General features: G+C 62.6%; 51 protein-coding genes and 3 pseudogenes. 24 read left to right on the top strand and 30 right to left on the bottom strand.

Features of this window, described 5'->3' with window-relative positions:
* The first annotated feature begins 424 nt into the window (after positions 1 to 424).
* Complete coding sequence (locus tag VI08_RS09015) at positions 425 to 676, top strand: hypothetical protein (RefSeq protein ID WP_045829252.1); 252 nt, start codon at positions 425 to 427, stop codon at positions 674 to 676.
* A gap of 754 nt (positions 677 to 1,430) precedes the next feature.
* Positions 1,431 to 1,664 carry a hypothetical protein gene (locus tag VI08_RS09020; RefSeq protein WP_157006507.1) on the top strand — a complete coding sequence of 78 codons (234 nt, stop codon included), beginning with the start codon at positions 1,431 to 1,433 and terminating at the stop codon, positions 1,662 to 1,664.
* 1,098 nt (positions 1,665 to 2,762) lie between these two features.
* Here VI08_RS09020 and VI08_RS09030 read toward each other — a convergent pair.
* The 3 genes from VI08_RS09030 to VI08_RS22005 form a co-directional block, all read right to left on the bottom strand.
* Complete coding sequence (locus VI08_RS09030; RefSeq protein WP_045829255.1) at positions 2,763 to 3,161, bottom strand: hypothetical protein; 399 nt, start codon at positions 3,159 to 3,161, stop codon at positions 2,763 to 2,765.
* A 1,733-nt stretch (positions 3,162 to 4,894) separates the two neighbouring features.
* Entirely contained in the window at positions 4,895 to 5,107 is a 213-nt protein-coding gene (locus tag VI08_RS22000) for a KTSC domain-containing protein (RefSeq protein ID WP_045829257.1), read from the bottom strand.
* Entirely contained in the window at positions 5,104 to 5,418 is a 315-nt protein-coding gene (locus tag VI08_RS22005; RefSeq protein WP_198148889.1) for a hypothetical protein, read from the bottom strand. The genes VI08_RS22000 and VI08_RS22005 overlap by 4 nt, the downstream gene beginning before the upstream one ends.
* A gap of 533 nt (positions 5,419 to 5,951) precedes the next feature.
* Between VI08_RS22005 and VI08_RS09050 the strand changes: the two genes are divergently transcribed.
* Entirely contained in the window at positions 5,952 to 6,164 is a 213-nt protein-coding gene (locus VI08_RS09050) for a hypothetical protein (protein ID WP_045829259.1), read from the top strand.
* A gap of 480 nt (positions 6,165 to 6,644) precedes the next feature.
* Here VI08_RS09050 and VI08_RS09055 read toward each other — a convergent pair whose 3' ends face one another.
* Positions 6,645 to 6,974: a hypothetical protein gene (locus VI08_RS09055; protein WP_045829260.1), complete on the bottom strand. Its 330-nt coding sequence runs from the start codon at positions 6,972 to 6,974 to the stop codon at positions 6,645 to 6,647.
* Between the two features lie 185 nt (positions 6,975 to 7,159).
* Between VI08_RS09055 and VI08_RS22010 the strand changes: the two genes are divergently transcribed.
* Complete coding sequence (locus VI08_RS22010; protein ID WP_045829261.1) at positions 7,160 to 7,363, top strand: hypothetical protein; 204 nt, start codon at positions 7,160 to 7,162, stop codon at positions 7,361 to 7,363.
* A gap of 55 nt (positions 7,364 to 7,418) precedes the next feature.
* Here the strand turns inward: VI08_RS22010 and VI08_RS09065 are convergent, their stop codons facing one another.
* Positions 7,419 to 7,736, bottom strand: coding sequence for a hypothetical protein (locus VI08_RS09065; RefSeq protein ID WP_045829262.1), 318 nt, complete (start codon positions 7,734 to 7,736; stop codon positions 7,419 to 7,421).
* A 144-nt stretch (positions 7,737 to 7,880) separates the two neighbouring features.
* On the opposite strand from VI08_RS09065, the gene VI08_RS09070 reads away from it, so the two are divergent.
* On the top strand, positions 7,881 to 9,539 hold the full coding sequence (locus VI08_RS09070) for a methyl-accepting chemotaxis protein (RefSeq protein WP_045829263.1): 1,659 nt from the start codon (positions 7,881 to 7,883) through the stop codon (positions 9,537 to 9,539).
* A 317-nt stretch (positions 9,540 to 9,856) separates the two neighbouring features.
* Here VI08_RS09070 and VI08_RS21225 read toward each other — a convergent pair whose 3' ends face one another.
* Positions 9,857 to 10,033: a CsbD family protein gene (locus tag VI08_RS21225; protein WP_084621386.1), complete on the bottom strand. Its 177-nt coding sequence runs from the start codon at positions 10,031 to 10,033 to the stop codon at positions 9,857 to 9,859.
* 399 nt (positions 10,034 to 10,432) lie between these two features.
* Here VI08_RS21225 and VI08_RS09075 point away from each other — a divergent pair, with 399 nt between their 5' ends.
* The gene (locus VI08_RS09075) at positions 10,433 to 12,052 is read left to right on the top strand and encodes a histidine kinase famiy protein (RefSeq protein WP_045829264.1); all 1,620 of its coding nucleotides are present in this window, start codon (positions 10,433 to 10,435) and stop codon (positions 12,050 to 12,052) included.
* A gap of 213 nt (positions 12,053 to 12,265) precedes the next feature.
* Here the strand turns inward: VI08_RS09075 and VI08_RS09080 are convergent, their stop codons facing one another.
* Positions 12,266 to 12,595 carry a hypothetical protein gene (locus VI08_RS09080; RefSeq protein WP_157006513.1) on the bottom strand — a complete coding sequence of 110 codons (330 nt, stop codon included), beginning with the start codon at positions 12,593 to 12,595 and terminating at the stop codon, positions 12,266 to 12,268.
* Positions 12,596 to 12,726: 131 nt separating this feature from the next.
* Positions 12,727 to 12,954 (bottom strand): DUF2188 domain-containing protein, encoded by a 228-nt coding sequence (locus tag VI08_RS22515; protein ID WP_198148890.1) that lies wholly within the window; start codon positions 12,952 to 12,954, stop codon positions 12,727 to 12,729.
* Positions 12,955 to 13,142: 188 nt separating this feature from the next.
* On the opposite strand from VI08_RS22515, the gene VI08_RS09085 reads away from it, so the two are divergent.
* From VI08_RS09085 to VI08_RS09095, 3 genes and pseudogenes are all read left to right on the top strand, one after another.
* Positions 13,143 to 13,667 (top strand): DUF4142 domain-containing protein, encoded by a 525-nt coding sequence (locus tag VI08_RS09085; RefSeq protein ID WP_045829266.1) that lies wholly within the window; start codon positions 13,143 to 13,145, stop codon positions 13,665 to 13,667.
* Between the two features lie 5 nt (positions 13,668 to 13,672).
* Positions 13,673 to 14,107 carry a pyridoxamine 5'-phosphate oxidase family protein gene (locus tag VI08_RS09090; RefSeq protein WP_045829380.1) on the top strand — a complete coding sequence of 145 codons (435 nt, stop codon included), beginning with the start codon at positions 13,673 to 13,675 and terminating at the stop codon, positions 14,105 to 14,107.
* A 460-nt stretch (positions 14,108 to 14,567) separates the two neighbouring features.
* Positions 14,568 to 15,258, top strand: a pseudogene (locus VI08_RS09095) (ATPase domain-containing protein); the annotation flags it as partial.
* Between the two features lie 1,165 nt (positions 15,259 to 16,423).
* Here VI08_RS09095 and VI08_RS09105 read toward each other — a convergent pair.
* Together VI08_RS09105 and VI08_RS21230 are read right to left on the bottom strand one after the other, a co-directional pair.
* Entirely contained in the window at positions 16,424 to 16,732 is a 309-nt protein-coding gene (locus tag VI08_RS09105) for a hypothetical protein (RefSeq protein WP_045829268.1), read from the bottom strand.
* Between the two features lie 132 nt (positions 16,733 to 16,864).
* On the bottom strand, positions 16,865 to 17,176 hold the full coding sequence (locus VI08_RS21230; protein ID WP_084621387.1) for a trehalose-6-phosphate synthase: 312 nt from the start codon (positions 17,174 to 17,176) through the stop codon (positions 16,865 to 16,867).
* Here VI08_RS21230 and VI08_RS21705 point away from each other — a divergent pair.
* Positions 17,098 to 17,481 (top strand): hypothetical protein, encoded by a 384-nt coding sequence (locus VI08_RS21705; RefSeq protein ID WP_157006518.1) that lies wholly within the window; start codon positions 17,098 to 17,100, stop codon positions 17,479 to 17,481. The genes VI08_RS21230 and VI08_RS21705 overlap by 79 nt on opposite strands.
* 83 nt (positions 17,482 to 17,564) lie before the next feature.
* Here VI08_RS21705 and VI08_RS09110 read toward each other — a convergent pair whose 3' ends face one another.
* On the bottom strand, positions 17,565 to 18,653 hold the full coding sequence (locus VI08_RS09110; RefSeq protein WP_045829269.1) for a site-specific integrase: 1,089 nt from the start codon (positions 18,651 to 18,653) through the stop codon (positions 17,565 to 17,567).
* Between the two features lie 104 nt (positions 18,654 to 18,757).
* Between VI08_RS09110 and VI08_RS09115 the strand changes: the two genes are divergently transcribed.
* Both VI08_RS09115 and VI08_RS09120 read left to right on the top strand, forming a co-directional pair.
* A complete protein-coding gene (locus tag VI08_RS09115) occupies positions 18,758 to 19,672 on the top strand; it encodes a DNA-binding protein (protein ID WP_084621388.1) in 915 nt (304 codons plus the stop codon).
* A 60-nt stretch (positions 19,673 to 19,732) separates the two neighbouring features.
* On the top strand, positions 19,733 to 20,119 hold the full coding sequence (locus VI08_RS09120) for a GFA family protein (RefSeq protein ID WP_045829270.1): 387 nt from the start codon (positions 19,733 to 19,735) through the stop codon (positions 20,117 to 20,119).
* 1,882 nt (positions 20,120 to 22,001) lie between these two features.
* Here VI08_RS09120 and VI08_RS09125 read toward each other — a convergent pair.
* The 6 genes from VI08_RS09125 to VI08_RS09155 all read right to left on the bottom strand — a co-directional run bounded on the left by VI08_RS09125 (position 22,002) and on the right by VI08_RS09155 (position 29,193).
* Positions 22,002 to 22,988, bottom strand: a complete 987-nt coding sequence (locus VI08_RS09125; protein ID WP_198148892.1) for a hypothetical protein — start codon at positions 22,986 to 22,988, stop codon at positions 22,002 to 22,004.
* 34 nt (positions 22,989 to 23,022) lie between these two features.
* Positions 23,023 to 24,870: a hypothetical protein gene (locus tag VI08_RS09130; protein WP_045829272.1), complete on the bottom strand. Its 1,848-nt coding sequence runs from the start codon at positions 24,868 to 24,870 to the stop codon at positions 23,023 to 23,025.
* Complete coding sequence (locus VI08_RS09135; RefSeq protein WP_157006521.1) at positions 24,867 to 25,595, bottom strand: hypothetical protein; 729 nt, start codon at positions 25,593 to 25,595, stop codon at positions 24,867 to 24,869. Before VI08_RS09135 ends, VI08_RS09130 begins: the two co-directional genes overlap by 4 nt.
* A 1,976-nt stretch (positions 25,596 to 27,571) precedes the next feature.
* Complete coding sequence (locus tag VI08_RS22015) at positions 27,572 to 27,841, bottom strand: hypothetical protein (protein WP_198148893.1); 270 nt, start codon at positions 27,839 to 27,841, stop codon at positions 27,572 to 27,574.
* A 136-nt stretch (positions 27,842 to 27,977) separates the two neighbouring features.
* Positions 27,978 to 28,883: a cbb3-type cytochrome c oxidase subunit I gene (locus tag VI08_RS09150; protein WP_198148894.1), complete on the bottom strand. Its 906-nt coding sequence runs from the start codon at positions 28,881 to 28,883 to the stop codon at positions 27,978 to 27,980.
* Positions 28,873 to 29,193 carry a hypothetical protein gene (locus tag VI08_RS09155; RefSeq protein WP_084621389.1) on the bottom strand — a complete coding sequence of 107 codons (321 nt, stop codon included), beginning with the start codon at positions 29,191 to 29,193 and terminating at the stop codon, positions 28,873 to 28,875. Before VI08_RS09155 ends, VI08_RS09150 begins: the two co-directional genes overlap by 11 nt.
* Positions 29,194 to 29,591: 398 nt before the next feature.
* On the opposite strand from VI08_RS09155, the gene VI08_RS09160 reads away from it, so the two are divergent.
* The 6 genes from VI08_RS09160 to VI08_RS22525 all read left to right on the top strand — a co-directional run bounded on the left by VI08_RS09160 (position 29,592) and on the right by VI08_RS22525 (position 38,846).
* A complete protein-coding gene (locus VI08_RS09160) occupies positions 29,592 to 30,077 on the top strand; it encodes an RNA polymerase sigma factor (RefSeq protein ID WP_045829276.1) in 486 nt (161 codons plus the stop codon).
* Between the two features lie 62 nt (positions 30,078 to 30,139).
* Positions 30,140 to 31,129, top strand: coding sequence for a FecR family protein (locus tag VI08_RS09165; protein ID WP_045829277.1), 990 nt, complete (start codon positions 30,140 to 30,142; stop codon positions 31,127 to 31,129).
* A 68-nt stretch (positions 31,130 to 31,197) separates the two neighbouring features.
* Entirely contained in the window at positions 31,198 to 33,558 is a 2,361-nt protein-coding gene (locus tag VI08_RS09170; protein ID WP_052697793.1) for a TonB-dependent siderophore receptor, read from the top strand.
* A gap of 6 nt (positions 33,559 to 33,564) precedes the next feature.
* Positions 33,565 to 34,683, top strand: coding sequence for a PepSY-associated TM helix domain-containing protein (locus tag VI08_RS09175; RefSeq protein ID WP_045829278.1), 1,119 nt, complete (start codon positions 33,565 to 33,567; stop codon positions 34,681 to 34,683).
* A 1,478-nt stretch (positions 34,684 to 36,161) separates the two neighbouring features.
* Entirely contained in the window at positions 36,162 to 36,779 is a 618-nt protein-coding gene (locus VI08_RS22520) for a winged helix-turn-helix domain-containing protein (RefSeq protein WP_428992141.1), read from the top strand.
* Positions 36,780 to 38,516: 1,737 nt separating this feature from the next.
* On the top strand, positions 38,517 to 38,846 hold the full coding sequence (locus tag VI08_RS22525; protein ID WP_198148896.1) for a GFA family protein: 330 nt from the start codon (positions 38,517 to 38,519) through the stop codon (positions 38,844 to 38,846).
* An 87-nt stretch (positions 38,847 to 38,933) separates the two neighbouring features.
* Here the strand turns inward: VI08_RS22525 and VI08_RS09185 are convergent, their stop codons facing one another.
* Positions 38,934 to 39,452, bottom strand: a complete 519-nt coding sequence (locus VI08_RS09185; RefSeq protein WP_084621393.1) for an EAL domain-containing protein — start codon at positions 39,450 to 39,452, stop codon at positions 38,934 to 38,936.
* Between the two features lie 108 nt (positions 39,453 to 39,560).
* On the opposite strand from VI08_RS09185, the gene VI08_RS21710 reads away from it, so the two are divergent.
* Positions 39,561 to 39,758, top strand: coding sequence for a hypothetical protein (locus tag VI08_RS21710; protein WP_157006524.1), 198 nt, complete (start codon positions 39,561 to 39,563; stop codon positions 39,756 to 39,758).
* Positions 39,759 to 40,195: 437 nt separating this feature from the next.
* The gene (locus tag VI08_RS09190) at positions 40,196 to 40,738 is read left to right on the top strand and encodes a DUF922 domain-containing protein (protein ID WP_045829281.1); all 543 of its coding nucleotides are present in this window, start codon (positions 40,196 to 40,198) and stop codon (positions 40,736 to 40,738) included.
* Between the two features lie 257 nt (positions 40,739 to 40,995).
* Here VI08_RS09190 and VI08_RS22530 read toward each other — a convergent pair whose 3' ends face one another.
* The 3 genes and pseudogenes from VI08_RS22530 to glgX all read right to left on the bottom strand — a co-directional run.
* Positions 40,996 to 41,220 carry an SDR family oxidoreductase gene (locus tag VI08_RS22530; RefSeq protein ID WP_198148897.1) on the bottom strand — a complete coding sequence of 75 codons (225 nt, stop codon included), beginning with the start codon at positions 41,218 to 41,220 and terminating at the stop codon, positions 40,996 to 40,998.
* Positions 41,221 to 41,650: 430 nt separating this feature from the next.
* Entirely contained in the window at positions 41,651 to 43,213 is a 1,563-nt protein-coding gene (locus VI08_RS09195; RefSeq protein WP_428992142.1) for a histidine kinase famiy protein, read from the bottom strand.
* A gap of 604 nt (positions 43,214 to 43,817) precedes the next feature.
* A pseudogene (gene glgX / locus VI08_RS09200) lies at positions 43,818 to 45,581 on the bottom strand (glycogen debranching protein GlgX); the annotation flags it as partial.
* A gap of 471 nt (positions 45,582 to 46,052) precedes the next feature.
* Between glgX and VI08_RS21250 the strand changes: the two are divergent.
* Positions 46,053 to 46,382, top strand: coding sequence for a hypothetical protein (locus VI08_RS21250; protein ID WP_084621395.1), 330 nt, complete (start codon positions 46,053 to 46,055; stop codon positions 46,380 to 46,382).
* 496 nt (positions 46,383 to 46,878) lie between these two features.
* On the opposite strand, the gene VI08_RS09205 is transcribed toward VI08_RS21250, so the two are convergent.
* The 3 genes from VI08_RS09205 to VI08_RS09215 all read right to left on the bottom strand — a co-directional run bounded on the left by VI08_RS09205 (position 46,879) and on the right by VI08_RS09215 (position 49,496).
* On the bottom strand, positions 46,879 to 47,736 hold the full coding sequence (locus VI08_RS09205; RefSeq protein ID WP_232309509.1) for a hypothetical protein: 858 nt from the start codon (positions 47,734 to 47,736) through the stop codon (positions 46,879 to 46,881).
* Between the two features lie 286 nt (positions 47,737 to 48,022).
* Positions 48,023 to 48,607, bottom strand: coding sequence for a TetR family transcriptional regulator (locus VI08_RS20810; protein WP_157006527.1), 585 nt, complete (start codon positions 48,605 to 48,607; stop codon positions 48,023 to 48,025).
* Between the two features lie 706 nt (positions 48,608 to 49,313).
* A complete protein-coding gene (locus VI08_RS09215; protein ID WP_045829282.1) occupies positions 49,314 to 49,496 on the bottom strand; it encodes a hypothetical protein in 183 nt (60 codons plus the stop codon).
* A gap of 281 nt (positions 49,497 to 49,777) precedes the next feature.
* Between VI08_RS09215 and VI08_RS09220 the strand changes: the two genes are divergently transcribed.
* Positions 49,778 to 50,149 carry a transposase gene (locus VI08_RS09220; RefSeq protein WP_045829283.1) on the top strand — a complete coding sequence of 124 codons (372 nt, stop codon included), beginning with the start codon at positions 49,778 to 49,780 and terminating at the stop codon, positions 50,147 to 50,149.
* A 31-nt stretch (positions 50,150 to 50,180) separates the two neighbouring features.
* On the opposite strand, the gene VI08_RS09225 is transcribed toward VI08_RS09220, so the two are convergent.
* A complete protein-coding gene (locus VI08_RS09225) occupies positions 50,181 to 50,420 on the bottom strand; it encodes a hypothetical protein (protein WP_045829284.1) in 240 nt (79 codons plus the stop codon).
* Between the two features lie 1,350 nt (positions 50,421 to 51,770).
* Positions 51,771 to 52,253 (bottom strand): hypothetical protein, encoded by a 483-nt coding sequence (locus tag VI08_RS09230; RefSeq protein WP_045829285.1) that lies wholly within the window; start codon positions 52,251 to 52,253, stop codon positions 51,771 to 51,773.
* Between the two features lie 174 nt (positions 52,254 to 52,427).
* Here VI08_RS09230 and VI08_RS21255 point away from each other — a divergent pair.
* A pseudogene (locus VI08_RS21255) lies at positions 52,428 to 52,889 on the top strand (RHS repeat-associated core domain-containing protein); the annotation flags it as partial.
* Positions 52,890 to 53,480: 591 nt separating this feature from the next.
* On the opposite strand, the gene VI08_RS09235 reads toward VI08_RS21255, so the two are convergent.
* From VI08_RS09235 to VI08_RS22360, 3 genes are all read right to left on the bottom strand, one after another.
* The gene (locus tag VI08_RS09235) at positions 53,481 to 55,040 is read right to left on the bottom strand and encodes a PAS domain-containing hybrid sensor histidine kinase/response regulator (protein ID WP_045829286.1); all 1,560 of its coding nucleotides are present in this window, start codon (positions 55,038 to 55,040) and stop codon (positions 53,481 to 53,483) included.
* Between the two features lie 257 nt (positions 55,041 to 55,297).
* Positions 55,298 to 55,507, bottom strand: coding sequence for a hypothetical protein (locus tag VI08_RS09240; RefSeq protein WP_198148898.1), 210 nt, complete (start codon positions 55,505 to 55,507; stop codon positions 55,298 to 55,300).
* A 378-nt stretch (positions 55,508 to 55,885) separates the two neighbouring features.
* Entirely contained in the window at positions 55,886 to 56,017 is a 132-nt protein-coding gene (locus VI08_RS22360; RefSeq protein WP_269745833.1) for a hypothetical protein, read from the bottom strand.
* 311 nt (positions 56,018 to 56,328) lie between these two features.
* Between VI08_RS22360 and VI08_RS09245 the strand changes: the two genes are divergently transcribed.
* Complete coding sequence (locus VI08_RS09245; protein WP_045829288.1) at positions 56,329 to 56,583, top strand: hypothetical protein; 255 nt, start codon at positions 56,329 to 56,331, stop codon at positions 56,581 to 56,583.
* Between the two features lie 259 nt (positions 56,584 to 56,842).
* Here VI08_RS09245 and VI08_RS09250 read toward each other — a convergent pair whose 3' ends face one another.
* Positions 56,843 to 57,103, bottom strand: coding sequence for a hypothetical protein (locus tag VI08_RS09250; protein ID WP_045829289.1), 261 nt, complete (start codon positions 57,101 to 57,103; stop codon positions 56,843 to 56,845).
* Positions 57,104 to 57,299: the final 196 nt, after the last annotated feature.

Consider the following 57,299-nt stretch of genomic DNA (forward strand, 5'->3'; position numbering starts at 1 on the left):
CACATCAAGCGGCCCGGCAATGCAGGTTGGGCGAAGGGGCGGCGTCCGGGGGGGGGGCGGGTGTCGGATTGCTGGGCGTTCAAGAAGGGCGCCTGGAGAGAGTGCGGGGATGATGACCGCTCACGGCGGATGGGCCGCGTGAATGCATGCATGCGGTCATCCCTCGGTCAGTTCATGGCGGTTTGCGGAAAGGTGGCCCGATTGAGGCATCGAAGGGACAGTTCCTGTTCCGAATTGCACAAACGCTAACTGGCCGGCTTCTGGACGACAATCCGGGTCCCGGCGGGGACAGCGCAGGCGACTTCACCAGGTCTTCGACCCGAAAAAAAGCAGCTTGCCCGTTTCACACATGTGCGCCGGCTCCCGTTACGCAGTCGGGGAATCCAATACTCTCACGGCTACTGAAGTCCCGGTTGTGCGAAACATGTCCCATGCCAGCGAGCTCCTGCAAAAACGCCGTCGTGCAAACCTGCAGGCCTTGATGGACGACTTCCGTACCGAAGGCATCACGACCTTTGAGCAACTTGCCGCACTGTTTGAGTTCCGGCCAGACGACCTCAAAGCGATGACGGAAGGTCGTTGTGACATCCGGGAGCACGAAGCGCGTCACGTGGAGTGGGTGGCAAACCGACGTCGCGGCTGGCTTGATGAATCCCGTCAGGATGATGGCGACTAGGCTGCCAGCCCAACGTTGCTGAAAAGCGCCTTGGACGACCGGGCGCAACTTGCTTGCTCGCCCGCCTGGACGGCTGGGATGAGTCAGGCCGGGCCTGATGTTTCACGGCAGGAGCATGGGCAGTGCCGGCGGCCTGCGTCAAGCAAGGCGCGCGCCGGCGGGGAAGGGCCACCACGCCTCGATGCGGCGAAACGGCCCAGTCCTGTCCCATCTGGCAGGGTTCACTGGCGGAGGCATCCGCGTTAGAGTGCTACGGCCATTCGTGAGAATCGCAAAGGCCTTCTCGTGAGGGGAGGCTCCCCTACTGGCCATGGAAAGGCTTCTGGCGTGCGCCCGGGTCTTGGGCGCGCGCTTCTCCGTTAAACAAAAAGCCGCACGTTGCGGTGCGGCGCTTGAAGTGACTTTGCACGCGTGTTGTCGCTGGGTCCATAACCGGACGGCTACAGTGCGCTACCGGACCTTGCGTGCGCGTTCAACCCGGTCAATGGGTATTTCATATGCCGTCTTGTGAACCCGTCATTCGTTGGCGGTGGAAGCGTCCGCGAAAGGCGGATGGCCGGGCCCACGTGCTCGCATGGGAAGGGGATTCGCGTTGCGCACGTGTCCTGGCGCCGCTGACCGCTTTGAGCGACAAGGGCAAGGCTTGGCCACCGGGTTGCGACAGACATGGTCAGGGTGGGAGAGTGGGCACGGGTGGGCATCGATCGTCATCTCACGGCCGGGAAAGGTAGACGTGCAGCCAGTGGATCCCTCGTTGCAGGCCATCCGTCGGGGCAACCTGCGCTTGCTGATGGCAACGCTCTCCACGGAGGGCGTGGACGCTTGGGATACGAGCGGCAAGCTTTTGGCAGGGATAAGCGGAGTCCAATTGCGGGCACTGATGCGCGGTATGGTCATTGATGACGCAATGGCAAGAGAGATGGAGTGGTCCATGCAACGACCCGTCGGCTGGATGGACCATGCCCATGTCGGCCTCCTTGATGAATGATGAGGGGGCGGTCGACAGGCAGCTAGCGCCGCCAGAACGCTCCTCAATCCAGTCGCGGATATCAAGCGCAGGCGAGCTGGAGCGGCGGCCTTCGTCCGGGACAAGATGACTGGCGGCTTGATGGATGACCGAGCGCAGGGCTGCACCGGGAAAGAGCACCAGGTCGCCAGCTTCGACAACACGAAGCGCGTGCGATCCGTCCCGAAGACCGACCACGTTTCTACGACTTCCCGGGTACTCGTTGGCTTATGCAATCAAGCACGTCAACCCGCCCCCACTGATGGCTATCCAGAATTCACGGAACGCTCCACGGTTTGTGGGGGGGCTGACACCTTGGGTCTGTCGTTTGCGACCCCTTGCCGGAACCTCCCGGTGCGCGCACCATCAGGCAACGCAAGCAGGAGGGACCGCAATGGCGGGATATTCGGGCGAGCATGCAGGCTTTGAGTACGAAGGCAGCTGGGCGTTGATGACAGGCGGTGGCTGCGTCTGGTCCGCGACCCTCTACCAGGGCGGGAATGCAGTCGGACGAATCGGTGGTGAAGCACCGCCACCGTCCGGTTTTGCGGTTGATGCGCACATTGCGGTCCAGACTGCGACGGAGGATGCGATATCCATCTGGCGCGACGAGACGTCCGGGGTGGGCTGACCGATGGGAGCGAGAACGTGCCAGCGCTAAATTGGCTCATCGGCCGTCGCGACACGTTTGACTACCGCGCGCGCTGGGAGAGGTCAAGCGGTGGGTGGATACTCTGGGCGGGGACGGTCTATCGGCGCGGTGACGTAGTCAGCACGCCGAGCGGCAGCCTGTCGCCGCGAGAAGGGGACGGTGAGTTCGCCATCAGTGCAGCAGTCCGGCTTGGCATGGAGACAATCATTGATTCAGACAAGTGGCGATGGCGCTGACGACGCCCTTGTTCCGAATCCAGATGTGACTGTCGCCCTGTCTCTGTCGCCACCGACCCGCCGAGCCGTACGAGGCCAGGTTCACAGCGCCGCAACGCCGCTGGCCGGTACAGTGTGCCTCCGGCTCTTCTCCCAGAAACGTCCGGTTTTCAATGCCGCTCCCTTCGGAGCGGCTTTTTTTGGCCGGGCGATTTATGGCTTGCAGGCGTCGGCGCCTGCCGCGTGCCATGGATTTCCCGGGCTGGCATCTTGCGCTTCCACGGTTTCCCCTTGCCTTGGCACCCCTGACATCCCGCTCCGGGCGGCGCCCAGCGCCTCGCTTAGTATCATCTGATGCATCAGGTGGCGGTTGCCGTATGTGCGAAAGAGCAGCGCCGCGACAAGAAGGCCGCCGAGCGCGAAAAGCGAGAGGCCGGTGACGGTCAGCCTGGCGGCAACGAGAGCGAGGCCAGCATCGCTTCTCGGCCAGCAGTAAGCCAGGATGCAAAGCAGGCTGGGGATGGTCAACACACAGGATACCGTCAGCGAAAGTTGCTTCGTGATGCGGTGCAGTCTGGCGTTTTCGACAGCGATTCGCTCTGAAAGGTCCATCGTGTCGCATCCTGTCGGGTTGGACAGGTATCGGCTGTCCCACGCTGGACTTGAGCCTCGCTGCGGGCAAGTCAGCGACCGGGGGAGCCCAGTCAGTGCACCCGCCAGTTCTGAAGAACTCGGGCACCACGGTCGCGGGGACGCGAGGATTGCGCCGTTGTGCCCGGTTGCAGCGTTCGGGTGATGTTGGGCCGTATGCCGGGTGCTGCGCCTCAAGGTGGCATAGGCCCATCACGGATGTGAGCGCCACAAATACATTGCTGTCTGTTTTCGTCACGGATGGAAGGTGAACGTGGGTCTCCGGCACAGGACAACACCCATGAACGTCATTCCAGGTCAAGAGCCAGAACCCACGCGCGACCCCTCCTCGCCGGACGAGACGCCCCCCTCGCCGGATGCACCGCCGACCAGACCATCACCGGATGACCCCCAAAAGGGCGGCCGCCCCATCGACGACCCCACCCCCTCCCACCCCGACGGCGGCGATGCGCTCGTCAACGGGTAGGCTGGCTCCCTGTTTTGATTGGCCAATCCCAGGGCTCTCCGGGGGGCACACATACGCACCCGCCGGATTTTTTTCCCGCTAAAACGCATGGCGCCGGCACCACTGGCGTGCCTCACTGAACAGCTTGTCGAGCGCCCGGTCGATGTCCTAGCCTGTTGCCGATGGACCATTGAGATGCATGGCAAGCAACAAGCGGTCACCGCAGCGCCTGGCAAGGCATGCGCCCCCCCCACATCCGCGATGTCCTGCGCTCTGAGGGCAATAGCCCAGTTTTTCCGGCCGATGGCATGCGACAACGCAGTGCTTTGCTCCGTCATTCGTTGAGCGACTGAACAGCGCGCACCGGGTTTGCCATGCGTGGTCACGGCGTTCTCGGGAGCGGGCGAGGCAGCCTCGCCGGCTGCAAAACGGACGCGGCATCGTGACCGTCTTTGAGAGAAGTGCAAGGTAACGTAGGCACGCGCGCCCGGCTGCCTCCCTTACGTCGCCGGGACTGCGGCTGTGACCAGGCCGCGCGGCGAGGACTGGCCTTTGCATCCCCTGGCCGGATGGGGTTGTTCAAGAGCTACGGACCAACCCGTGCAGCTGGTCCCGCAATCGGGCTGATGTGCCGCAGCGTTGAATCGCAATGCCCGGTTCACGTCGGCGACCCGCGTCCGTCCGCTCGGCTGGCTGTGCGCGGGCCCGCAAACCATCTTCGAGGTGTGGCCGAAGGACGGGCTGGCGCGTGTCCAGGCCATCTCAGCCTTGAGGTTGCCTGCGCCGTAAGGGAAGTTCAACGCAACGCGGTGCTGTTGACGTTCGCGTGATTAGGCGCTGGGTTCAGCGCTGTGCCCCGCAGCCCAGCCGCGAAGATGCCGGTCTAGCTGGCAAGCGAGTCTCAGCAAGGCTTCTCCGTACCCGGCGAGCGGGAGGCCCCCGGCCGGGCCGAGATGGGCTTTCACGGCACAGGCGCATAGCCATACCTTGAACAGCCCCGGCGACTGGGTGCTCGAAGTGATGGTGTCCAGATGGGTCCGCGCAAGGTCGAACTCGCCGAGCAAGACGGCGTGCCCCAATCTGATGCTTTGAAAGGAGAGGGCCGCAACGGCCGCACGCTCCACATCGCTCAACCTGTCCATGGCGTCATCGTACTGCGCGTGAGGCACCCGGTCGAGCAGGGCGCCGCCATTCCAGCACAGATGAAAAGCGTTCTTCCCGGGACCCGTCGCATAGTCGGATATGGGTTTTAGCCAATCTGCTCGGAAGGTTTCAGGTCGCGTATCTCGCGGTCGAAAAAGCGGCCAAGGGACGGTGCGGTCATCAACCGCGCATGCAAAAGCTCGTCGACCTGCGTGTACCGGTAGCAGGCACCCGAGGTGAATTTAAGTTCAAGCACTTTCAAATCGGCATCGTATCCAACAGCGGCGATGACGGAGGACTCCACCTTTTCCCGCTTCACGACTGGCTGTCGACCGGGACCGTGTGCACCTTGCGCGAAATGCACCCCTGGAGTGGGGCGAGCGACCCAGTGTCCACGACGGCACACGCTTCCCACACCCCATTCCGGTTGACGATTTCCATTCGCCAGCCTACGTCCATGAACGCCTCCGCGAGCGCCTGAGTGGCCCTCAGGCAGTAGTGCACAGCTTTGGTGTCACGCTCGGCGGCCGCACGGACCGCTTCAGCCCCTGCTGCATTGCTCGTCGAAGCAACAATGGCACCGTCGGCGCGCACAACCACATACCAGTCATTGTCCGCCTCGTCGTTCATGCACACAGCGTCCTCAAGGTCACGGCGTCCATGCTTGTCCAGTCCGGCCACGGTCGACATCCCCGTCCGCCATTCCGTCCAAGGCTTTCTGCCCGCGCGGGGTGATTTTCCACCAGCCACCGTCTTCGACGGCCATCCCAAGCTGAAAAAGCCCCCGACAGGCTGTCGGATTCAGTGAGCCTTGGGCCAGACGCCCTGTGTCCGACAGCTGCTGCAGGGCGAGCAACAAGGGTGGTGTGAGCGGATGCACGGGCGTCCCGGGTCGGAGGTCTCCATCGGACCATGACGCGCTCGCTTGCGATAGGCGGTTTTTCGGCAAATGACGTGGGCCATGTGAAGTCGCCCCTCTCGCTGCTGGCGCGTTGTCATGTCAGCAGGGATAGGTCGACGGAGGTGCGCTCGTCGCGAACTTTCTCGCAGCGGACATCAGAGCCTGAAACTCGCCTGCCTCAGGCGGTGAGCCGGGCGCCAATCCTTGAACGGGTGGCACTCGGGCCATTACCCTTGTCACCCACCCCATTTGAAAGCACCACATGTCACTCGTCCGCATCTTCATCCTTCACCCCTCACAGCCTGGCAACGCATGGCATGTGTCCGAAGACGGAAGGGACGGGGAGTCGTTCCGGGACGGCCTTGTCGCGATGCACGCCGCCTGTGACCGCGCCCGGGCGCTCGAACAACTCGGCTTCGACGTTCAGGTGCGGCAGGAAGGTGCCGATGGCACTTGGCAAATCATCCGCGAATAGTCAAAGCCTCGTCTGCGCAAGCGCGTGGGCGAGCCCGAGCAGCACATCGCGTGTCACGGGCTTTTGCACGAAGGGAAACGTGGAGCAGGGGGAGGGCAACACCGTGCGGGGATGCCCGGAGACGAAAGCCACGGGGACGTCTTTGGCAAGCAGTGCTGTGGCAACCCCGAGCGAGTCCCCCCTTCGATGTCGATGTCGAGGAGGGCAATGTCGGGACGCGCATTGATGATGGCGTTGATGGCGTCCGGTTCGGACGCCGCGATACGGCTGACCCGAAATCCCCCATCTGCGAGAATGAGCTCGAACACGCCCGACACCGCCGGATCGTCTTCGACAAGCAGACAGCGAGGCGCTTCATCAGGCGGGTAGGTCATGGGCAAATCCGGGCGGCGGACCGGTAGAGTCCCGGATATTCTGTCAACGGCCCGTATGACATGCTCGGGCGAACCCTGTGCAGACGTGACGACGATACGAACGCACTCAGCCGCCCCTGGTCGGAAGCATCGCGAGATCCATGAACGTGGCACTTGCCTCGCCGATTGTGCGGATGGGCGTGACCGTGGCGATGCTGGCGATTCGTGCGTTGATGTCCTGGAACACCTCGTCCTCGAACAGGGCATCGACGGGTGAGCCTGCTGCAAGGGCAGCGATGAAAACCACCTCCCCGTTTGTGGCCTCGCAAAGGAGCGGTCTTCGTTCGCCAAGGGCGCCCCGGCTTCGCGCATGGGTGTGTTGACTTGCAAGCAGGGTAAGGAGCTCCTCCCGCTTGCCTTCCTTCGGCCTGTAGGCCACGACCAGTACCCGTTCCACGCAATGCTCCCCTGTGTGGCGCACGGAGATGGTCGCGGAACAGGACGTCCGGCTCAAGTCGGGACGCCGCTACAACTGCTGGGTTCTTCACCCGTGTGAAGACCCTCACCGCCGGATAACGACCACAATCCGGCGCCGTCACGTACATCGGCGCTTCATGAGCCTCCCATCAGCGGAGGTGTGCCATGAGCGAGCAGCAAGGGTCACGGGACAACCAGCAGCAGGGCCAAGGGCAAGGTCAGCCGGGGCAAAGCAACCAGCCCGGCAAGGACCAGCAGCCCGGGCAGGGCGGTCAACCCGGGGAGGACTCGGGACAGACGCAGCCCGGGCGGGATGACCAACCCGGCGGCGGCCGGAAAGAAAAAGAGCCCGGTCAGAACAACAGGTGAGCCGAAGCGCCCGCAAACGCGGGCGCTTTCATATTGGTCCGAAGCTGCCCGGCGCTCAGTGATTTCCAGGCCGGTGATAGGGATTTTCGACAGCAGGCTTCGTCCCCATCGACTCGACCGCGCGCCAAACGGCATCAAAGGCCACCCGCCAGTCCATCTCCCGGGGCTCGGGGCCGCCCAATACCCCGGCGAGAAGCTTCAGGGCCGGCCGAAGACTGCCAAGGGCCGGCCGCGTGGCCAGCTCCCGCACGTGCGCAAGGCTCATGCGGGCCCCCGCAAAATCGCCGGCCTTCGCCGCGTCGACCGTCATTTCCAGGCCCAGGGAGACGAGGCCAAGGAGGGTCGGTGGACGGGGGCGGGAATCAGTTGCCATACGTTCAATTGTACGACAGCAGGCGACAGTCGCCGACTCGAACGTGTCCGAGTAAATCGCGCATGAACGAAAATACCAATTTTGTCATTTTGTCTTCAGGCCGGCACGCGGGCGCCGATAATTAGGTACCCGCTAGGAATTCCCATGACCGTTCGCCAGCGCATCATCGTCCTTGTCGTCTCTGCCGTCCTGATCGCCCTGGGTGTTGGTGCAGCGGGGCTTTTTGCGCTTCGCCAGACTGGCCGGCAACTCGACGACCTGTATCAGAGCTCACTCATCCCCATCGTCGACGTTACGGCCATCCGCGACCTGTTCAACGACAACCGCACGGGCCTCAACCGCGCGTTGCTCAAAGGCACCGTGGAGGCCGCTGCCGAAGAGAAGGCCAGCAATGCCGGGGCCGTTCGTCGCATGGACGCCCTTTGGGCCCACTACTACCCGGCCATGGTGTCGTCGAGCCAGGAACGCGCAGCCGCCGAAGCGTTTCTCAAGGCCCGCGATCGTGCCCGCGTCGCCAAGGCCCAACTCGAACCCGTGATGGCCAGCGGGCGCCATGATGAGGCGGTGGCCTTCATGCTGGACACCGTGGGTCCGGCCTTCACGGAGGAATCCAGGGCCATCGAAGCCATCGTCAAGGCCAACGTGGACGAAGCGGCGGTTGCCTATGTTGAAACCCAGCGCCGGGAAAAGGCGGCCATCCTGACGGTCTCCCTTGTTGTCGTTTTGGGCGGGCTGGGTCTGGTCATCGCTGGCCTCTTCCTTGCCCGCTCCATCATGCGGCCACTGGTGCAGGCGCGGGAACTGGCCGCGTCGATAAGTGAGGGCGAGTTGGGGCATACCCTTGAGGTGAGGGGCAGAGACGAGGTCAGTGACACCCTGCGCTCCTTGGTGGCCATGGACGCGACCCTTGCCGGCATTGTCCGCAAGGTCCGGGACAACGCCGCGCAGGTCAGTGCGGCGGCCCGGGACATTGCCGCCGGGAACGATGAGCTGTCGTCGAGAACCCAGGAGCAGGCCTCAAGCCTTGAAGAGACGGCCGCCTCGATGGAGGAAATGACCGCCTCGGTGCGCCAGAACGCCGAGTCTGCGGCGGCAGCGCGGGGACTTGCCGAACAACTCTCCCTTCAGGCGTCGGCCACCCGTGGGTTGGCTGGGGAAACCTCGGAGGCAATGGGGCGGGTCAGTGCCGCGAGCCGGGAAATCGGAGGGATTGTGGCAGTCATCGACGAGATTGCCTTCCAGACCAATCTGCTTGCCCTCAATGCGGCCGTGGAGGCTGCGAGGGCGGGCGAGCAGGGCCGGGGGTTCGCGGTGGTCGCAGGAGAAGTCCGCCGTCTCGCCCAGCAAAGCGCCGTGGCAGCCAGGGACATCAAGGGGCTCGTTGCGTCCAGCGGTGAGCGGGTCGAGGAAGGGGCGGTCCTCCTCGAACGGACAACTGCTGCGCTGTCGGAAATGCAGGGCGCAGCCGTGAAAGTAGCAAGCTTCGTCACTGAAATTGCCACCGCGAGTGCCGAACAGGCGGCAGGCATTGATCAAGTCAACACTGCGGTCACCGAACTCGATGCCGTCACCCAGCAAAACGCCGCGCTGGTCGAAGAGGCGAGTGCTGCCAGTCAGCAGGCGAGCGAGCTGGCTGAGGGGTTGATGACCCAGGTCGCCGTCTTCCGCTTTGCAGGCGACGCCAGCGAGCGCATTGCTCACGGCCCGCCGCCTTCAGCGCTCCCCGTCCACGCACCTAAAATGAGAGTCGCCCCTCCGCCGCCCACGTTGGCCACGGTCGAATCAGCATGGCGTGAGTTTTGACGAGGCAATTGCGGGCGCCGGTGTGGTTGCGCGCTGGGGTCTGGGCATTATGTGCAGTGCGCCCAGCCGCCGGCATGCGCTTGCCGTGGGCGCTTTTCCGCTCATGGCATGGTTCGAAGCCTTCGTGCCTCGCGCGCTCTGTTCCAGTCGTTTCGAAAAACCGTGTCGGGCTACCGAAATGACACCTATCCGCCACCGACGGTACAAGACACACTGTTGCGATGGGCAGTCTTGCGTTGATGACTTCTGCCGTCCTAATTCCCGACTAGAAATGGAAAGGGCGCCCGAAGGCGCCCTCAAATTTTAGAAGCCTACGCTCACTTGCCTTTGCGGGCGTCGTCAGCCGCCTTGCCAACTTCCTTTTGCACCTTTCCAGCGTTCTTCTCGATGTTGCCTGCGGCTTCCTTCGCCTTGTTGCCGGTGACCTTGCCGGCGACTTCCTTCACAGCGCCCTTGACTTCGTGCTTCGTGCCTTCGGTGCGGTTCTTGTCCATGATTTATCCTCAGGGTTGGGTGGCAGCACTGTCTTTCCGGGGGCCGCAGCACGGCGTCGAAATGTCATCAAGGCGCGCTTCACGCAAGAATCCACGCTCGAACACGCACCGCGAAGCATGCCCGCTCGCCAGTGGTCAGCGTCAGCAGGGCGGGCATGGGGCCCCCTCACTGAGAGACCGTAGACGCGCGATCGTCACTGCCGGCGGGGTAGGGCGGGCACGCTTTGCGCTCGGGCGTGGGACAATTGGGTGTTCAAGGGGCGAGCCTGAAGGAGAGAGGGAATGATGGCCGGTTCTGGCTGATGGGCAGCGTGAACGAAGCCATATGCGGCGCTTCGCCCTTTCATCCATCGTTCCCAAAGAGGTCCTCACAATCCCGCGCTCGACGAGGAGATCCCCATGAGTGACCCGACATCGCGTGTGCCGACCCGGATTGAGTACGAGGGCGTCGACCACCCCGGCAGCGATATCTTCTTTGCGGCCGTTTCAACCACGCGCATGCCGATGATAGTCACGGACCCGAGGCGCCGGGACAATCCCATCATGTTCGCAAACCCGGCCTTCCTGCGCATGACCGGATACACGAGCGAGGAGCTCATTGGCCGCAACTGCCGTCTGCTGCAGGGCCCTGGCACGGACCGGGTGACCATTTCGGCCATCCGTGACGCCGTGGCCGCGAATCAGGAGATTGCCACCGAGATTCTCAACTACAGGAAAGACGGGAGCACATTCTGGAACGCGCTCTTCATCTCCCCTGTCTACGACGGAAACGGGGAAGTCGTCTTTTTCTTTGCCTCCCAGCTGGATGTCAGTCGTCGCCGGGATGCGGAAGACGCACTTCGCCAGGCGCAGAAAATGGAAGCCCTGGGCCAGCTGACGGGAGGCATCGCCCACGACTTCAACAATCTCCTGCAGTTGATGATTGGCTATGTCGAGTCCGTCGAGCTCGGTCTCGGTAAACCGGACATCGACCGCGAGAAGCTTTTGCGATTCATCGGAGGGGCGCGTGCCGGTATCAAGCGCGCCTCGACCCTGACTTCCCAGCTTCTTGCGTTTTCCCGCAAGCAGACCCTGCAAGGCCGTGTCGTCAACCCAAACCAGGTGGTCAGTGACATGCAAGACATGCTCGCCCGGTCCATCGGTGCGGATATCCAACTTGACCTCGAGCTTTCGCCGACGACGAAAAATGCACGACTTGACCCAACGCAACTGGAGGTCGCCCTCCTCAACGTCGCCATCAACGCGCGGGACGCGATGGACGGTCGGCCCGGCAAGCGCCTTGTCATCCGCTCGCGCAATGCCACTCCTCTGGAGGTCAACAACCAAGGGGAACTCTCGACGCGCGGTGGGGACTTTGTGGCCATTGACGTCATCGACAACGGGATGGGCATGCCGCCCGAGGTGGCCGCCCGCGTGATGGATCCTTTTTTCACGACGAAGGAAGAGGGCAAGGGGACGGGGCTCGGGTTGTCGATGGTCTACGGGTTTGCCAAGCAGTCCGGCGGCGCTGTGGGTCTGACCTCCACGGAGGGCGAGGGGACGACAGTCACCATGTACTTCCCTGTGGCCGTTGAAACCGACGATGGACGAAGCGCTCAGTCCGTCAGTCGCATCGACCGGGCAGCGGACCGCTCGGGCCATGAACGCGTCCTTGTTGTCGACGACCGCCATGACCTCGCGGAGCTCGCCCACACCATCCTCGAATCGCACGGCTATCAGGTCCTCTCTCTGACCGACCCCCAGGAAGCTTTGCGAACGTTGGAAAGGGATGGCGGATTTGATGTGCTCTTCACCGACATCGTCATGCCCGGCGACCTCAATGGTGTGGCCCTCGCACGGAAGGCACGTGCGGTGCGGCCCGGCTTGAAGGTCCTCCTGACCACTGGCTACGCCTCCCAGTCGGTCGAGCGCACAGACGCAGGCGGCATTGCGTTTGATGTGCTCAACAAACCCTACTCCCGCATGGACCTGCTGCGGAAGATTCGCTTTGTCCTTGACGGGCCAACCGGTATCAGTTGAGCCTCATGCCTCGTGGCGCGATTAAGACTGACCCCCAGAATGGGATACCATGTCGATGAGCCGTCATCCCGGGCATGAAATCCGGCATTTGGAGTGCCCGGTAGGAAAGGCAGGGGCGAGGCCGTCGCCGAGCCGTCTGCTCGACGGGGCGCCCTTGCTCCTGTCCCCTCGTGCTCCCCCGGGAGATAGCTGACGCGCTGCGGCCACGTCTGCCTACCCGATGATTAGGTCGGAGAGTACCTGGAGCCGGTTGGCGTAATCGGAAAAGGCAGCGCCGGTATTGTTCGGGTCATCTGAGTCGGCAAACAGTTCGATGCCGCTCATCGTCATCCGCGCGCCCAGCGCTTCGAGTTCGGCGATGTGGTGCCGCTCGAGTTTCAAGACAAACCGGGTCACGTGCGACCCGGGCGCTGGGCCCGCGAGGCCCACCGGATGACCCAAGGCATTGAGAAGCTCGTACCGGTCGTCTCCGACTTCGCGCAACAGGTGGGGAAAGAAGCGCTGGTAAAACAGCATCGGGATTCTCCAGTCCTTGAGCGTCACTCCCGTGTGTAATCTGGGGCCCGTGACGGAGGAGGGCACGGAACGTGGTTGGATGGTCAGCAAATGAGGGCCAGCCATCGCAAGCGCCTAGTCGGCCTGAAGACTCCATCTTGCAGCAGGCCAAAAGTGGTCTATGTTTGGAGAGGCGCTTTCAGGTCAGGCGTAAACAACCGCCACTTTCCATCTTCCCCCTCAATGCTGAGGTATGCCCGACCTGCAGCCCCGTCGAGCCTTGCCGCAAGCTTCGCAGCAAAAGCCACTGCGTCATGACGCGCCTCAAACGTTCGATGGCTCCCGCCAGGTGTCGCGATATGCCACGTCTGGTGCGGTGGGTGCAGCGGGATGTCAAAGACAAGCATCGGCGAGCGGTCTGAGGCGAGGCTCAAGGACTATGCCCGGCACGGTCGTCTCGTGTGTCAAACGCATGCACACGATTGTGAAGACGTTTCACCCGTTGTTTCTTCTCGAAACTAAATGTGACTCGCCGTAGACAGCGTCTTGATTCCCTTCGTGTCACACCGACCCTTCCATCCCATGGGAGAAGGTCATGACGCGCTCAAAGTTCAGAATGTCCCTGTTTGCCAGCTGTCTCGTGCTCGCAAGTGGGGGTGCCATCGCCCAGACAGCGAACGCATCAACGGGTAGCCAGGCCGATGCGTCCTTCGTCAAGGCAGCGAGCGCGGCCGGGCTCGCTGAAGTAAAGCTGGGCAAGCTTGCCACCGAGAACGGTGGATCGGATGACGTCAAGACGTTCGGCAAGAACATGGTGGATGACCACGCCGCCGCCGGCGAGGAGCTGAAGACCATCGCAGCCGGGAAATCGATTCCGGTGTCGAGCGAGCCGATGCCGGCTGACGCCAAGGTTGCCGACCAGATGGCGGGACAGAAGGGAGCAGCGTTCGACATGGCTTTCAAGAAAAAAATGGTCGCGGACCATCAAAAGGTTATTAAGCTGTTCACCAGGGAGTCGACCAACGGGAAAGACGCGGATCTGAAGGCTTTCGCCACAAAGACCCTGCCGACGCTCAAGCACCATCTTGAGATGGCCCAGAAGCTCCCGGCCGCGAAGTGACCGTCATGACGAACCGCACCCTCAAAGACCTGGCCAAGGCCATGGCGAGCATCGACTTTGCGATGCTCCAGACTTATTCGGCCAACGGGGAAATCGCCGGTCGTCCCATGAGCAACAATGGCGATGTCCAATACGATGGAGACAGCTGGTTTTTCGGCTTTGAAGCAACGCATTTCGTGAGCGAAATCGAAGCCAACCCAGTGGTGGCATTGTCGTTTACTGGCGCCAAGTCATTGCTCGGCAAGCCACCGCTGTTTGTGGCCGTCGAGGGTCGAGGTGAGCTCATCCGCGACAAGGCCCTGATGCAGGAACACTGGCACAAGGAACTCGACCGTTGGTTTGAGCACGGCGTGGAGACCCCCGGCATCGTGATGCTTAAGGTCCATGCGCACCGAATCACTTGGTGGGAAGGCATGGAAGAGGGCGAGATCACCTTGTAAGAGAGTTCCTGGTCGGACAGCGCAGCCCGCCCGGGCCCACGGGTGCTGCGCGATGTCAAGGATAGCAGCGTCTGGACCGCAACACGCCTCAGCAGCCTCTTCGCCGCTTTGGCATGACATCGACCTGTCGTTGATGCCGCGCCTCCGACAATCAGTTCGAAACCTTAGGCATCACCTGGCTCCCTTCAGGCACACCGCAAGGCGTGCCTGTTTTTTGCTTGGGATGCTCCGGAGCAGATGCCCGACGCTCGCTTCTCCTCGCTGGCACGTCCCCTTTTGTCGGCCTTCGCAGCCCCGACCCTCGGGGCTGTTTTTTTGCAGTCAGGCTTCCATACACGACCTGAAAACGAGCAGCGCCTCAAACGACAATATTTGCGCACAAAATATTGACGTCCGTGAAGGCAGCCTGCGTGTTTCTCCCGATTCGTTGGGCCACACCCCGGACTGAGGAAGGCTGCCGATGCACCCACTCCCCCGTAGCACCACCGGCATCCAGGGACTCGATGCCATCCTCAGGGGACGGCTCCCCTCCAATCGCCTTTATCTGCTTGAAGGTCAGCCGGGTTCGGGCAAGACCACCCTGGCGCTCCAGTACCTTCAGGAGGTGTGCGACTCGGCGAGCGCTGCTTGTACGCGACTTTGTCGGAAACAGCGGATGAGCTGAGCGACGTGGCAGCGTCCCACGGCTGGACACTCGACGGCATTGATCTGTTCGAGCTCGCCGCTGCCGAGAGGTCCTGGGGGACGGTCGCCAGCAGTCGGTGCATCATCCTTGGGAAGTCGAACTCGACGGCACCACCCACCTCATCCAGCAGCAGGTCGAGCGCATCGAGCCCACACGCGTGGTGTTCGACTCGCTCTCCGAGCTCCGGCTCCTCGCCTAGGACGCCGTTCGCTACCGCCGGCAGGTTTTGTCGCTCAAGCAGTTCTTTGAACCACGCAACGTCACCGTCTTGCTCGTCGATGACCTGACCGGGAAGGGTGGGGAGCGCGACGCCCATCTCCACAGCCAGTGCCATGGCGTCCTGTCGCTGGAACGTTTTACCCTGGACTTCGGTGCGGCGCGTCGGCGCATGCAGGTCCAGAAACTTCGCGGTGTCAATTTCATCGCGGGTTATCACGATATGGCCCTTCTCACCGACCGGATCCGAGCGGGGGGCATCGAGGATAGCCCCGGTGCCTGAATCGGAAGCTTCGGCTGCGGGTGAGCCGTGGCCGAGCCCGTCGATGATCGCCGCTGAAATCACACCGTGGTCAGCACACACGACCCAACTGTCCCCGCAGACGCGGCCGTTGCGAAACGCATGCTGGGCTATCCTCGAGCCTTTGATGCAGGACGGCTGAGGGGGACGAGAGTCCCAAATGATCCTTGACCCGGATGCCGCACTGCCGTTGCTGGGCATGCAAGACCGGTACGGCGCGCACCAGAGACCAAGAATGGAACGACCTGTCACTTCACTTGGGTGGGGCGGACCCGTTCGGTGCCGTGAGCGACGAAACCGCCCTTGGCGGGGCCATGCCCGACCGCTCCTGTGGCTCGACGGGCGAGCCATCCAACCAACCTTCCGGCAAGTGCATGGTCCACTCGATGTCCCGCGCGATGTCGTCCGGGATGGGGAATCCGGCAAGGAAGTTCCGCAACGCCCCCACGGGGAGGCCCACCCGCTCGGCCTGGGAGCGCAGGCTCCCCGAGCCTTCGCCTCTAAGGCTTTCGAGCAGGCGGAGCAAGCAACGGTGTCGCGGTGCACGGGCGTCGGCCGGCGGGGTGGGGCTGGAGAAGACCACGTGCGACAGTCCGGTGGGTGGGACGCGGAGGATGCCGCCCGACACCGGAAGGGGAGGTGAAAAAATGCACAGTTACGGCAAACAAAGGCCGGGGAGGTCATCGAGCGCCGTCAGGGGCAGGTGGTCGAGCCCCGATGCGCTGCCACCGGGAAGATAGACGCAAATGCCTGGCTGCATGGCCCGCGCCTGGCGCTCCATCCGCTCAACCTCCATGTCACTGCCGCAACATAGAAGAATTGCCCGTACTCTCGAGTACGCCACAAGATGGCGCACGGCGTCCGGCTAGATAGTGACGCACGAAATGGTGAGTCCTGCATTGACCGGTCCATCGCCAAGGTTTCCCTTGGCCGCCTCCGCCCCGACAACGAGCCAGTCCAAGGTTGCATGGGTTTGCGTCAGGTCCATCACGTCCTCGGGGGCGGGGCCAACACGGCGAATACGTTCCCTTTGCCTGCTCGGATGCAGTGTGTGCGAGACCAGCCCGGGCTGGGCTCCCAGGCAGTGAGATTGGAAAATGCAGCAAGACAGGCGCTAGGGCAGAAGGAAGGCCGCGCGGCTCGCGTCAGACCGGTGTGCGGCACTAACCAATTGCAACTCGGTAAAAAAGGCGTCCAATGCCACCTCGCAGACCGCCATTGAGGAGCGCCCATCGGTGAGGTGGCCCACCAACGCGCCGGCTGTTGCCCCAAGCGCGCTCAACCCTGCCGCCCATGCCCCATCGCGCATGTCGGACGCAAGTTCCACAGCCCGGCCGTGGTCGGCGAGGCGCATGGCTTGGGCGAGGCCAATGGTCTGCTCGACCAGGCGCTGGATGGCGGAGTTTTGTGACAGGGCAGTCATAATTCAGGAGGGTCAGGGCAGCGACAGAGCTGGAGCATCAATGCCTAATCCGCATGCTCGCGGGTAGGCCGTGAAGCGGACGGCAACCTGCCCCAGCGGCAGCGGCGAGCGCCCACCAGCTGCTCGGGGCGATCAAACTCGCGCTGTCGTCAGGTCAGGTGTCGCTGCCACGCGCGAAAGGCCTGATGCCGGTTGCGCGCTCGATTTGAGCGCATCGAGAAAGCGGGTGCGCCAGGTCGTGATGGTGTTGGCCTCCAGCACGTTCATCAACGCCCGCCAGCGCGTGCGGCGTTCCTTCAAGGGCATGGCCAAGGCCCGCTGGACAGCTCCGGAGACCTCATCGAGGTCGGACGGATTGACCAGCTGTGCTGCGTCTTTCTCCTTCGCTGCGCCTGCAAACCGGGAGAGCCCACCGGCGAAGTCAGCTGGGTGGGCATCTAAAATTGGAAGGCAAGGTTTACGAGAAGCACTTACTTGATCACGGGCGCAAGTGGTGGCCGATTAAGCGCTTCGAGCAGGCCTTCCCGCGCGCCAAGGTCAAATCCTCGCAGCGGCGTCTGGTCGTGGACTCGCTATGTCGTACCGACGTTAAGTTTCCGGACGAAGGTATACCGTTCACCGTGATCCTGACGCTCCATGACCCAACCGGCCATGCCTCCGTGTTTAACGAGTTGCGGCGAACCTTGCGCAGCAGCGGCGCGCGCATTGCCGATATCCGCACCGCGGTTCGTGTCGCCTCGCGAACATGACGAACTTCTAGGCATTCTGAGCACTCCGTGCGCGCAGCCCCACGCGCGCCGCAACCCGCTCGTATCTTTGAAATCAATGCGGCTTAACCGTCTTCAAGGAGGCGAGCAGCGGGATTCTCTGTGGCACCGCCCATTTGAAAGTAGCCGATCACACTCGAAACCGATCGGTGTTCAGTCAGTTGCATAATTGCCGGCAGCGCGACACCCTGACGGCTCGCTTCGGTCACGAACCCCGATCGCAGGCTGTGCCCTCCAAAGTCGCCCTCCAGCCCGGCCAAGCGAGCTCTTCGTTGCACGATCTCGCCCACCGCGGCCGGGGAGAGGGCAGGGCCCACCCGCTGTTTCCATAGCCGCCGAAAAATTGCCCCTTCGATGATGCCAGCGGCAGCCAGCCAAGCCTCTAGCGCTCGGGCGGCCCGATCGAGGACTGGTTTATCGGGTGTCGAGGTGGGAGTCACGCCGGCCTGCTGAGTCTTGCTGTGCTCCAGCCGATAGATGAAACCCTGCGACCCGATTCGGCGTAGGTCGCGCAAATCCGCGGCCGCGACTTCGCTGCGTCGGCGCCCACCGCTGGCAAAGCCAAAGCAGAGCAGGGCACGGTCGCGCAAGCCCTCGATGCTGTCGTCACAGGTGGCTAGCATGGCTTCGAGCTCGGCTATGGTGATGGCGGTCTTTTTGCGTGGGCGTTCCCCGCGCTTAACCGCGGCGCGGGCGGCCCGACTGAGCACCGTGCGGATGGCCGGCTGTTCGCAGGGATTGGTCACGTGTTTGAGTCGGTGCGCCGTAGACAGCACGGCGACCCGATGGCGAACTGTCGCCAGCGTCCATGGACCGCGCTTGGCTTTGAGGCCGGCCGCGACCAAAGCCTGATCAACGGACGGCGGCAACTCCCAAACCAATTCACCGTCGGAGGAACGGCGCACGACGTGATCGACCACGAATTGCAGCACCGTGGCTTCCGGCACCGGCAACGTCATGTCGACGCCATAGCGCGCCGCGTGCCAGCCAGCCCAATAGCGCAGGGCGCTGGCGTAGCTACGCGTGGTGTTGTCGGCCGCCGCCTCGGCGAGCAGTTCGCGCACGGCATCGGCGGCTTGCTGGGCCAAGTGGATCGGCAGTGCCAGGCTGGCGGCCGGTTGGGCGAGGCTCGGTATCGTGGAAATATCTTTCATACTATGTAATATATACTACGAAATAGGGCATCTACCCGCGATAATCATCACTTATCGCGAGTACGAAATCAAAGGGCAGGGCGGTCAATCGTGGAGAACCTCTGATGGCACGAGGCATCACCGAAAAAGAAGTTCATCACGCGGCGGATGCGCTGCTTGGCGCCGGCGAACGACCGACCGTCGAACGCGTGCGAGGCTTTCTGGGCACCGGTTCACCCAACACCGTGGTACGGCACCTCGAGAGCTGGTGGCCCAGCCTCGGTGAGAGACTGCAGGCAAAGCGGGGCAGTGCGGCCGTACCCCATGCACCGTCCGTGGTCACCGACCTGGCCTCGCAGCTGTGGGAAAGCGCCCTCGCCAGTGCGCGCGCAGTCGTCGAGGCTGAACTGGCCAGTGACCGCGCCCAACTGAGCCTCGAGCAGGATGCGCTGGGCGAAGAATCGGCGGCACTGCGCGCCGCTGCCGAGCAGGCGCGTATCGACGCCGGCCTAGCCCAAACGGCTCTGCACGCCGCCGAGCGGCGCCTTTGCGACGTAGGGGCGCTGGTGGAGCAACTGAAGGCGACCATCTCTAGCCTGCAGACGCAACGAAACACTGCCGTAGAGCAAGCGTCCCAACATCAGGCGGCATTGGCCGAACATCTGGCCCATCTGCAGCGCCGTGACGATGAGCTGGTGCAGGAGCGCCGTCGTCAGGCTGACTACATCCGCTCGGTAGAAGAACGGGCCCACGCCGAGGTGGACCGAGGGCGTCAGGAAAGCGTTGCGCTGCGCAAGCAATTGGAGGCCTTACGCCGGGCATCGCAAGCCAGCGAGACCGCAGCCGCCGAGAAACAGACGCTCCTGACCCAAGCGCTTGCCGAGGCAAAGCAGGACGCCGCCGTAGCCCGGTCCGCTCTCCAGGCGCTGCGGGCGAAGCCGGCGCCGGCCCCCAAATCGCGCCGAAAACGCACTCAGCCCGTGTCCCGGCCGCCGGCCAAGCCCAAGAAGTCACGAGCAGCCAAACTCCCAAAGGGGTAGCGGCGGTGCCGCCGGCGCCACTCTACAATCCTCCCATTGAAGGTTTGAGCAGGAGGATCCATGGCTACCGGGGCATGTCGTTGCGGCCAGGTGAGCTTTACCACGGCCTCCGAGCCAGTCCGCTGCGGCATCTGCCACTGCATGGATTGCCGGGCGAGGTCAGGCGCGCCGTTCATCGTGTTCGTGATCTTTCCTTTAGCCGCGGTGACGATCCGGGGCGCGCGTCGACCGGTGCCCAGCGCGAGCGGAGTGCGCGAAGCGTGCGCGACCTGCGGCTCGATGGTCTGCTGGATCGATGATCAGACTGGCGAAATCGAGCTCTACGCCGGGCTTTTCTCGGCACCAGGTCTGTTTAAACCTGAGTATGAGGTGTGGACCCTTCGTCGGGAACCGTGGCTGCCGGCGCTGCAGCTTGCGCAGTACCCGCGCGATCGCCCGAAACGCTGACGCCGGTCCGGCCTGCCTCGCGTGTGCTTGTTCTCGCTGCAGGCGAGAACGCCGAGCGCTACGTCGTTGCCACAGCGTATGCGAGACCCCGTCAGAGAAAAGCCCGCGCGTGGCGACGAGTTCGAGCGGTAATGAGCGCCCTCGATGTTTGTACATAAGGGCGGACGCACACCGCCCGAGTGGACGTGTTGTGCGCAGTAAACGATGGATTAGCGTAAGTCCATGATATACAAGAATGTACGTTGACAATGACCGGCCGATTTGTGCGCAGTTCCCACCACGCCCATGTGCACAGTTTTCCGAGGTACGCAGTTAATAGGGGGTAATCGCGAGAGTTGCGCACACCTGCGTGCCCACTTTTCTATGTTCTGTTATCCGGAACGCTTAGTTCTAACGGACGCCGCCGGAACCTTCTTGCCCGGTACGGTGGGACGCCTACGGTTCGCGGCGTCTGCGTGCTCAAGAGCATCTGCCTCGCCAAAGAGGCGCAACATCATAGGTCGCTGACGTATTAGGACCCTGACTAGTTCTTGGCGACTGAATACGACGAGAAGCCAAGGCTCTGTTAGGTGCGGCCTGTCGCGAGCCATGCTGTAGAGTTCTGGAACATAGCGGGAGAGGGCGCATCTCAGTCCCTGGGCATAACCGCTGCAAAGAACCGCACGGCAGGCATTCAGAAGGATGCGTGCCTCGTGCGCTGACAGTTGCCCCAGGTCACCAGCGGCCAAGCTGTTATCGACCACAGCATCGATTAACTGGGCTATAGCCCCGTACGATGCGGGGTGCACGCAGGTCAGATCCAGATACTGGTCGCCTGCTACTCCGGTCGGCGGAAGCAGGGTAATCGAACTGGTATCCGGCCACCGGGCGCCCTTAAAACTAGCGGGGAGCGCTAGGCCGAGGCCCGCAAGGAACAGTTGCATTTCGCGTGCGGTTAAGACGTGGGGTGGCAGCTTAAGCGCCAAATTCGACGCAACGTTTGACAGCGCGCGACGCATGTTCTCTGGGATATGAAGGAACCCAGGTCGGCTCTTCCTGACCACCTCTAAGAGTTTTAGATTCCTTGCAAGATCAAGCGCTTGCGAGGAGTCGCTGCGGCGTTGTGCTTCGACTTCCTCAGAAGTGTGGCCCTCCTCTTCATCTGATCTTGGGTAAGAAACCAGGTCCGCGAGCGCTGCGAATGATGCCGTTCCCGCATCAGGAGAGAGGAGAACGGTCTTCACGCGAGCTCGCTCCGCCCACCCAAGGTATGACTCGACGCATTCGCCCGAGCGGTGGGGGCAGCGTTGCGTTGCCGAAAGAGTGGCATCGGTATCGAGGAGCTCATTCTCGCACCCGCCGCACCTCAGGTTTCCATCGAGCGTCCATGTCGGCTTAACGTTGATGTTGGCGCCGCACTTCGCGCACTGAGTTATGAGTTGGACTTTGTGCCACGAGCACTCCTTGATCCACGGAAGTTGGTGGAGGAGTGTGTGGTAGCCAATGCGCAAGCAGACCGGGCAATAGCGAAACTTCCACGGGTCATGGAAGAGCTGTTTGTCCGATCGGAAGGGCAGCCATGCGTCGAGACTCCATGTCGTAGGAGCTTGTTCCAGCCCGAGTGATCTAGCAAACGATGCCATCCGCGCTCCCGAGAAAGTCAGCGTTTGGGAAATGTCATCGTCCCTGCCAAGGCGGAGTCCGAAGGCTCGAAATAGATCCCGGGGAAGTAACGCATTGAGCCGCACTAGGCGACTGAAGATGCCGAACGCTGATGCCCCTGGCATCGAAGTCAGGGTTCCTCCAACCCAGAGCGATTCGTCCATCGGCGCGATTCGAGGGAGGCCTTCGCTTCCCCTCTCATCACAGAGGCGCCGTGAGGTGGCCGGCGGATTGGGGTCCATTAGTGCCTCCCACGAAATTCAGGCTCCAAAGGGAGATAGCACGCGTGATTGAGTGCGTTCCGGATGTCTGGTCGCGTGAGCTCGATAAAGTCGGGGTTGTCGCCGGCGATGCGCACGAGTACGACGTATACGAAGTGCTCGAAGGACTGCATAGGCCATTGTGCCACCGGTCCTATGCTTTGTTCGGCGCGCATCTCATTGATCACCTCTCTGATTAGATCGATCTGCGAACCTAACCGCCATCCGAGGCCATATGCCTTTGGTGCAAAATACTGTGTGTACGTGACTCCCGAGTCAGGTGGCCACATCATGATTTCATCGTACTCTTTGAATGCCAGGGCAACATCGGAAAGGGTATGAGTCGCAAGATCGGCTTCCGGAACTTCCCATAGAAGTCCCGTGTAATGATGAGTCGATGTGAAATATCGACCTGCAATTTGAGCGGGTGGTGTCTTGTCCATGCCTTCAGGGCCGAATCGCTGCGTGTCACACTGATTGACGAGGAAGTGAAACGTGCGCACGAACTTCTCTAGCTCGTTATCGATGCTTAGAAGAGTGTCGTATTCTTCAGTGGTAAATCGGTTGGCCTCGTTGAAGATGAGTGAAACAACTTCTGCTCCCGTGCGTTGTATCTGTTCGCGAAGCATGCGAGTAAAACGAAAGATCGTTTGGTTACTGAAGTCTGTCTTGAAGGCTTTTTGGCCGTGATGTTCGAGGAGGCCAACCACGAAGTATCCCTCCGAAGACTTTGTTGGCTTCGTGTAGCTGTACTCGACGATGTACATGCTATATGGACGCCATGTCTCCGAGGCGGATAGCTGCCTTGCGCCACACGTCTTTCCGAAGCGAGCGAAACCCTCAATCCAAACTGCTGAAGATCCGATCTCAAGACTGCTACGGCTGTGGGTGGCCAGGCGTTCGGCCGGACGAGTGAGAATGATGGGGCGTTGTGCTCGATGCATAGGATGGCGATTATCGAATGTCATGTTCGAATATCCAGTGTAGAGACGGCCGAGATGGTTAGCGAAGACGTACCGGGCCGCCGCGTGGAGGCAGACCGACGAGCGGATCGATTGCCGGTGACGTAGTGGCTTTCGCTGAGGTAGTAGTGGTTGGCGCCTTACCCGATGCGACAGCATCCGCGGCCCATTTCATCGTCCTTGCTCGCTCTCGTACATCCGCGTGATACGCCTCGATTGCGTCCTCGATACTTTCGTCCTGAGATTGCTTCGTTCGCCTCCAAAGCTCGGCGCGTCGACGCATGCGAAGACTGTGTGGAGAGCGAGCGTACGGAGGAAGCGCTTTTAAGAGAGCGTACGTTTCGCCGGAATCGTCGAGGAGCTGTAGATACCTCGCGTCGGTATCTTCTATGTAGCCGGAGAATTTCTTTCCGATAAGGTCCCAGCGAGTGTTCATCTTGTCGCTTCGGTATGTGGCATAACCGAAGTTGGCGTGGGGTAGAACACCCGTCGATTTGTTTCCGCGGATCGTTACCTCGACATGAAATTTCTTCATCGCGCGTGCGTCAGAAGCGCTCTGTGTTGACTGCACCACGAGTGCTCCTGATGCGAGGTGGCGCTCAGTAACTTCGCGAGGGCTTCGATCATTCTTTTTCGCATGCGCGCGTACGTTGTAGGTCGTAATCGCCACGTCCATAAAGTCTTCGAGAAGGTCCTGGAAAATCGGATAGTCCTTTGGATTTCGACGTGATATGCGTTGCTCGGCTCTAACGTTGGTCTCGGGCTCAAAGCCGCCGGCCAAGAACCTTAAGACCTCTCGCTCCATTTTCTTGAAGAAGGCCTCAATGGTCCCGCGTGTCTGAGGTATACCCGCGACGCCAAAGTGGTAAACCCAGTGATGATTTTGAAGCAGGACTCGCCGTGCGTGCTTGGCTATGTTCCCTGAGAAGTTGTCCAGCGAGAGAATCAAGGGAATGAGCGGCAGGCCATCTGATGACGGCATCCAGGCGTTCGGGAGATACGAAAGATGCGTTCCGCTAAGTGTGCGAGGAGACCAAACGGTCAAGGCGTTAGAAAGGGTTTGGATGAAGTCGAACTGATCGTAGGCCGGGCCAATCACGAGGTGCCAGGCGACGCATGCGCGCGAACCCAGGTCGAGCTTCGCGAGAAGCCAAATACCGGTGATAGGGGCTACCGTATAGGTACCGTCTGATAGCGGGATCGCTGTCCACTGATCCTTCGCGTCGATCCAGTGCGCGTCGAACTGCGTCTCAATGAACGGGTCCACAAGGCCGAGGTCATCCAAGCGCGTGAGAGATGGAGGCGCATCCAGGTTCATTGAAGCGTCGGCGGCCTCAGTCCGCTTGCGCTTAATGTAGTTTGCTAGGGCGCGCCTGCCGTTGTCACGAGTGTTGAAGGGGTACGATGTGTCGATCCCGAGTGCTTTGAGGATTCGTCGCATCTCTTTGTTCAGTCGGTCGAACGCCGGGCTGCTTTGCGTTTTCGACGGTAGCCGACCCGTGAATTTGGCAATAGCCACCCCGAGCTCCGGCACTGCGCTAACGAGCCGGGTCATTGCATGCGATGTCGCTACCGTGGGTGCTGCGCCCGTCCGCGGCTCAGACGATCCAAATCGAGCGCCCGGCGTGCACACAGCAAAGCCGAGGATTTCGCCCCGTGGCCCAGGCTGGATTGCCACTTCCATCATTCGGTAGAGCGTCCTCGGATGAAGCCCGTAGCGCTTTGAGATCGCGTTTACTGACGATCCATGGACGAGATCAATTAGGGCGGCGACGCGCGTATTTATTGACTTGGCCTTCGCAGGATCAGTCTTCTCGATGTGATGGGTGTCAGGGCGCGGGAGTGCCAAGATCGTGTCATGCTCCTGCTGTGTGAAGCGGACCTTCATCTTGCTGCCCTCCACTCTATGAGAGTGTGTCGCGTTAGCCCGTGTGCCAGGTCGAACCCAAGGACGCCAAGGCAAGCAAGCTCGCAGATAACCGCATGGAGGTCGGGCGCTGGAATCGGCCTCAGAGCCTCCTCGACTTGGTCAATCCTGGCGCGCTCAATCTGCGCGAAGTAGGCAGATAGGCGTGATCGGATTGCGAGGTTGTTGTCGAGAGACTGGGCGAGTTGACTAAAGACGAGAAGGCGATTGCGCACGATCGTTCGCTGTCCATCGACGCGGATATCGAACTCGGTGACAAGGCGAACATTGATTCCCGCGTTCCATGCGGCGTTTGCAATAAGTTCGGCGTCGAGAGCAGTTCTCGCGCCGCCCGGGATGGTGCGACAGGCTGCGTCCGGCACTACGAGAATGAACTCCTCTCTCCCCGTGCGCGTTAGCGTCCAGAAATCAAGTTCGACCGTTCTCTCCGCCACCTGAAGGTGGCGCGGTCGTTCGACATAGGCCAGGGTTTCCGGGTGGCACTCGAGTTTGAGCGCAGTACCGAACGCGGCTAGTCCGGCCACTTCGACCGACCGCTGCTCCTTGACGGAGAAGAACCCGTAGACGTCGAGCTTTTCGAATTCTCGCCGTCCGAACCGCCTAGGCGCGACGGGCCGAGGACGGCGATCATGCAGGTGCGCGGTTAGAGCTGGTGTTTGCGTGCGGTCTTGATAGCTCAGGGGCACGTGGCACCTCCGCTGCATAAGCGAACGTTGCGGGGTCTGCCAGGTCGGAGAAGTCGGGGTGACCCGGTTTTTGCCGTACCGCGGACGCCGGGCGTGAGGAGCCGGGCGGTACGGACTTGCTTGCAACTCGCCGGGGCGCGTATCGGCAGCCGCCGACACAGGGCAGCAACCGGCCAGCCGACCGGGATTTCCGGCCAGGAGGTAGGGGGGGGGCGTCATTGAAGGTTCCTTAGGGCGAAGATTGCCCGTTCCCGCGAACCGGTAGGTATGCAGGTGGACGGCGGCAAAAAACGGAGGTATCCTTCGGGCTGCAACTGCTCTAAGGTTTCACCCCACCCCCGGTTCGTACCCGGGGGTTTTTCGTTTCTACCGTTCTGAGTTATTCGCGAGTTTCGTGATCGGTCGCGTCCCTCCGTAAGAGGTTGTGGTGTTTGGTCGCTGGGCTCCCGCGACGGGATGTCTCAGCTGCGGTGCTCTTGAGCGAATGGTGCTCAGGATCCGGCCTCTTCCTGACTCGTTGCGTCGAGACTGGAAAGAAGTTCGGCCACCGCGTCGACTGTCGCGAACCACCCACGGCGAGGCGGCATCTGCACTAGCACGAGCGGGAGCTGGCGCCGGGAATGCGCCTTCTTAATGGCCCCCAGGGATGGGTACCGCAGGACCGTGGCCAAGTCCGACATGGTCAATACGTCTCCGTACCGCGTCCTGAGGTCGGCCTCGCGCTCGTCTCGTGTTCGCATGTCGCTGAATGTCCAGTTCAGTCCTCGGCAGGGCGACGCTAGCCAGAGAGCCCCCGAACCGATAGTGCAGTATTTGAGCTGTTATGGTGGTGGGCGAATTACTGATCTAGACTAGCGTTCGTCATTGTGATAGGCGACGCTTCGTGAGAACAGCTGCCCGGATCCTTGCTACGAGGCTTTGGTATCGACACGTCATGTTGCACGTGACGCCGGAGTCGTCTGTCAAAGCCCTAATTTCACGATTTGATCGATTTTCCACGGTGCACCTAGGCGTCGGGCTCGATCCACGCCTCGTGGGCCGGTGGGCAAGGGGCGAAGGATCCGTGGGCGGTGGACACATTCGTCGCGTTGAGAGTGAATTTCCTGGTACGGCGATCGTGTACAGCATCGCGACACTGCTTCGACCGGGTGCGTTTCGATCGCGGCATGCAACTCAGTCCGTAGCTTCCCTGACCGAGCCGGCTGCCTCGGGAGGCCTTGGCTGGGTATTTCCTGCTCCAGCTGGCACCGCAGGTAAGGCGAGTAGGGGCAGCACGGTTACGTGGGATGATTCGGCGAGCTTGGCGTCAAGGGGAGACTTTTTATCGTTTCTCGCCGTCCTCGTGTTGTTGCGCCAAGCGGCGTCGGTGGGCTCGTTCGGCGAAGTGCAGCGGCACGCGACAAACCTGATCGAAATGCTTCCTGGAATTATTTCGTTGGGCTGGGTGCGGCCGGATGTTGATCTCCTGCTTCAGTGTCTCGGGGACATGATGAGGGGCCCGAAGTGGCTGGGCGTGCCGAGAGGCATTGACTGGGAGGCATTTCGATACCTCATTGACTCGTGTGACGTTATAGCCGGCGAAAGGCCTGTCCTCATCGCGCAAAAGGAGGGGCTTGGTGTGCCATGGGACTTCGCTTCGGGACGACCGGTGCCTCTATTGCCCGACGTTGCGCCCCTTTGGAGCTACGTGCGGCCGGCGAAGCCGCCGCCGGAAACGCGGAGCCCGCGCCAGCTGAGTCTTGGGGGCGTCCCGTGGCTGGATGAAGGCCGAAGGACACTTCGCGCGCGTAGGAAAACTGCTCCGAGGTGAGGTGCGGTTTCTGAAGCGGGAATTGACTGGCCAGTTATTGATGCCGTCGCGCTCAACCTGTTCACCACAGCCGTAACGGCGGCAGGCTCGACTTCGAGAGGAGCAGTAGGCCGCCAGTCGTACGGCGTCAGCTGAGCACTCCTCGTCGATAGTCGCTGGTCATTGGCTAGTCGTTGTCGTCAGTTCGGTTATGCCGTCGGTTCTTGTGCCTCTCGGCGAACCGTTCGATGAACTCTGACATCGCTCCCCTAAACCGGAAAACCTCCGCGGGAATAGAAACACCAAGGTCGCGGGAGATGTCGGTCGCATATCGAATCTGAGCCTCTGTAGGCAGCTTGAGGTCCGGATCAAGGCACTCAGCTAGGCTTGACGCGAAACACTCGGACAAGCGGTCGTAGAGCTTGTCGGCCACTTTTGACTCGACGGCGCGATCCATCTGCAGCTCCCACGGCTCCCGCCGAAGCCCAGTATCACGAAGGGCAGCGCCAGGGCCAGCATCTGCGGGTTGTCCCAGGGCAGCGCTTTGACCCAACCAAACGCACCCTTGTCGCCACGCAGGCGCGATGCGACTTCTACCGATGCGCAGATGGTGAACACCGTGAGCAACTTGGGCACGGCGACCATCGCAGTGAAGACCGAATGGAGGAACTTGAACCCGGCACCGACTTGCGGATCGGCAACAGGTGATGGATGCCAATGGGCATCGAGAACACAAGGAAGAGCACGAAGGTGACGCGGCCCATCGTGTCGCTGTTGAGCCGCCCCCCGATGGCGCGCGGCACGATCGTGTAGAAGGCGATGTAGGCGGGCATCAGCCAGAAGTAGACGATGGCGTGGAGCGTCCACGAGGACAGCACCCGTGACAGGCCTGCGTTGATCGTCGTGCTCCAGCCCAGCGCCACAGGAAGGATCTGGAACAGCAGTTCAGAGGCGGCGCCCACAGCGGTCCAGCCCCACAGATACGCGCCGGCAACCGTAGCAAACATCGTTAGCGGGACGGGTTGACCCGGGTGCGCGCGTTTGCAGGCGTGGAGGTTCACCCCCATCAGTGCCACCCAGATCCACGAGCCCACCACCACGAGCACGACGCCCAGGTAATACGAGGCATGGCCGACCATGGGCGGGTAGAACGTGTAGAGCACGGTGTCCAGGCCCAGCGCTACGGGCACGAGCGCGAGGATGGAGCCCAGGATGATCAGCCCACAACCGGCCCACGCCCAGCGCCGCCCGATCAGAGCCTGGCGCAACGACAGTTCGGTGAACGCATAACCGAACCCCACGGCCACCAGCGTCGGGAAGACGTAACCCATCACCGTGCCGTGCGCCGTGACGGAGCGGTAGTAAAGGTCCGCGTTGTGAAGCCAGGCCGCGAGCGGACTGCGGATGAACATTTGCCACTTGCCCAATAGGATCGCCACGCCGAACGCGCCGAACGCGAGCCAGAAGTGGGCCAGGACCAGGCGCTTGTTATAGACCACAGCTCGCCCTTCTGGCATGGTCGGTCAGCCGCATAAACGCGTTCTTGTCGACGACTTTCACGTTGGCCCACATGCCTTCGTGGCCCGTGCCGCAGAACTCGTGACACGGCATCAGATGGTCGCCGGGGCGGTCAAACGTCGTCTTGAACGTCGAGATGAACCCGGGCTCGATCATCAAGTTCATGTTGGTGCCCGTGATTAGCATCCCGTGGATCACGTGTGCGCTCGCCCTACGGAACGTAATGAGCGTGTTGGCCGGGACCACCAGGCATTGGGGCGTGAACGAATATTGCTGACCGATCACGCGCACCTGTCAGCAACCACTAAAGAGTGTCGCAACGCGTTCCTTCACTCTAAGTTCCCGAAATAGTTGAGGTAGCCAGTTATTATCGTCGTGAAATATCTGCCGTTATCGCGACTTTGTGACATGAATAAGCGCGCTAGTGAAGTTTCGCGACACAATTGAGCGCTCGCATGGCGCGGCGTGGCGAGGTCACTTTTCTCATGGGGCGGGCGAGGATGGCAGGGGATCTTGCCGGAAGTGCCGTTGATGAGGCGGGCGTCCGCACCGCCGTGCAGCATGCCCTCCCCCCCAAGCCGGCGTGTTTGCAAGGTCAACGGCTGGTTCCTAGGGAGCGGCTGCCCAGCGATGGCGGACTACCGGCACCCTCGGTATCATATCAATAATCATTCGCATCTGGCCGGGGCTTGGTAGAGCGCTATTACAACGAACTGTGGGGCTTCCTGCGCGGGCAACTCCATGATGGCGACGCCGCGGGCGATCTCGCCCAGGAGGCTTACGCACGCGCCCTTGGCGCGCAGGCGGCGGGGCGCGAACCGCGCGATTTCCGCAGCCTGTTGTATCGCATCGCACGCAACCTCATCGTCGACCGGCACCGCCGCGCCAGCGTCCGCCAGCACACCGACATCGACGCGGTGCACGATCTCAGCGCCCCCGCGGCGGCTCAGCCCGAGAACGCCGCCGCCGCGCAGCAGCAGGTGGCCGCCATGCTTGCCGTGATCGACGCGCTACCGCCGCGCTGCCGCGAAGCCTTCGTGCTGCACAAGTTCGAGCAGCTGCCCCATGCGGAAGTCGCCGCGCGCATGGGTATCTCCCGCAACGCCGTGGAGAAGCACATCATCCGTGCGCTACTGGCCTGCCGGGCCTGCGACGACCGCTACAATCGTCCCTGATACGCCACCATGTCAGGTTATCGAAGGCTGGCGCGTCTGCCCTGCACGCCACGGAACTTTTGATGCACGGAACCCCTCCCACCGATCGCGACCACCCTCGCGAGCGCCCCGCTACCGCCGACGAGGCCGCGGCGAGCTGGCTTGTGCGTTCGCACGGGGGGTTGTCGGACGCCGACAGCCGCGCGCTGGCCGCGTGGCTGGCCGAGGATCCCGCGCATGGCGTGGCGTTGGAGCGCCTGCGCAAGACGTGGCGCTTCCTCGATGACGTGGCCCCCTTGCACCGGCGCCGGCAACGCCGGGCACGCCTTCGCCGCGCGGCGTATGCCGCGGCCGCCGCGGTGTTCGTCGCCACCGTCGCCGGGGGCGTGGCATGGTGGGAACGCGCGCCACCGCCCACGGTGGCATCCGTCGTCTACCAGACGGGGCGTGGCGAGCAGCGCGAAGTGGCGCTCGGCGATGGCACCACAGTGTGGCTGGATACCGGCACGCGGATCAGCGTGCGGCTATCCGCATCCGCCCGCGCCGTGTCCCTGGCCGCGGGCCAGGCGCTATTCGATGTAACGCACGACGAGGCGCGGCCCTTCACGGTGGATACCGCCACCGCTCGCGTGCGCGTCCTGGGCACCCGCTTCAGCGTCCGCCAGACGCCGGTGGGGCTCGTCTCGCGCGGCACGGGGGTGTCGGTCAGCCGCGGGCATGTCCAGGTCACCGACCCGGAGGGACGCGGCCATGTCGACCTGCTGGCCGGGCAGGCCGCGCACGTGGCGCCTGGCGGCACCCCGGCGCGGGTGGCGACGGCGGTGGGCGAAACCTGGCGCGAAGGCCGCGTGGTATTTGACGATACCCCGCTGGCGGATGCCGTGGCCGAACTCGAGCGCTATGGCGACACCCATCTGGTCGTGGCGCCCTCGGCACGCGCGCTGCACATCACGGGCAGCTTCTCGGCGCGCCAGCCCGAGGCCTTTGCCCGCGCCGTGGCCCACATCCTCCCGGTCGACCTGCAGCGGCGCGGCACCGAGGTGACGTTCACGGGCCGCGCCAGCCAACGCTAAGCTGGATGTCAGGTTTTCCCGGGCTGGTGCGTCTACGTCCATCGCACCATCTCCAGGGATACCGTTCCATGCGCTTCCGCCCCGTTGCCCCGGCCACCCTCGCCGCGGCGCTCGCCCTCGCGCTCGCCACCGCCATCACGCCCGCTTTCGCCGCCGCGCCCCGCGAGGTGGCCGTGGATATCGCGGTGCCCGCGGCACCGCTTGGGCAGGCATTGACCACGCTCGCCGCGCAGCTGCACGTGCAGCTCGCCGTGGACCCGGCCCTGGTCCGCGACCTGCAGGCACCTGCGGTCAGCGGCCATTTCACGGCGCGCCAGGCGCTATCGCGGATCCTTGCGGGCACGCACCTTGTCGCGACGGAACAGGATGGCGTGCTGCTCATCCAGGTCAGCAGCGACGCACGCGCGGCCACCACCGCCCTCGATGCCGTGACCGTCACCGGCCTGACCTCGGGTTACGTGGCCCACGAGACCACCGCGGCCACCAAGACCACCACCCCGCTGCTGGAGACACCGCAGTCGATCACGGTGATCACGCGCGACCAGCTGGATGCGCGTGCCGTCCAGAGCGTGAGCCAGGCGCTGCGCTACACACCGGGCGTGCTCGCGGAAGAATTCGGTGGCGTCGAGACGAAGGCCGACTACTTCTCCCTGCGCGGCTTCCCCGACGCCAACCCCTACCTCGACGGCCTCTCCACGCTCACGTACTTCACGGTGCTCGCGCCGGTGATCGAGACCGAAGGCCTGGACCGCGTGGAAGTGCTCCGTGGCCCATCGTCCGTGCTGTACGGGCAGGCCACCAGCCCGGGCGGCATGGTGAACGTGGTGAGCAAACATCCGCTCGACACGCCGTTGCACGAGGTGTCGGCGGCCACGGGTTCGTATGGCCGCGCCCAGGCGTCGTTCGACATGTCCGGCCCGCTCGACCGCGACCGCCACTGGCTTTACCGCGTGACCGGGCTGGGCCTGGACACCGGTACGCAGACCGACCACGTCCGCGACAAGCGCGTGTTCATCGCGCCGGCCATCACCTGGGCGCCCTCCGAAGACACCCACCTCACGCTGCTGACCCATTACAGCTACCGCGACGCGAACAGCCCGCCCAACGACCTGCCGCTGCAGGGCACGCTCTACGGCAACCCCAACGGCAAGATCCCCTCGGATTTCTACGACGGTGACCCGAACTTCGATCGCTTCGCGCGCCGTGAATACGCGGTGGGCTATGAGTTCGAACACCGCTTCAGCGACCTGTTCACGTTCCGCCAGAACGCCCGGTATGCACACGCGAACCTGCGCTATTCCATCATCGGCGCCGCCGGGCTCGAGGACGACCTGCGCACCCTCGATCGCTACGCGTTCCGTACGGCGGCGAGCAGCGACGTCGCCAATGTCGATAACCAGGCGGAGTTCCGCTTCGACACGGGTGCCGTGCGCCACACCGTGCTGGCAGGCGTGGATTACCTCCATGCCGGCGACCGCTGGGCGGAACAGGACCCCGAGGTGCCATCGCTCGACCTCTTCGCGCCGGTGTATGGCATCACGGTGGACCTGCCGCCCGTGGACTACAGTGTCACCCACACCATCCGCCAGCTCGGCACCTACGCGCAGGACCAGCTGCGCATCGGCCAGTGGGCGGCCACGGTAAGCCTGCGCAAGGACTGGGCGAGCACGCAGACCACCGACCGCCTCGAAGACGCACGCGATACGCAGCAGTCGGATCGCTTCACCTGGCGCGCGGGCCTTGTCTATCTCTTTGACAACGGCATCGCCCCCTACATCAACGCGTCGACATCGTTCACCCCGTCGACGGGCAGTTCGTTCGAGGGCACGCCGTTCAGGCCGAACCTGGGCAAGAGCTACGAGGCGGGCGTGAAGTTCCAGCCGCGCGGGCAGAACAGCTATGTCATGGCGTCGGTCTACCAGCTGACCCAGAGCAACGTGCTCACCATGGACCTTGCGCACCCCGAGTTCCAGGTGCAGTCGGGCGAAGTACGTATTCGTGGCGCAGAGCTGTCGGCGGTGGGTGATCTTGGCAACGACCTGAGTTTCATCACGGGCTACACCTGGATGGATGGCGTCCAGCTGCGCAACAACGACGGCACGCAGGGCAAACGCCCGCGCGACGTGCCGCGCAACATGGCCAACCTCTGGCTCGACAAGGCGTTCCTCAGCGGGCCGCTGCGTGGCTTCGGCGTCGCGGCGGGCCTGCGCTACGTCGGTTCGACGTACGGCGACCTGGCCAACACGATCCGGCTGCCCTCCACGACGCTGGTCGACGCGGCCATCCGTTACGAACTGCCACAGTGGCGATTTTCGCTCAACGCGCAGAACGTGTTCGACAAGGAGTACATCGGCAGCTGCCAGGGCGCCGTGGGGTGTCAGTACGGCCTGCGCCGCGCGTGGATGGCGAAAGCCACGTTCAGCTGGTAAGCGCGCGTGAAGCGCAGGGCATTGAGGGCGTGGGATCGCGTGCACACGTGGTCGAGCCTCGTCGTCACCGTTTTTCTCTTCGTGGCCGGGCTGACCGGGTTGCCCCTGTTGTTCAGCGACGAGATATCGGATGCGTTCGATCCCTCCCTGCCCGGTTTGTCGGGGCAGGCGGGGCGGGCACCCGTGGATGCCATGGTGCGCGATGTCGAACGCGCGCACCCCGGCCACGTGGTCGTGGCGACGTTCCTTGATCCGCGGCATGCGCGCGTCACCGTCACCTCGGCATCGTCGTGGGCTGCGTTTCGCGACGATGCCGATAGCGCGGTAAGTACCGTCTTCGATGTCGCGACGGGAAAGGTGGTGCTGGCGGGGCGGGCGGACAATGGGCCGGGCGATGCGTTCATCCAGGTCGTCCACGATATCCACGAGTCTTTGTTCCTGGGCCCGCCGGGTACGTGGGTGATGCTCTTGGTGGCGCTGTGCTTCCTCGCATCGCTGGCATCGGGCATCGTGCTCTATGCACCCTTCAACCGTGGCGTCGGCTTCGCGAACGTGCGCAGGCAGCGCACGCGCACGGCGTGGCTGGATAGGCACAACTTCCATGGCATCGTGCTGGCCGCGTGGGCCTGCGTCGTAGCAGCCACGGGCATGCTCAACGCGCTGGAGCGGCCCCTGTTCGACCGATGGCAGGCGCATGAGGTGACCCCGCGCATTGCGGCCACCGACGTGGGCGCGCCGCCGGTGGGGCCTGCGCGCCGCGTGTCGCTGGATCGCGCCATCGCCGCGGCGAGGCGGGCGACGCCCGGCATGCGTCTTACGGGCATCGTCTTCCCCGGTAGCCCGTACGGCACGCCGGTGCATTTCGTCGCGTGGTCGCAAGGTGCATCCACGCTGACCGCGGAGCTCTACCAGCCGGTGTTGGTCGACGCGCGCACCGCTACCGTGACGGCCGTGCTGCCGATGCCGTGGTACCTGCGCAGCATCGAGCTATCGCGGCCGTTGCACTTCGGCAACGTGGGCGGGCTGGCCATGAAAATTGCATGGGCGGCCGCCGATGCTTTGCTGATGGGGCTGCTCGGTAGCGGCATCTATCTCTGGCTGACGCGCCGACGGCGACCCGGATAGCCTGCTTGGCCAGACAGGCTTGAAAGGATTCTTGAGTCCGGGCCTTCGGACAAGCATTTCATGCCCTACCCATGCAAACTGACCGACGTCCCGTTCCTCCCCGTACGGTCTCGCCCAGATGGCCCCGGATCACCGGTCGACGAAGAATGAAACGTTCGCTGCACCGCCTTGGCCAATCGGGCCTGGCTTCGGTCGATGGCCAGATAGGCAAGCCGCTCCTGCGCTGGGGCCGCCCATGCTCGGTCGCGCATGCCGAGTGGATGATTCCTCCGAAACGCGCATTGGTATTGAGGGGACCAGATCCTTCTTGCCCACACCGCCTTTCACCGCTCGTCAGCTCTTGCAACGGGGCTTGCAGGCTTGAAGATTGCCCTCGATCACATTGCCGCTGGGCGTAGCGCTTCCCCAGGCAGACGGGGTCAAGATCTCTAGCTTCCACGCCCAGGTTTGAGAGGGAATCGACGTCGACCCCTGCCGGATTCTCTGCATAGGGAACTTCCACTATCTGCTCTTACGCGGGCGGTAGCTCGGCCTTCACGAATGTCATCAACTACCACCCCATGCTCGCCTTCTACACCGATGTCGACGGATCGTCAGATGGCCCCGACCGTGGGCTCTCGATAGGACGCACAACTATGAGAAAGTTACTTATTTTGGCCATTGCCACCGGCTCGGTAGTCACCAGGGCGATTGCATTTGCGCAAGCCAGCGGCGGCGCCGCCAGTGGATCAGCCAGTGGTCAAGTGGGGCAAGCCGGACAAGCCGGACAGGCCGGACAGGCCGGATCAACGAGCCAGCAGGATCGGATGGGCCAGACCGGCCGCACCGGGCAGACCAATTCGCCCACTCAACCTGCGCAAAATGGTGCTCAGGGTTCGTCGACATCCGATCCCACCGGCTCGGGGAGTAGCACCTCAGACAGCATGGGAAGCGGTGCCCATTCCGGTCGCGGCAAGACGGGCCAATCCGGCAGCCACACGGGATCGGGTCAGTCCAATGGCTCGAACGCGGGCTCGTCGAGTAGTGGGGGGGACGTCGAATGGATCATCCTCCGGCTCATCCGGGAGCGGCTCCCAGACCCCACCGACCTCGGGCGGTCGATGATTCAAAGGCAGTCGTTTTTGTGCGCCAAAGTCGCGGCTATGAACGATCCGTCGTGGGGCGGTACCCGGTACCGCCCCATGCCCAAAATGGCTCGGCTTGGGGCCCGGCACTGTAACCATGCAAAATAGCTCACACTTATGGCATGCGGTTACGGGCTACCTTACTGCCGACCTCATTAATCGAACAGTATGCAGGGAGCCTCATATCCCTCTCTGTGAGCGGAGCTAACGCGTGCTTTTATGCGGGATCTGGCGAAGAAGAATGTAGAGGGGAATGACTGCGTGCAGATCGGGTGGGTAGGCCAGACGGCGTCGGCTGCCGTCGAGTTGGCCAGTTATGCTGACACGCCACAAGGGCAGGGGCTGTGGCAGGCAATGCTCGACGGTCGGGAGCCGATCACAGCCGATGGAATCGACGTGTGGATCATTGCATGCGATGGGCCGACTCACGCGGTCGGGCTCATCGCCGATGCCAGGGCGACGTTCGCAGCAGCCAAGCCCATTCTTGTCCTACTGCAACGCGGACCGGGCGACGTGACGCGAGCATTGCTGGACGATGGCGCCGACGATGTTCAGGATCACCGTATCGCGACTTCGGAGCTAGCTGCACGAGCGTTGGCCCTCTATCGTCGTAGTAGTCGATCCACCGCTGCGATCACGCAAGTGGGTGACCTTGTCGTTGACATATCCACCCGCCAAGCCACATGGCGAGGCGCCCCATTGCTGCTAAGACCTAAGGTGTTCGATCTGCTTGCTCTTCTGCTACAGAGCGCGCCTGGTCCCGTACCGAGCGCAACGATACGCAAACAACTGTGGTCAAGTGATGCCAATGGTGCGAAGCTACGAAGTGTCGTATGGCACCTTCGGCAGGTTCTCGTCCCGCTTATGGGACCAAGGGCTGTTACGTCTGTGAATAACGAGGGTTATGCGTTGGCGCAGACCATGCGCTACGTCGCACCGGAAGAGGTGCCGGCGCCGTCACCTCTGCGCTAGCGGAGGGCCGCTGCCACCGGTCAGCGAGTGGGCCGTCGTAGGGTAGTGGCTTGCAATTGATGCGTGTAAAGGCGCCAAAGTCCATCGGCGCCTTCGATGCTCAGGTATGCCTTGATGTCATCAGCTGACAGGACGGTGACGACCTCGGCGGCAAATCTAATAGCTTCGCCACGGGATGAGAAGGCGCGAGGCACACCCTCAGGCCGCCAGACATGCCAGATTCCATTGGGGGGTTGGAGGGGGAGGTCGAAAAGGCGCATAGGTTTGCCTGCGTCAAAGGGATACTATGACGCGACGAGACGCGCAGAACACTGCGCCTGGTCGCTGGGGCGCGCGATCCAGTACGCACCTACATCAGCCGGTCCCATGGACGTTTGGCCGGCTTACGAGAATCGGCCTGCTGGGCGCCGTCTCGCCGACGCGCGGGCGTCGCGGATCGGTAGCTTGGTCGTAGCGAACTCTCCACTCCTGACAAAGCAACCACTGGGGCGGGCGATCAACATACGCCCGTACACACCGCTCGTGTCAAAGCGATTTATCGAGGCACGGCAACGTTGATCGCCGCCCCACAGAAAGAGACACCATGGTCCTTCACAAAGCGCACGGTGTTAACGCATACAGCAATCGGCAGGCGGAAAAGCTAAAGTCCCATGCCAGTAAGTGCACGATTGCCCTCTAGGATGGTGCAAGCGCCTGGTCACTGGGAAGATGCTTATACCGTTCCGACGTCGATGCGATTTGATGCCGCGTGGCATCAGCGTCGAAGCCGGTATGGGCTGTGGTGGATCCCCGTCGAGGATGCCGCTCTCATCGAGTATCTGGCAATGGCGCGAGCATGCCTCGGCGACTGGCTGCACCCGCAGTCGAGGCGACAAGCGCACGTCACGATCTTCGTAAACGTCTTCGAACCGGCCGCGCTCCACCGTACCGCCGAATGGACCGCGGCCGCGCAGGTTAGCCAGCGCCCCGATCTGGCACGGCGCGATCGCAGCCCAGTGCTCCTCACATGTCGACACCCGAAGTCCTTTACCGCCGCCGCATGTTTGCCCCTTGACGAGCCGCAAGGACTGATCCGCCGTTGGCGCGCGGCTTTGGGGCGACGCCGTCTCGAAGAGCGAAGCGTGGCTTATGTCCCCCATATCACGCTCGGGGTGTACCGTGCACGGGTCGCCATCGCAGCGGTGCGTGACCGTCTTGCCAGCATGCCAGTGCCGCCCGCGGGCATGCTCGGGAACGAATTGTGCTACGGCAGCTACGACCCGCGCGATATGGCAGGTCCGCTTACACCACGGTGTCGCCTACGGTTGTCCACATCATAGGCCGTTCGGCGACCCCCGCAGATAATCCTGCAGGTGTCACGCCTCCTGACGAAATCGACTTGGTCAGCTGCATTGGCGTGCTTGCCAAGAGGCGCCGACAGTCCGGCCCAAGGCGTATTACCCGTCTCAACGCGACGGGTGGCGTCCATGGAGCGACTTCAAACGCTCGTTTCGAAACCGGAGCGTGTGATCCATGTGCAGCATCCTCGCCCCCTGTCCGAAGCCAAGCGGCATTCGTGGCGTCGCCGAATTCGCGCCGATGGCAGTTGCCCACCGCTCAAGGAGCGATTCGCGCCGACGCAGCGTTTTGAGGCGGCCGCGCGTAGGATGGTCGGCTCCGGTGACGATGGCGAGGTGACAAATGGCGAGCGGCGCATGTCGGTGCGGGCAAGTTAGCTTTGAGGTCACAGGTTCGCCTATGCGTTGTGGCATCTGCCACTGCCTAGACTGCCGGGCCCGCTCGGGAGCTCCCTTTGTCGTTTTCGTGATTTTCCGCCATCACCAAGTCCGCCTCGTCGGCGAGCGAATAGGCATACCTAGCCGATCCGGGCGGCGCGAGGCGTGTGCGCGCTGCGGATCGGCGCTCTGCTGGGTCGACGACGTCGCGGGGGAGATTGAGCTCTACACTGGCTACTTCCTGCAGCCGGGACTGTACGCGCCAAGCTACGAGGTATGGACCGTGCGCCGTGAGCCTTGGATGCCATCGTTTGGTTTGCCGCAGTTTGAGCACGATCGTCCTTTGGCTTGAGCATCTATCACGCGATCGGCGACCATGGGGGCGGCGCGCGGTGGAGAAGGTCAAGTGGGCTAGACCCCGACACGTCACAAGCCTGCGTCAGCCAGCCGAGCTTCCCTTTAAGCGTTCTTGAAAGCGTAAAGTCGCCAGGCATCGCCGCCGAGTCTTGGCCTCGGACAGGACCCGAGCGAGCGGCTCGGGCATACGCAAATGGTAGCCCTGCACCATGTCAACGTTCAGACTGTCTAACAGCCGCAACGCAGCTTCGTCTTCCGCGTATTCGGCGACGGTCTGCAAACCCAGCACGCCGACAACCTTGCAGAAGCTCTTCACAGAGACCATGTCGATTGGTTTTGTGCTGAGCCCGACGACCAATTGACCGTCGATTTTGAGGTAATCCACCGCCAGACTTTTCAAGTAGCCAAACGATGCAACGCCTGCGCCGACGTCGTCGAGCGCTATCCGGATGCCCCGCGCCTTGAGCTCACTTAAAAACTGCGATGCGGCCGCCAGATTCGTCACCGCAGCGGTCTCAGTGACTGCAAAACAAAGCGATTCCACGTCAAAGAGCGCTTGATCGACTTTTGTCGCGGACGAAGCGGTGAAAAGTGGGATCACTTACAAATTGGCCGGATAGGTTGACACCGATGTGCGCACCGCGGGTATTCCGTCTCAAGCGGTCACCGAGGAAGCCGATAGAGTGGGCGACACGTACGGAGCATTGGCATGACCAAGGACACGGCACTAACTCTGGTCGAAAACGCGTTTGCATTCATTCACAACCTGAACGTATTCGCCGCCCTCATCAAGGTGGGCGCAGCCATCCATTACGACCCGACGTTGGTCCGCACGCCGCAGAAGGGGTCTGGTCGCCTACTCCGTGGTGGCCACCGGCATCCTCTACGGCTCGGTGGCGGCCGATGACATCGGATGGCGGCGTTGACTCTCGCGTATCCCGTAGCGCGTCGTGGCGTTCGTCGCGATGGTCATGGTCACCATGGTGACGTAAGGCACCTTCACGGCCGCGGCTCGCATTGCCGGCCGCGATTACGAGCGCGTGGGCGACGCCGAGCCCGCGCCGATGCGTCGCTCGTTCGACGAGCGCCCCGATACGGCGGCCGCTCCATGACGAGGCATGCCAGGTCGGACTGCCGGGTGGGTGCGTATCGGGCGATCTTGCGGGCCAGTCGGTTAGTCGTCGCGTGATCCGGGTGGCTATCCGTCGCCGAGGCAACGGGTGGCCGTGTCCGCAGACGGGCATTGGCCGTCCGCGGACACCAAGGTCGCATTAATAGTCAGCCTATGGCTTGGCTGGCACGCGCCTTGCTGACGAGGTGGGGTCTTAATGCACGGAGACGAACATGTTCTACCTCGTACCGGTCGACCCCGTCCCTGCCGCGATCATCGAAGAGCGGGAAAGTCACTACGACGTCCATGGTGCCACTGAACCGGACATGGTCCGTGACCTCAATGCCAAGGGCCCTGTTGTAGGTGCCGGCCACTACTGGGCGTACACATCGGCCAATGTGAACTTCAACTATCGCACCCGGCAGGCGCATGGCGCATGTTTTCTTGTCTCGCCGTCGGTCGTCGTCAGCATCAATATTGTGTACCCGCAGTGGATGCCCTCAGCGCCGCCCACAGCTGCTGCCGCAAGCAAGTGGGCGAAGCTTGACCGAGCGATTCATGCGCACGAGGGTGAGCACGCGCAGTTGGCGCGTGAACAGGCGCGATCGCTTGTGCGGCTGCTCAGGCGCCATGTATCGGGGAAGACGTGCAAAGCGCTGGATACCGTGGTTGAGCGGGAATCGGTCATCCTCAGGCAGAAGAGCGTCATGGCCAACGAAGCATTGGACGAACGGACCGGCCACGGCTTGAAAGAAGGCGTGGCTATCTCCTGGTGAGTGGACTCGCATGCGCTTTACCGAAAGCGGCGTCGTAGGGCGCACCGGCGTGATGGTTGGCACCGCTAGGGACGCAAGATGACGCTGGAGGAGCCCTGACGCCCTTCCGGCGCCATTGGCGAACGGCAGTATCACGGGTGGGTGCGCGTTTGGCATGCAAGCGTTCTTCCGACCACGGCGATCCGGCACCCGTTAAAGCCGGTAGCCACCGCTCGCTTGGATCGTCTGGACGGTAATCCACCGCGCATCCTCGGAGGCTAGGAACGCCACGACGGCGGCATCTCCGCAGGTTCACCGAAGCGCCCAAGGGCCGTGTAGGCCTCGATCGCTTTAACCATGCCTGCATCTTCACGCACGGCTGCATTCATATCGGTGCGCGTCCGGCCCGGCGCGACAGCACTGCCCGTCATCCCTCGCGGCCCCAGTTCGTGAGCAAGCGCATGGGTAAGCTTATTGATACTCGCCTTCGCCGCCGAAGACACGGGGATCGCCGAATGCGGCGGGTGAGCTTGCCTACGTTTGGGTGTGGTGCTTTGAGTGTCGATCCGTCAACCAGGTACGCGCTGTGGGCCGGCGCCGCTCGTCCTCTGAGTCGAAGAAGCTTGGATCTCCTCTACGCCTTGATGGCGGCTTATCCAGCCGCTGTCTCGACGCAGGAGCTGCGAAGCTCGTTTGGCGCGATGCGGATGGGAAAAGTCAGTTGCGAGGGGTCGTGCTGAAACTGAGGCAGGTACTCATGCCCGCGCTCGGCCCGGGCGCCACCGATGCGGTCAATAATACCTATTACTGCCTGACTCTTCCTGTCACTCGCCTTTGAGCAGCGTCGGCTCGATCGAGGGTGCCTGTACATTGATGTGAGCCGCTAGACATTTTGCTAGCCGGCTCCAGTAGACGATTCATCGGCAGCGCGCCTCAACTCACACCAGTGGGCCCTTCCAGGACGAGGCGGACCTTGCGGGCCAGATCCGCCCGCGCATAGGGCTTGTGGATCATCTCAAATTCCCGACCGCCTGCATCCTCGCGCTCAACCGACGAATTGGCATAACCGGTGGTGAGCAAGATCCTGATTCGCGGCATCCGCTCGCGCACCTGACGCGCGAGCATGACACCATTCATGCTGCCGGGCATAATGAGGTCGGTAAAAAGCAAATCGAATGTCTCGCCATCATCAAGCCGCTTTAATGCGGCGGTGGCGTTGTGCGAAACAGACACCGTGTACCCGTAATCCTCGAGGATGTCCCGGGCGAGTTCGGCCACATCCTCGCGATCTTCGACGACCAAGACGCGGGCGTGACCGTGCTGCTCGTTGACCGCCGCTTGGTGCTTCTCGATGGGATGGGTGATATCCGGGCCCACGGCCGGAAAGAAAAGCCTCACCGTTGTTCCCACACCGTCTTCCGAGGTCAGGTGCACGCTGCCCCCGGACTGACGCGCGAAGCCGTAGACCATCGAAAGCCCGAGACCCGTTCCGCGTCCCTCTTCCTTCGTCGTGAAAAAAGGCTCCATCACACGCGTGATGATGTCGGGCGACATACCGGAGCCCGTGTCAGTGACCGCAATTTCCACGTAGTCGCCGGGGCGAAGATCACTATAGAGCCGTGAATCCGCCGCGGTGATATGGACTTTCTTCGTGCCGATGGTGATGCGCTGATTGCCTCGACCTGCCATGGCATCACGCGCGTTGATGACAACATTCAGCAGTGCTACTTCGCCCTGAGTCGGGTCGATACGACAGAGCGGCAAGTCGTCGTCAAACTCCAGGCGGATATCCGCAGCTTCGCCAAGCACCCGTACCATCATGTCGTGCATGCCAGAGATAAGCGCGTTGGCGTTAACGGTCCGGCCGTCGAGACGTTGCTTGCGCGCAAAGGCAAGGAGCTGTTGGGTCAAGGTGGCAGCACGCTGCACCGCGCGTTGCGAGGATTCAACATAGCGGGCGACGCGCACGGGGTCGGCGACTGGCTTCTCATTGGTCATCACGATGCCTTCCAAATAACCGGTGATGACCTGCAGGAGGTTGTTGAAGTCATGTGCGATGCCACCCGTCAGCTGCCCCAGGGCTTCCATCTTTTGCGCCTGGCGCAGCGCGTCTTCGGCATCACGCCGCCGGCTCACATCGAGCTGGCTGGCGAAGAAATAGATGAGCTTGCCGTCGCGGTCAAAGATGGGCGAGATGAAGAGCGCATTCCAGAACGTCGAACCGTCCTTTTTGTAGTTCAGGACCTCGGTGGCTATCTCCCTGCGCTCGGCAATGGCTTTTCGAACCTCGGCGATGGTTTCCTCATCGGTGTCTTTGCCTTGGAGAAAACGACAGTTCTCCCCAAGCAGCTCCTGCGCCTCATATCCCGTCATGCGGATAAAGGCCTCATTGGCAAACACGATGGGGTTATCAGGGAGGTTGGGGTTGGTCACAATCATTGGCATGCGGGTGGTCTGCACCGCTGCGAAGAAGATGTCGTGTTCCGGATGGTCCATCCCGGTATAACCAATTTCCGCGCGCTGCCCTTTCTCGGGCATTTGGGCTAACCATGTGGGCTCGTCGGTCATTGGAATCCAGAAATGCGGCACCAGAACGTCACGGTCGGGATTCGACCGCGGTCGTGGCGCATGGAAGATTGACCGTAGTTTAGCGGGTAAGGCGCAATAACGGCCATACTCGTGATTCGCGCCGGTGCTCACTTGTCAAGCAGCCGTGAAAGCCGCTGGCAGATGGTCCAGGATTTGCTTTGCCCTTGAGGATGGCGGCCACGGCTACGGTATCCCCGTTCGCCGCGCTGCCTTGTCTCTTGCTAAACCACAGTCTTTCGCGCTCTGCAGCCAGCGACGGGCGTTCATCCAATCGCGTAGAATTGGCGCTCGGCGCCGACCTCCCGCCCGCTAGAGCGACCGTCGCGGCGTCGATGGCCGGGATGCGCGATGCACAAGGCAACGTATCGCGAAAATACTTATGGTCCGAACAGGGTTGGCGGTCGGTAAAGAGTGGTAGCCAGCCGTGCCCATGGGACGGGCACGGCTGGCGAAGCAATCGGACCGACCACGTCAGCTGCATCTCCGCTAGCAGCCCGGACGCGTCAGGCGATCAGTTCGTACCGCAGGTCATAACGACCATGGCGCGCGGTGGAGAAATGAACGGCTGACCACCTGGCGCGATCAGGCCGGTGTCCAGCTCCGGCGCCGTCGATAAGACGACAGTCCATTCCTGGCAGTCAGAGTGCTCGGGCAGGCGAAACTCAACTCCGTCCGCCCATGCGTTCACGAGAATGAGGAGGGTCGTGTCCGTGCCCGGGCGCTGCACGCCCGTCTGTTGTGCGCGGCCATCGATGAGGGCCGCAATGGAACGTGCCCCGGCGTCGGTCCACTGGGCCTCGCCCGCTTCTGACCCATCGGGGGCCAACCACACAATGTCCCGCACGCCGCTGGCCTCGTCGTAGCGCCCATCGAGAAACCGGCCCCGGCGCAGCAGGGGGTACCGAAGGCGCAGGGCCGTCAATTCGCGCACGAAGTCGGCCAAACGTCCCTCGGAAGGGTCACGTTCCCAGCCTATCCAAGCAATGGCGCTGTCTTGACCATACGTGTTGTTGTTGCCGCCTTGAGTCTGGCCGCGCTCATCACCAGCCAGCAGCATCGGCGTGCCCTTGGACAGGAATAGGGTGGCGAGCAGGTTGCGCATTTGCCGCTCACGCAGGCCCTGGACGCCACTGTCGTCAGTTTCACCCTCGACTCCGCAATTCCACGAATGATTGTTGTCCGAGCCGTCTTTGTTGTCCTCGCCGTTGGCATCGTTGTGCTTACCGTTGTAGCTCACCAGGTCGTAAAGCGTGAAGCCGTCGTGCGCGGTGATGAAGTTAACGCTGGCCCAAGGCCGCCGGCCGCGCTTGTCGAAGAAATCGGCCGAGCCGGTGAGGCGCTTGCCAAAGTCGGCCAGCATCCCCTCGTCGCCTTTCCAAAACGCACGGACATCGTCGCGGAAGCGATCGTTCCACTCCGCCCAGCCCGGCGGAAAGTGGCCCACTTGGTAGCCCCCCGGACCGCAGTCCCACGGTTCGGCGATCATTTTGACGGTAGCCAACATGGGGTCTTGCGCGACGGCGTCCAAAATGCCTCCCCGCTGATCGAAACCAGTCGGTTCGCGCCCCAAGATGGTCGCCAGATCAAACCGGAATCCATCGACATGCATCTCGTTGACCCAATACCGGAGCGAGTCCGTGACCATCTGCACGACCCGGGGATGGCTCACATTGAGGGTGTTCCCGGTGCCCGTGTCGTTGATGTAAAAGCGGGGGTCGTCGGTCAGCCGGTAATAGGACACGTTGTCGATGCCGCGCAAGGACAGGGTGGGACCCAACTCACTGCCTTCGGCCGTGTGGTTGTAGACCACATCCAGGAGCACCTCGAGGCCGTGCTGATGAGCTGCCTTCACCAGGTCGCGGAATTCGTCGCGGTGGCCGCTCGACAGATACCGCCGCTTGATGGCAAAAAAGCCAATGGTGTTGTAGCCCCAGTAGTTGCGGCGCTCTGCTTCCAGCAGGTGACGGTCGTCGAGGTAGGCATGCATTGGCAACAGTTCCACGGCTGTGACGCCAAGCGAACGAATGCCCTCCAGCACTGCCGGCGTGGCAAGCCCGGCGCACGTGCCGCGCACCTCATCCGCAACTGCCGGATGCCGCATGGTGTAGCCGCGGACGTGAGTCTCCATGATGACCGTCTCATCCCATGGTGTCATGGGACGCTGGTCGTCGGACCAATCGTACTCATCGCTCACCACTACAGCCTTCGGGACAAACGGCCCACTGTCCCGTTCGTCGAAGCTCAAGTCCTTGTCGGGGTGGCCCACGGTGTAGCCGCTGCGCGCTTATCCTTGAGCCAGAGAGCGAACTAGGCGATCCCCGTTCAGCTCTGTGACCACCGCGCCCCAGAGCAGCGCGAATTAATCGCTTATTCCCGATTCGGCCGCCGGTTCCCGTCTATTTCACACGTCGTCAAGTGGGTATCGTCGTAGGCAATGGTGCAGGCGGTCCGGTAGGAGCGCGGCATCCGTACGACGCGCTCGCTCGAGAACAGAACGCTGCGGACCGGGCGAAACGTAAAGACTCCGTTTCCGTGACTTGCCGCGACTGGCGAGATCGCTCTATTGTGGGTCTAGTCGAAGTCTCTGCTAGAGCATCAGTTCTTTTTGCTCCTTCTCGGTAGCCGGAGCGCCAAACTAGGTTTTGCATTCGGTCAGAACTCTGTGCCACTACAAGCGGCATGCCGCTTGTCTTAAAATTCGATGTCAGCTCCGCGTGCTTTTCCTCCACCTCCATATCCGCGATCCATGGATGCTCCTAAAACTCCAGACGGCCGATATTTGATCGTAAGAGGACGGCTGTGGCGAACGACCAAGCCCAACCTGGGCGAGCAGGAGCGGGAACGCTTGGTCCACGAACTGATGAACGCTCGGCGCGCCGTCAAAGCGGCAAAGGCAAACGAGGACGACAAGGGAGTAGCCGCCGCGCGCCGAGCTGTGAACAGCGCAAAGACGGCATTGGGCGAGCGAGGACCGGTATGGTGGACGGACGGGGCCAAAGACTTCAATCGAACGCTTGTGAAGAACACCCCATATGCGAGCTGGTTCTTTGAGCAGTCTCAAGCGCCGATCAGATGAGCCGACAGACTGGCTGTTATCCACGACACTATTCATTGTGAGCCGACGTCGTGCTTGCACCGAGGCGGCACATGTGAGGGCGCGTCATCGCTCAAAAGATGGTTTCTTAGCAAGCTTTTTTGAATAACTGGCGCCTTTTCCGCGCGACGAACCGCTATTGCATAATGGTAGCCGTACTGAAGCCCCCCCAGCCAATGATTCAGACGCCGATTTGCATGTCATTTATTGCAAGCGTCTTACACGAGACCATTTCGCTTTTTTTGGTCCTTGGCAGTGGATCCTAATACCGGCCTTCCGACGCCAGTTTGCCACCCGTGGGCAAAGCGCTGGCGAGATGAGAAAAACCCGCGGTGGGGAGGCCGCGGGTGGGGGAGAAACCGTCTGCGTCAATGCACGGACGGCGTAAGGGCGTGCCCTATGTGCACGGCGTCCATGCCGTGCTGAATTAGCCGACGCTTGGCCGTCGCGAGGACGGGTAGCTCTGCTTGGTTGGACGTCAGAAGCGGAAACGTACGTAAGCGGCCGGCCCGTTAAGTTTCATGTCCAAATTTAGGTTGAGCTTGTCGCCGTTGCTGTAGCGCTTATCCTTGTTGAGGCTGATGCGCGTGTATGCGTATTCAGCGCCGACGCCAACGTTTCGCCACGGATACCACTCCACGCCGAGCGCCGCATCGATGATATGGCCATTGAGGTCACCACCGTTCTTCTTGACACCCGACGCATTGAAATACATGCGCCACTGGTCGTTGAAGGCATGCCGCCAGCCAAGCTGAAGATTCGGCGCCCAAGCGTTAGTCCCGCCAGAGGTGCTCGCCGACGCCGTCTCGTCGTTAAGGTTGCCGGAGGCCGACAGGCTGCCGTGGACCTTATAATAGGCCGCGCCGAGCCCAAGGCCGAACACGTCGTCGCCTTCGCCGAACCACCACTTGTAGGCCGCGCTTCCAAAGGTGAAATCCAGCTTCGCCTTGGCCTGGGCGTTGGCGGTCAACTCAGTCCCGAGAACATTGGCGCCGGCCGTCCAGTCCATGCTTCGGCTGCGGTTGATCTCGTAATAGTCAAAGCTAAAGCCCTGGTGGGCGCCGATGAGGAAGTCAAAACGGGCGCGCGGGACGGTCTTTTTCTTGGCAAACCCGAGGTCGTCCTCGAATTTCAGACCTGCGCTGCTGTTGCCGACATTCGTGTGAGCGGTCAGGTTGGTGTCGTTCGAGGCTCGGTAGGCGCCGACCCAGATGCTGAAATTGTCGAGCGCCGCCGACTGCGACTTCTTGTCTCCCTCGTCGGCAAAGGCGGCGAGGGGTAGGGCGGCGATGCCGAGGATGGAGCACATCGCAAACGCAAAGCTGGTTTTCTTCATGGCGTGATTATCCGGGGTGGGCCAGTGCGACAGGGTGCGTCGCCCCGTCGCGTGCAGGGAGCACGCCAAGTGGGAGACGCACCAGTTTCAGCGCCGCGGACAATAGTTTTCACCCAGTGAAAAGTCGGTGAGCGTCGGAGCCAGGGCGGCCGTCCAACCGTGAAGTTCCGTACATCGACCGCCGAAGTGCCCCTCAAAGCTCGCCGGAGATACGCCTCTGGCAAAAGACGCAGACGAGGACAGCCAGCCCATCGTTCAGATGCGTCCTCGGGCGAAAGGTTGCCGGCTACCCGAGTGGGGAGTGCCAGAGGGCATTGAGGCACCGGTCAAGCTCACGAGGCAGGTCCAGCTTCGCGTGCACTGCCCAGCGTTCGGCAGCAATCCGCAACGCTGCCAGGCCTGTGGCCGCCAACAACCTGCACTCGAGTTTGGGAGCGCGGGTTAAGGCAGCAACCGCGCGGCCGAGTTCGACCTCCCACCGCTCAAGCTCAGTGAGCTGGCGAGCCCGCAGTTGGTCGTTAGAGAACAACAGTTGTGCCAAGTCGCGCCCCGCCCCTTCGACACCGATGGAGACAGTTTGCATAAGCGCGAAGCGAATAACGTCTTTGGGAGAGCTGTCTTTGCTGCACAGCTTGGCGAACGATTTGAGGTGGCCGATACCGCGGTCGGCCACGGAGAAAACCAGCGCTTCCTTGCTTGGAAAGTAGTTGAAGAAAGTTCGCTTCGTCACGCCCACAGCCGCCGCCAGCTGGTCGATTGTGGTCGCATCGAAGCCCTGCTCGCGAAACAGGGCGAAGGCAACGCGTTCGAATGACGCGCGCGTGTTGTCCATCCGTTGTCGGCGCCGACCGACCGCTTTACTGCCCGTCACCGTTGTCTCCGTTCATGCCATCTCCAAAGCATACGGCATTGCTGTGCAGGGATCGTGGCGAGAGGCCGCGCCTTTGCCTTCGGCGGCCCGCGGTCAGCAAGCTGTCTCCACCGTGTCGTCATAGCGTGTGATGTTCCAACGTCCCAAGGCTCTTGCGTGCTAGATGCCAAGCCCGTCCGGAATGCTGTCTACACTAGGCGCTAAGGCGGCCGACCTGACGCGCGTCTCGCTGGCTGCGCTTGCGGCCGATTCTGTCTCTCGGCTGACCTTGTGATAGGCCTCGCGAAGGCGGGCTCTCTTGTTTTCAGCCAAGCACCCGTTGGCCTCCTGGTGGAACGGATACGGTCAACAAGCAAGAGGCCAACGCACCATTGGGACGGTTCTCAGTCAGTCGCTCGATGAGTAGCGAGCCACGCAGGTGCGAAGGCTACGTCTGCGGCTTAGACTGCTCAGGGCGGGGCGGCGTGCGCCCCCGGCGTGGCCGGCCTTCCGTTTCTTGCAGCACCTTCGAACAGGCGGGGCAATGGCCAGCCCCTTCTAAGGTCGCCTAGCGGAGCCCCTCGTCGCTGGCACATCGTAGGAGGCGTATCCATGGCACCTCTTCCTGTGCTTGGTTCGAACGCGCATCCCCCGACGCGGGAGGACCGTTTTCTGGCTTGCTTTCAGGTCAGGCAGCGAGACTCGTTTAACTGCGAGCTGGTGCCGTTCAATCCGGCGCTTTTGCCGGCACGAAGGGGGACACCGGGTCGCTGGCCGGGAACGTCTCCTCCAGCGCTTGATCCTGGTTGTCGCTCTCTTGCTTCTTCCGCGCCTTCTCCTCGGCGGGTGACTCCGGCTTGGTCGGCACAGCGTGGTCGGGGTGAAGAACATCGTTGCGATCGTGATTCATAACGTTCTCCCATTGGCGTCCGCACTGTTCGGGTCGGAGCGTGAACGGGAGGTCTCGGATCGGTGCGCTCGATGCGCCGGTGGCTCTGAGGCTGCGAGGGTCCGTGAAGGGAGTCAGCACTTGGCGGACTTGCCGGGGCTCCACCTGTCAGCGCTGGCTGGGTCGGACGACGGGCCCTGATCAGGTGGGTTCCTGCTCCATCCCCGTGAACGGCCGCCGCCCTCACGCCGAAGCGGCGCTTTGGGATGTAGGCTGCATCGCCAGAAACAGGGGATACATCCGTGATCAATGATGAACTTTGGCAGCAACTCGCCGAGTCGCTGCCGGGCGTGCCCTGGGGCCGAAAGCTTCATGGCAAACGGGACCGGGCGGTCTTTGAGGTGATGGCTTATTTGGCCGTGAATGGCGGCCATTGGTTTGACGTGGCGCCAGGTGGGGCGGGGCCGTCCGGCTTGCTCTGCTGGCGGCGTTACCTCGCATGGCGTGAGGCCGGGGCCTGGCCCGAACTCTGGCGCACCCTCCATGCGGGATTGCTGGCGATGGGGCACGGCGTCGCCCCGCGCGTGCCCGGGCACGCCGTGGCGGACATGGCACCGGCCAGCTTCTGGGCCAGCCAAAGGCGATCGGACGCGGTGGCTGAGGCGGCGGGCTAGCCGCGCACTGAGCCTTGGCCCTAGTTGTCCCTCAGGGCCCGAGGTGAGGAGCCAAGATGCCCATGTGTTCGGCAGCCAGCGCGATCACGGCCGCCATCTTTGCCTCTTCGGTCGGTTCTGGCACCGGCGCCCGTAAGTCTGCGGCAAGGGCGTGAGCTTTTCCCGCCAACGCGGCCCACCCGCCGGCGTGGGCGTAAGCGCCCAGCAGACCGGCGCGGAACGCCGCTTCCAACCGGTCGCCATTGCGCCACTCGGTGACGAGGGCAAGCATTTCCTGGCCCACGCCAGCGCGGGGTGTAAGAGGGATTTGGCGCGGCCTCATGGCGATCCTCGGCTGATGGTCGGCGGCATTGCCTCAAAATCGGCACGAACGTCCGGAACTGAACGGGTCTGGATGCCCAGCCGTGTGCGATGGGAAGCGCCAAGTCTGGCGCATACGAGCCGTGCCGCAGCGCGTGGTAGTTTTGAGCTTCTGGGTCAGATGAGCTGGACCGCCAAGAGCGACCCGTCATCGGTGGCGCGCCCATGGTCGCGGTGGACTAGGGCGGCCATGAGGGCAGGGTGATGCCTCTGGCGTCCTGGGTAAGCGTCCATGATCCACAAAGGCAGGACCCCATCGGTATGGAGAACGAGCAGGCTTCGGTTCACGGCTTAGTAGAACCCTCGAAGGCGGGCGGTGCGCCCAGCCTCTGAGACCCGATGGGCAACACCAAACGCCCGGTGACGTCGCCGACGGCCACGTAGTGGAGCGCGCAGGCCTGTCGTCACCAGAAGACCACAGCCCCACGCCCCCGCATGTTCCGCTCATGGCCTGATGGGCTGTATGCGCCAGCTTAACGGCATCCCGGTCCGAGGGTGGGCCGGAATGCGTCAACCCCCCGGCAGACGCGGCCGCTGGGCGCGATGGGGGCGCGTCGCAACAGAGTTGGCCGCGCGGATCGCGCGGCATTCGAGGCGATCGCCCGATTCGCCGTCGGGGGCGGGCGATGGTTGCAGCCGTGCACGGAGCATGGTCGGAGTCAGTCGCGCGCCCCTGTCGCCAGCTGGCGACGCTTTGGAGCGTGGGTGGAGGCGGACACGTGGCCGGTGCTCTGACGGGTGCTCAACAACGGCCCTCGGGAGCGAGAGTTTCAATTGGCTACGCCTGTGAGTGGGGATGCGCTGACCGATATGCTCGCAGCAGCCATTCTCAACCAGTCTACGATCGTGCCGTCCGGTGGAGCGTCAGAAATGCCGCCACAACAATGGTAGACCGAGCGTCGGTAATAGCGCAGACGTCTGCAAGATAGTCGCGGTGGGTGAGCGCGATGAAGGCGACCGGGATGGCGCCACTCGCACATGAACGCACGACGCATCTGCGTCACCGAACGTGTCGGCCCACGGCTTTGGAGCGAATTCAGCAAGCTGACCGAGCGGAGCAGCGGTGCTTGGCCACGAAAAAACACTGAGCGCAGCGACAACGCGACCGCAAACGGCGTAGCTCCGTGGGCAAATCGGCCCAAGCCGCTCAGGGTTGTACGTCCGAATCGATCAGGAAGGTCGATTTACTGACGACCTTCCCGACGGCAAGCGACCGCGACACATGAGCGAAGCACCCAGTGGCGAGGTCAGATCGACTCACTCATTCGATGGACCACTTAACCTGGTCGGCCACTTTTTCCTTGTAGATGTTCCCTGAAAAGTCGATGTGAAGTTCCGTCCACTCGCCCTTACCCTTCCGGGCCAGCACCTCATAATGCTTCGGCTTGCGATCAACCGACCCAGTGACGGTCCATCCTGCCTTCCGTGCTGCGGCAAGCGCCGCGTCGGCCGAGGCGTCTGAGTCCTTGATATCGGCCTGCTTATCGCGAGGTGGGTGATGGGGCCTCTTATGCTCCAGCTCGCTATACGGTCCGCCTTTCTTAGCGATGCGCACGACCTTAATTTCAGAGGGCCGCCGTTCACCCTCAATGGTCACGGCCAAGCCTGGCTCGAGCGAGAAAACCTCAAGCCCCTTGGGACCTAGGTCAGCCAAATGGACCGAGTCGCCGGTGTCCACCGTGAACCGATGGGCAAACACGTGGCCGATGACGCCTGCCAAAATTACCTTGTCGTGATGTGGCATGTATTTCTCCGAAGAGCGCCCACGCTTGGGCGCCTCAAGAACATGTGGCCAACATTGCGTTCCGTCAATAGCGTGCAGCTCGACGGCCTCTACCCGGTCAGTCCAGCCAACAGAGGGCGGTTTCGGTAGCATGCACCAACTTGGTCATCGGGTACACCGGAGGCGGGTCCGGGGTATACGGGGCATGTGAGCGACTCCGATTCCGGGTTGGTGTACATGCAAGCCCGGTACTACAACCCTCAGGTCGGAAGATTCCTCAGTGTCGATCCGGCCGGTGGCGGACCTGGCGACCTGTTTGTAACGGTCCGGTACAGCTACGCCAACAACAATCCCGTCGTTCTTACCGACCCGACAGCCATGGCAGCGGTCGGTGAAAACATAGACGACTATGCCACTCGAGCGGCGGCCGATGGGAGCGGCGTCAGAACATACGCGTGGATGTTTTCTGCCACAGCATGGAAGTACTTTGGCGCAGAGGAAGTCGGCCAGTGGGCCGATACGAGTAGTGCTGCCAGTGGTGACGACAAGGCGATGGCGGTGGTTTCCGTCGTCACACTAGGTAAGGGGAACGTTGCGGAAAATGGCTTTGTTACTGCGAGCAGTGGCGTTTATCGGATCGTCTTTTCGAATGGCTAGAGCTATATCGGCAGAGGCCTACCCGCACGGACACATGCGTGGGATGGGCGAGGCTATGTGTAGGTGCTAGCCACCGGGAGCGGGTCGTTGTCGACGATCATATTGTCCACGCGTTTTCGGAGCATCGGCGCGGCGAGTGATGATCCCACGCGGGCTTCCGGGGGAACGACCGGTTCGCCGCGTGGTCTGTGGGGAATTCGCTGCGTTTTTGCGTAGCTCGTCTCGCTTAGGCCCTTCCGAGTTCTGGCAAGCTCGCCGCGTCGATGGTCTTGCGAGTTCCCGTGCGCCACCGTCGGCGAGCTGGACCTTCCCGCCGTGAGGTGTCGGAGGCTGGTGGCTTCGCTGGATCGCGTCCGACGCCGAGGTGTCTTTGCCTTCGCGGTGATCCGGCAGCCGGTTGGGTGTCCTCGGCCGGTGCCGGGCAGCAGGGGTAGCTGTTGCCCGGCAGCTCGTGGCGTCGCAGCCACCGTCACTGCCGGCCATTTCTAGCGCATACTCGCTCGGTCCACGTGGGTCGATCCCTCGCTCGACGTGGAAAGTCGGCGCAGGGGCAGCAGGAGCCCGCTCGTGCGCCGGCGCTTCCCGTTGGCGCTACAACGACTTGCGTTTCGACGATGCGGCTGGCAGGCAACGCAGGTGACGGGGTAAGGATCCGACCGCCTTCGTCACCGCGTGGCCAAGCGTCGATGTCGAAAATGGCTTGACCAGTACCTGCGCCGCTTTCGGGATGCGCCCCTTCAGCGTTTCACCTGCATAGCCCGTGATGAGGATCACCGGCAGCTCGGGCTCTTCGGACCGGCACCATCGGGCCAACTCGCACCCATCCATCGAGCCCGGCAGGCCGATATCCGTCACCAGCAGGGCCAGGGGCGCGTGCGCGCGCCATGCTCGAAGGGCCGAGACGGCATCGATGGCCGTGATGACCTCATGCCCTTGCTCCCGCAAGGCAGCGGCCAGCATAGCGAGGACTTGGGGTTCGTCATCAACCAACAGGATGCGCACCCCGGGCGGCGGTACAACCGGACCGGGTGTCGACGGCACCGCATCGTTCTCGTTGGCGCCGCATTCGGGCAGGTAGAGACGCACGGTCGTGCCCTGGTTGAGCGCGCTTTCAACCTCGATGCGCCCCCCGGACTGGTGTGCGAAGCCGTGGACCTGGGACAAGCCCAGGCCCGTTCCTGTCCCAGCCGACTTGGTGGTGAAGAAAGGCTCGAACACGCGTTGGAGATCGTCCGGGGCGATGCCGGAACCTCGGTCCGTCACCGAAATACAGAGCAGCCGGTGTGCCGAGGGAGGCGTCTCGCCATCGGCGTTAACCGAGGCGGCACTCACCGAAATATAGCCGTCGCGTGGGCTGGCATCGCGGGCATTAACCAAAAGGTTGAGCAGCGCGGTTTCGAGCTGCGCGTCATCGGCAAGAGCGCAGAGATCGCCTTCCACGGAAACGCTGACATTCACATGCTGGGATGCGGTGGGACGAAGGAGGGCGGCGATCTCCGGGAGTCGGCCATTGAGGTTCACCGGTCCGGGTGCCAGCGGCGAGCGACGGGAGAAGGCCAGTAAGCGGTGCGTCATGCGTGAAGCACGCTCGACCAGTCCCGCACCGAGCCGCGCAATCGGGGCGATTCCCTCGACCGTAGATAGGTTCGCCTTCTGCTCGATCAGATCGAACGCACCACCCATGCCCTGAAGAACATTGTTGAAATCGTGCGCGATGCCCGCGGTGAGCTGCCCCATCGCCACGAGCTTGTTGTGCTGGAGGTCTTCCTCGTCCGCTCGCCGACGCGCGGTGACGTCGCTAATGATACCGGTGACGTATCGAGCGACACCGTTTTCGTACTCCGTGCGTCCCCGAGGGGCTATCCAATGGATCGAGCCGTCGGGCCAGCGCACCCGAAACTCGCAGGCAAGGCAGCCCTCGTCGCGAGCCCGCTCAAAAGCACGCGCCAGAATCGGACGGTCGTCCTCTACGATGTGCTCCAGTGCGACGGCAAGATTCCACCTGGGCTGAAGATCGCGATAGCCAAACATCTGGTCGTGGCGCAGCGAGCGCAACAGCTCGACGTCGTTGACCAAATCCAAGCGCCACACCCCCAGGTCAGCACTCTCGAGCGCCAGTTGCAGCAGGGCGTGGGGCACGTCAGCGGTCATGATGATCCTTCAGGGTTTCGTCATCATTGAGAGGGCTTTGTGATGACCAGGTGAGCCCGCCGTATTGCCGGCCCTTCAATGTCTCCTTCCGCACGGCCCCTTCACCCGTATGGCCCGAATCTCGGCCGACGCAAGAGGAAAGCCACATGGGTCAGCTGGGAGGCATGCGCTTCTTGCTCAAGCCAGCCAGCGGAGCCAGTATCGTGGGCGCTTGCGAGGCCCTCATTCAATTGAGCCACGACTAACCGAAGCGTCGTTTAAACGGCAACCAAGTCATCGACGATGGCCCCAAGCCGAGCCAGCGAAGATGCCTTCATTAGAAGCCCGGTCCGCGCATCAAGCGGATAGGTCAAGTCGCTCACGTCTTTGCCTGTGACGAACAGAACCTTTAACTGGTGCACAGCACGACGAATTAGACGAACCACGGCCTCTCCCGCCGTGTCGGGCAATCCCGAATCGATGATCACGAGCGCAGGGAGCGTGTCGACTACGACCCAGGCGAGAGGGCGCATCGTCGACCGCACCGCTCGCCTCTGCTATGGGTGCCGCGTCCTTGTGGGCGGCAATCGAGCGCCACTGGTCGCAGGCCGTCGACCCAGGGCCGTGATGCGCCACCACCCGTCGTCCTCGATCACAAGCCCGGCGCACTGGAGCCGATGGCACGCCTCCCTACTGAACGGCCGATACGCCAAGCGTGCCGTGTCGTCGAGCTGGCGCAAGGTATCGAGGTCGTCTGGTGGCGCAGAAAGGAGCACGGACGGCTACCTCGGGATCCATCTTTATGGCATCACGCGAGCAGCCGGGGCGCCTAGGGGAGTATTCGGCAAATCGTCGGCGAATTCTGATTAGGACTCGCGGCGCTGATGCTCGACCAGCAGACTGGCGCGCACCGCCAGGGCGGTCTGATTGCGCTGCTCCCACAGGTAGCCAAGCACCACGGCGCCGAGGCAGGCGAGCGCCACCGCGGTATGGTCCAAGGCCCACCGATCGCCGTGCTGCCACTAAGCGGTCACTAGGATCGCGCTTTCGGTGCTTAGGACGGCAACGGTCATGGCTTCAAACCGCCGCTGTGCCCGCGTATGCCGGCGAAGGGCTTCTTTGATTAATCGGGATTGCGCGAGCATGGCGGTCGGTCTCCTGCCGACCTACTCTAGATCGATGCTGCGCCGCACAATGTGCGATCGGTCGTAATCCCACAACCGATTCTGGCCAGCGCGCCGAACTGTGACGGCGCGCAATCGCGCGGCGATCGGATCGTCGCACAATCGGCAAAAACCTGCGGACCGATATGAATCACATCGAGGACGAGCGCCAGTCCTACCGCCGATCCAATCTGCGGCACCTCACCCGGCAGCTCGCGGAGGAGGGGATGGAGTCGCTCGCCGCACAGGGAGCAGCACTTGGCTACCTCGCCGAACAGGAACTGCGGAACTTGCTCGCCGGTGCTCCCATTTCCGACGCCATGGCCCGCGAAATCGAGTGGGCGGTTCAGCGCCCTGAAGGCTGGTTGGACGGCCCTCGAAAAGACGCGCTGGACGATTAAGCAGATCGCCCAAGGCGACGAAGGCGATGCGCCGACGCATTGGCGCCGGCGCGCAGTCGAATAACCCCCGCCGCACTCCCGTTAGGTCATGCGGCGAGGTCGTCATCCGTAACGCCAGGGACGTCGGCACAACTGGGAGGCGGTGCCAGCATCGGGAAAACGCGATGCTCACGCATGGCGGCGGAAGGGTAATCGAGCCAAGGACATTTGCCAATCTCGGTAGGCGACGAAGGAGCCGCCGTCCCAACGTTTGACTGAGCTAAGGGCCTAGCTCGCCTTGGACCAACAGGGCGGTCTCATCGGCCAACTCAATCATGGCCAAGCCGAGCTCTTGCTCGTCGACCGGGATGTCGGCCAGCGCGCTCAGCATCCGCTGCGCCGCGTGCGCCACGGTCTGGAGTTCCGCCTGCCCAGCCAGCGTGGTCACACTGCAAGCCTGACCCCGGGCGGTTGCGAAATCCCCCACCTCGACCGAGGCGGCCAACTGCGTCGCGGTGGCAATCACTTGCTCAAGCGCCATGATCGCTCCCCGATAAGAAGGAAGGGCCATCCTATTCCGCCCTGCGCGGATGCCATTGGCCCTGTCTGGTGGGACGGATGACCGCCTGCCCGACGGCGCGTCCAACCTAGCCGGAAAATGGCAAAAGTGACACATGGTGACCGGTCGGCGGCACGACGACGCTGAGAGCCTCAGCGCAATCAGGGAGTTATCGCTG

The sequence above is a fragment of the Luteibacter yeojuensis genome (assembly GCF_000964085.1).
Taxonomy (GTDB): Bacteria; Pseudomonadota; Gammaproteobacteria; order Xanthomonadales; family Rhodanobacteraceae; genus Luteibacter; species Luteibacter yeojuensis_A.

Bases quoted from the DNA above. Each gene is read 5' to 3' on its own strand.
- VI08_RS09120 (WP_045829270.1), top strand. From the start codon at position 19,733: ATGGCTACCGGGGCATGTCGTTGCGGCCAGGTGAGCTTTACCACGGCC.
- VI08_RS22015 (WP_198148893.1), bottom strand. From the start codon at position 27,841: ATGGATCGCGCCGTCGAGTCAAAAGTGGCCGACAAGCTCTACGACCGC.
- VI08_RS09170 (WP_052697793.1), top strand. From the start codon at position 31,198: ATGCGCTTCCGCCCCGTTGCCCCGGCCACCCTCGCCGCGGCGCTCGCC.
- VI08_RS09105 (WP_045829268.1), bottom strand. From the start codon at position 16,732: ATGACTGCCCTGTCACAAAACTCCGCCATCCAGCGCCTGGTCGAGCAG.
- VI08_RS21710 (WP_157006524.1), top strand. From the start codon at position 39,561: ATGACCAAGGACACGGCACTAACTCTGGTCGAAAACGCGTTTGCATTC.
- VI08_RS09070 (WP_045829263.1), top strand. From the start codon at position 7,881: ATGACCGTTCGCCAGCGCATCATCGTCCTTGTCGTCTCTGCCGTCCTG.
- VI08_RS09030 (WP_045829255.1), bottom strand. From the start codon at position 3,161: ATGGACCTTTCAGAGCGAATCGCTGTCGAAAACGCCAGACTGCACCGC.
- VI08_RS09115 (WP_084621388.1), top strand. From the start codon at position 18,758: ATGGCACGAGGCATCACCGAAAAAGAAGTTCATCACGCGGCGGATGCG.
- VI08_RS09230 (WP_045829285.1), bottom strand. From the start codon at position 52,253: ATGCCACATCACGACAAGGTAATTTTGGCAGGCGTCATCGGCCACGTG.
- VI08_RS21250 (WP_084621395.1), top strand. From the start codon at position 46,053: ATGGATGCTCCTAAAACTCCAGACGGCCGATATTTGATCGTAAGAGGA.
- VI08_RS09250 (WP_045829289.1), bottom strand. From the start codon at position 57,103: ATGGCGCTTGAGCAAGTGATTGCCACCGCGACGCAGTTGGCCGCCTCG.
- VI08_RS09165 (WP_045829277.1), top strand. From the start codon at position 30,140: ATGCACGGAACCCCTCCCACCGATCGCGACCACCCTCGCGAGCGCCCC.
- VI08_RS22520 (WP_428992141.1), top strand. From the start codon at position 36,162: ATGCTCGACGGTCGGGAGCCGATCACAGCCGATGGAATCGACGTGTGG.
- VI08_RS22515 (WP_198148890.1), bottom strand. From the start codon at position 12,954: ATGCTTGTCTTTGACATCCCGCTGCACCCACCGCACCAGACGTGGCAT.
- VI08_RS09215 (WP_045829282.1), bottom strand. From the start codon at position 49,496: ATGAATCACGATCGCAACGATGTTCTTCACCCCGACCACGCTGTGCCG.
- VI08_RS09085 (WP_045829266.1), top strand. From the start codon at position 13,143: ATGACGCGCTCAAAGTTCAGAATGTCCCTGTTTGCCAGCTGTCTCGTG.
- VI08_RS21225 (WP_084621386.1), bottom strand. From the start codon at position 10,033: ATGGACAAGAACCGCACCGAAGGCACGAAGCACGAAGTCAAGGGCGCT.
- VI08_RS09205 (WP_232309509.1), bottom strand. From the start codon at position 47,736: ATGAAGAAAACCAGCTTTGCGTTTGCGATGTGCTCCATCCTCGGCATC.
- VI08_RS09050 (WP_045829259.1), top strand. From the start codon at position 5,952: ATGTCACTCGTCCGCATCTTCATCCTTCACCCCTCACAGCCTGGCAAC.
- VI08_RS09015 (WP_045829252.1), top strand. From the start codon at position 425: ATGTCCCATGCCAGCGAGCTCCTGCAAAAACGCCGTCGTGCAAACCTG.
- VI08_RS09125 (WP_198148892.1), bottom strand. From the start codon at position 22,988: ATGACATTCGATAATCGCCATCCTATGCATCGAGCACAACGCCCCATC.
- VI08_RS09190 (WP_045829281.1), top strand. From the start codon at position 40,196: ATGTTCTACCTCGTACCGGTCGACCCCGTCCCTGCCGCGATCATCGAA.
- VI08_RS22525 (WP_198148896.1), top strand. From the start codon at position 38,517: ATGCGTTGTGGCATCTGCCACTGCCTAGACTGCCGGGCCCGCTCGGGA.
- VI08_RS09130 (WP_045829272.1), bottom strand. From the start codon at position 24,870: ATGAAGGTCCGCTTCACACAGCAGGAGCATGACACGATCTTGGCACTC.
- VI08_RS09090 (WP_045829380.1), top strand. From the start codon at position 13,673: ATGACGAACCGCACCCTCAAAGACCTGGCCAAGGCCATGGCGAGCATC.
- VI08_RS22005 (WP_198148889.1), bottom strand. From the start codon at position 5,418: ATGAACGACGAGGCGGACAATGACTGGTATGTGGTTGTGCGCGCCGAC.
- VI08_RS09245 (WP_045829288.1), top strand. From the start codon at position 56,329: ATGAATCACATCGAGGACGAGCGCCAGTCCTACCGCCGATCCAATCTG.
- VI08_RS09065 (WP_045829262.1), bottom strand. From the start codon at position 7,736: ATGGCAACTGATTCCCGCCCCCGTCCACCGACCCTCCTTGGCCTCGTC.
- VI08_RS22010 (WP_045829261.1), top strand. From the start codon at position 7,160: ATGAGCGAGCAGCAAGGGTCACGGGACAACCAGCAGCAGGGCCAAGGG.
- VI08_RS09225 (WP_045829284.1), bottom strand. From the start codon at position 50,420: ATGCTTGCCCTCGTCACCGAGTGGCGCAATGGCGACCGGTTGGAAGCG.
- VI08_RS09195 (WP_428992142.1), bottom strand. From the start codon at position 43,213: ATGGACCATCCGGAACACGACATCTTCTTCGCAGCGGTGCAGACCACC.
- VI08_RS09110 (WP_045829269.1), bottom strand. From the start codon at position 18,653: ATGAAAGATATTTCCACGATACCGAGCCTCGCCCAACCGGCCGCCAGC.
- VI08_RS09075 (WP_045829264.1), top strand. From the start codon at position 10,433: ATGAGTGACCCGACATCGCGTGTGCCGACCCGGATTGAGTACGAGGGC.
- VI08_RS09235 (WP_045829286.1), bottom strand. From the start codon at position 55,040: ATGACCGCTGACGTGCCCCACGCCCTGCTGCAACTGGCGCTCGAGAGT.